Below are 57,671 nucleotides of genomic sequence, written 5' to 3'. Positions count from 1 at the left end.
CTTCGCTTTCTTCTCGTGGTGATCGTCCGCCGCCGGTTTGAGCAGCGTGGCGCACAGGGCTGGCGTGAGGATCAGCGCCACCAGCACGGAAAGCGCCATAGAGGAGACGATAGTCACGGAGAATTGCCGGTAGATAGCGCCGGTCGAGCCGCCAAAGAACGCCATCGGCACGAAAACGGCAGAGAGCACCATTGCGATCCCTACCAGCGCGCCCTGAATCTGCGACATCGACAGCTGCGTCGCCTCTTTAGGCGGCAGTTTCTCTTCCGCCATCACGCGCTCGACGTTTTCGACCACCACGATGGCGTCATCCACCAGCAGCCCTATCGCCAGCACCATCCCGAACATCGTCAGGGTATTGATGGAATAACCGAACGCCGCCAGCACCGCGAAGGTGCCGAGCAGCACAACCGGCACGGCGATGGTAGGGATAAGCGTCGCCCGCAGGTTTTGCAGGAACAGGTACATCACCAGGAAAACCAGGACGATGGCTTCAAACAGCGTTTTCACCACTTCGTGAATGGAGATTTTCACAAACGGCGTGGTGTCGTAGGGATAAACCACCTTCATGCCCTGAGGGAAATAGTGCTGCAAATCGGCAAGCGTCGTTTTAATCGCCTTTGCGGTATCCAGCGCGTTGGCGCCGGTAGCAAGCTTGATGCCAAGCCCCGTGGCGGGCTGACCGTTAATTTTGGTCAGCATATTGTAGTTCTCGCCGCCCAGTTCAATCCGCGCCACGTCGCGCAGGCGCACCTGCGAGCCGTCCGGGTTGACCTTCAGCATAACGCGGCCAAACTCCTGCGGATCTTTAAGCCGCGTCTGGGCGATGATCGACGCGTTAAGCTGCTGCCCCGGCACGGCGGGCGTGCCGCCGAGCTGGCCTGCGGCTATCTGGTTATTCTGCGCTTTCAGTTGATTGATAACGTCCAGCGGCGTGAGCTGGTAGTTATTCATCGCATGCGTATCAAGCCAGATGCGCATGGCATATTGCGCGCCGAACAGCTGCACGTCGCCGACGCCATTGGTGCGGCTGATCGTGTCTTTAACATCCGAAGAGACGTAGTCAGCGATATCTTCCTGGGTCAGCAGCGGGTTGTCGCTAATAAATCCGGCAACCAACAGGTAACTACTGCTGGATTTCTCGACGCTCACGCCCTGTTGCTGGACCTCCTGCGGCAGCAGCGGCATGGCGAGCTGCAGCTTATTTTGCACCTGCACCTGGGCGATGTCCGGGTCAGTACCGGAGGTAAAGGTGAGCGTGACGGTCACGCCGCCCGCGGAGTCGCTGGTGGAGGACATGTACATCAGGTTATCGATGCCATTCATGTTCTGCTCGATAACCTGCGTTACGGTGTCCTGCACCGTCTGCGCATCGGCGCCCGGATACGTCGCCGAAACGGCGATAGCGGGCGGGGCGATGGTCGGGTACTGGGCGATGGGAAGCTGTAAGATCGCCAGCGCGCCCGCCATCATCATGATTATCGCCAGAACCCAGGCGAAAATAGGGCGTTGAATAAAGAAGTTAGCCATAGCGTTACCTTATTTCGCAGGCGCGGAAACGGGCGTGACGACGGCGCCCGGATGCGCTTTTTGCAGTCCGCTGACGATGACTTTCTCGCCCGTTTTAAGCCCGCTGGTGACGAGCCAGTTCTCTTTAATGGCCTGACTTGTCGTGACGCTGCGGTTTTCCACCTGGTTTTTCTCATTAACGACCATGACCATCGCCTCGCCGCGCGGCGTGCGCGTCACGCCCTGTTGAGGCACCAGAATGGCGTCAGGCTGAATTCCTTCGTGAATGCGGGCGCGCACGAACATCCCAGGCAGCAGGAGATGCTGCGGGTTCGGGAAAAGTGCGCGCAGCGTAATCGAGCCGGTGCTCTCATCGACGGTAACGTCGGAGAACTGCAACTGGCCTTTCAGCGGGTAGGTATCGCCGTTTTCCATTACCAGTTCGACGTTCCCGGCATCGGCTTCTTTTTCAACGTTCCCCTGGGCCATCGCATTTTTCAGGCGCAGAAAATCGGTGCTGGATTGCGTGACGTCCACATACATCGGATCGAGCTGCTGAACCGTCGCCAGTTCGCTCGCCTGGCTGTTGGTCACGAGCGCGCCTTCGGTCACGCTGGATTTGCCGATGCGTCCGCTGATTGGCGAAGTGACTTTCGTCCAGGCCAGATTGATTCTGGCGCTCTCAAGCGCGGCTTTCGCCGCCGCGACGCTCGCCTCTGCCTGATGAGCACTTGCTACCGCCTCGTCATATTCCTGCTTGCTGATGTACTGCGTGCCCGTCAGCGCCGCGTAACGTTTTACCGTCAGGCGGGCCATCTCGGCCGCGGCCTGCGCTTTCGCGAGATCTCCTCTGGCGCTCTGCCACGCCGCCTGATACATCGCGGGGTCTATCTGGTAGAGCGAGTCGCCTGCGTTAACATCAGCGCCTTCGGTAAAGTTTCGGCTGAGGATAATACCGCTGACCTGCGGACGAACCTGGGCTACGCGAAACGCGCGGGTGCGGCCCGGCAGTTCGGTGACCACCGCGACGGGAGAAGGCTGCACGATATGCACGGTCACCTGGGGCGCGGCGGCGGCAGGCGCGTTATCACTTTGAGAATCACAACCTGTCATCCCTGACACACAGAAGTACAGGCCAAGAGGCATAAGCAGAAGCCTGGCATAATTGGTCATTGCTGTTCCTTTATTAGCATAAATACGATATCCACCGTCAGGCCGGTAGCAGGAATATGGATGAGCTGAAAATAACAAAGCGCTATCGTACAAATAATCCGGCGTCTGTGTCAGCATTCCTTATTTATTCGGACAGCGAAAAGCATCAGAAAGCAAAGAATGTGCTTCATTTATTTTTAGTTTTATGATTTCCGAAATGAGTTTGTTACTGCCTGCGCGGAAATATGTCACGAATGAAATGTATTTATATTTTGTATTTTAATTATTAATTCATTCTTTAAATCTATATAAAAAATCACACCCTTAAAAAGCCAGGATGTGATAAAAACGGCAAAGCTCTTTTAATGTCTACCCCGCCAGGAAAAGGCAAGGTGATTTATGGCCCGGAGAACCAAACAAGAGGCGCTCAAGACGCGCCAGCAACTGATCGATGCCGCCATTTTTATGTTTGCCGAGCAAGGTGTCGCGCATACCACGCTTACCGATATCGCGCAGGCCGCGCAGGTGACGCGCGGCGCGGTGTACTGGCATTTCACCAGTAAGGCGGAATTGTTTAATGCAATCTGGCAGCAGCAATTACCGGTAAGAGACATCATCCGCCCGACCATTTCAGAGGAGGCGTGGCGCGATCCTTTACGTTTATTACGGGAAACATTCATTGCCGCACTGCAATATATCGCCAGGAGTCCACGTCAGCGCGCGCTGCTGCAAATTCTTTACCGTAAATGCGAATTTGATGAAGCGATGATGCCGGAGGGCGAAATCCGCGAGCGTATTGGGTTCAGCAGGCGTTATGTTGGCGAATTATTGCGGCAGGGCATTGCGGATAAACAAATCGCCGGCTCTTTGGATGTCGATATCATGTTAACGATTTTACACGGCTGCCTGAGTGGTATTCTTAAAAACTGGTTATTTCAACCCGACGCCTGCGATCTTTTCAGTCAGGCGCCCGCGCTGGTGGACAATATATTGCGCATGTTGCCGCGCCCGGAAAATAACGGCGCGCAACCGGGTAATCAAAAATAAACGCCTCTTCGCCAGCCGTCTGGTAGCCGCTGGCGTGGCGCTTAGCCTGAGGTGCTTTCTTCTGTTACCGCTACCGGCTGAGGGGCGCCAGATTTTCACCTTCGCGCGTGATCACCTCCGGTGGCAACGGTTTGCCGAGCAAATAGCCCTGTAAGGTGTTGCAGCCAAGCTCCGTGAGGAACTGCTGCTGTTCAACCGTTTCCACCCCTTCGGCCACTACCCGCAGATTAAGGGTCTTCGCCAGCGCTACAATGGCGGAAACGATCGTCGCATCCTCGCCCTCGGCGCGTAATTCATTCACAAATGCGCGGTCAATTTTCAGTTCGCTGGCGGGCAGACGCTTCAGATAGAGTAGGCTCGAATAACCCGTACCGAAATCGTCAATCGACGCTTTCACGCCGAGCTCCGTGAGCCGGGTAAGCAATCGCACACTTTCATCCGGATTACTCATGGCCGTGGTTTCGGTCACTTCCAGAATCAGTTTCTCCGGCGCTATCTGATGGCGTTCAAGACAGCCCATTACCATCTCCACCAGGCCCGGCTGCTCAAACTGCATCGTGGAGAGATTCACGGCAACCGACCAGGCGGTGTGACCCGCCAGGTGCCACTCATTCAACTGGCGGCAGGCTTCGTCCAGCACCCATTCGCCAATATTAATAATCATCCCGGTTTTTTCCGCCAGCGGCAGAAACGCATCAGGCGACAGCAGCCCGTATTGCGGATGCTGCCAGCGCAGCAGCGCCTCAAAACCGACAACCGGTCCGGAAGGCGCCTGGAATTTTGGCTGATAAACAAGGCGAAGCTCTTTACGCTCGCGCGCCAGCCAGAGATCATTCATCAACTGAAGCTGGGTCTGCGCCTGGGTGTTCATGGAAGGCTGGAAAAAACTGTAACCGTTACGGCCGGTGTGCTTGGTGTGGTACATCGCGGCATCGGCATTAAACAGCAGCTCACGGCTATTTTTGCCGTCGTGCGGGTAGAAGGCGATGCCGATGCTGATCGTCACCACGACTTCATAAGGCTGAATGGTAAAAGGCGTATCGAACGCGTGCACCAGGGCGTTGGCAAGCCCCGCCGCGTCATTGGGCTGATCGGTTTCCGCCAGTAATACAAACTCATCGCCGCCGATGCGCGCCAGCGTAAACTGCCCTTTAAGCTGTTCCTTCAGGCGCTCGGTAACGGCAACCAAAAGCCGGTCGCCCGTGTTATGTCCGTAGGCGTCATTGACGGCTTTGAAGCCGTCGAGATCCATAAACATCAGCGTAAAACGGCTCTCTTCGCGATCGGCTTTGCTAATCGCCTGATCGAGACGATCCTCAAGCAGAATACGATTCGGCAGGCGCGTGAGCGTGTCGTGCAGCGCCAGCTGGGCCAGTTCTTTATTGGCTTCAGCCAGTGAAGAGGCGAGCAGCGAGGTGCGCGCCTGCAGACGGGCGTCGAACATCGACATCAGCAGCGAGATGCCGAGTATCGCAAGCGTCACCAGCGTCACGACCAGCGCCAGCCAGCGGGTATTCACGCCCATATGCGTGGCATGGGTGTGGCCGGAAAAATTGGCGGCCAGCATACCGGTATAATGCATGCCCGCGATCGCAATCCCCATAATGATGGCGGCCCCCGCGCGCATCAGCGCGACGTGGCCCACATCCTGGCGCAGCCGGAAAGTGAGCCACAGCGCGGCCACCGAGGCCAGCAGGGCAATCACCACTGACAGCGCTACCCATCCCCAGGCCCAGATAATGCCCGGCTCCACCAGCAGCGCCGCCATACCGGTATAGTGCATCGCGGCAATACCGCAGCCCAGAACCAACGAGCCAGGAATAAGACGAGAGGCTTTTAGCTCAGCGCCGGACACCAGCCACAGCGCGAACAGCGCGGAGCCGATGGCGATAAGCAGCGATGCCGTGGTAATGAGAGGGTCATAACTTAACGTGACAGGCAGGCTCATCGCCAGCATGCCGATAAAATGCATCGCCCAGATGCCTATGCCCATTGCGACGCTGCCGCCCACCAGCCAGATGCGCGCGACGTGGCCGCTGCTGGTGGTCACGCGCCCGGCCATATTCAGCGCGGTACTTGACGCCAGGATAGCCACTATAAAAGAGGTCACAACAAGAACATGGTCGTAATGACTAACCAGCATGGCGTCTCATCCAAAAAGGGTCGTGCATCCTCAGGCCTTGCCTGGCGGGCCTGCGGAGTGTAGAGGGAGCGCTGAACATTATCACTGCCGAAAACCCGGCGGAAGCAATTTAAGACCCCTTAGTGTCAATGGATTTGACAGGTATAACCGTGTTCAGCCATGTCGCTACGGCGCCGATATTTCTGGCACGATACTGACATTAGTGTAGCGCGGGGGCGGTATTTGTCAGGCCAGGCGGGAGAACGGCGGCAGGGCGATCGGCACAAAACAAAAAAGGCGCTTCCCCATGCCGGTTAGCGCCTTTTTAATCAGCAATTTACTAAGCGAACTTAGTTCATGCCGTATTTTTTCAATTTTTTACGCAGCGTACCGCGGTTGATACCCATCATCAGCGCAGCGCGGGTCTGGTTGCCGCGGGTGTATTGCATCACCATGTCCAACAGGGGCTGTTCTACTTCAGCCAGTACCAGCTCATACAGATCATTAACATCCTGACCATTCAGTTGAGCAAAATAGTTCTTCAGTGCCTGTTTTACCGAGTCACGCAGGGGCTTTTGAGTCACCTGATCCTGAGAGTTAACGGTAGAAACGGTCAGTACGTCAGAATTTACGCGTTGTTCGAACATAGTTCTGTCAGCTCTTTATTTCTGTTTACGCAAAATTTTCGAAGTATGCCTCCAACGCCTCCAGCTGTTCGCTGGCATCCTCAATGGCGTTGAATGTGCGCCGAAACTGGTCATCTGGAGCATGTTCCTGGAGATACCAGGCTACATGTTTACGCGCGATTCGGTACCCCTTTGCCTGGCCGTAAAAGTCATGCAATTCCCGAACGTGCGCGCAAAGCAAACGCTTAACCTCTGCCAGAGGCAGAGGGGGCAGCAACTCCCCAGTGTCCAGATAGTGCTGGATTTCCCGGAAGATCCAGGGTCTTCCCTGAGCCGCGCGACCTATCATCAGAGCATCAGCCCCTGTATAGTCGAGCACAGCTCTGGCTTTATGCGGGGAAGTAATGTCGCCATTCGCAATAACCGGAATGGAGACCTTCTGCTTAACTGTCCGAATGCTGTCGTATTCTGCGTTGCCCTGAAACAAACAGGCGCGCGTGCGGCCATGAATCGTCAGCGCCTGAATACCACATTCTTCAGCCAATTGGGCAATTTCTACACAGTTACGGTTAGCCGGATCCCAGCCGGTGCGAATTTTCAGCGTAACGGGAACGTCCACTGCGTTAACTACCGCGGTCAGGATAGACTTCACCAGTTCCGGGTATTGCAGAAGGGCTGAACCTGCCAGCTTGCGATTCACTTTTTTAGCCGGGCAACCCATATTGATATCAATAATCTGGGCGCCGTTATCCACGTTAATACGCGCGGCTTCCGCCATCTCTTCGGGCACGCTGCCGGCAATTTGCACCGTGCGAATACCCGGCTCATCCACATGTACCATCCGCAACCGGGATTTATCGCTCGCCCAGACTTCAGGGTTAGAGGACATCATCTCAGAAACGGTTAACCCTGCTCCCATCTCGTAGCACAGCGTCCGAAACGGTCTGTCTGTAATGCCAGCCATCGGGGCTGCGATCAGGCGATTTCTGAGCTGGTAGTGTCCGATACGCATGAGTGAAGAAATGACCATACTGTGCCTGCAAGGCGGCGTATATTACGCATTTTTTGCACGAGATGAAAGGCCAAACTTTGAACAATCCGATGCGACAGATCAATGAATCGGCGTCTGTACTGAATCCCTTAATAAATTAAACTTAACAATCATAGCGTTAAACAAAATCGCTGAAAAAACATACGTGAAAAAAATCCCGGAAAACGTTCTTTTTTTAACGAAACGGCAGGCGCAGAAGCGAGATAAACGGCGATAAATTGTGCGAATTAAGCGATAAAATGCGATCTGAGTCTCGTTATATCGCTGGTGGATCCTGCGAGGGAGGGCAGAAATGCTGGTTAAAAGGCGGGCGGACTTTTCCGCCCGTAGTGGATTATTCTACGACTACACGCCCGTGAAGAGGCTGCACGGGACGGTTATTATCGTGATGCATAACCTGTTTGAATTTATTGAGCTGCTCTGATGACAGCGTCAGTGGATGCTTCAGCACAAGCCAGGCAATACCTTCACTGCAGGGCGGCGTGGTTAGCGAACCGCTAAAACGATAGTACGTCTTATCTTTCGGCAGCAGTTTATTGATATCGATAGCGGCGGTCAGCGGTTGACTGGCGTCGGCATGGTCAGGCAGCGCCTGCCAGAGCTTCTCAAGTTCGGCGTTCGCCGCTCCGGTTTTAAACATCACCGCGACAACCGCTATCTCACCGGCCGCGTTTTTATGCACCAGATGCATTTCGAGATCGTAATGCTTGCCGTGAAGCGTATTTTCACTTGGCGCATGGAAATGGAACTGCTGGAGGCGATACGGCACGCCATCGATCAGGACGTTATCTTGCGTTGTTTCCGGCAGTGTCGCCTGAATAGTATGGCCGTTATTGAGGATCAGCGACGGGCCGTCAATATAGTGCGTATTCAGCGGCACGACATGGGCTTTTAACGTGTTGTCGATATCAATAGGTGACTGGTTCATGCCTTTCTGGCACAGGCTGAAATCCGGATCCAGCGATCCCCAGTGATCGGGCGCGCCTTCACCTTCATAACTCCAGTGAGAGGCCATCGCCAGGGCGGGGAACAGACTCAGGGCGAGCCAAACGGAACGAGCAATTTTCGTAGCCATAAACGAATTCTCTGTATGAATAATGAATGCTTTCTCATTCGTGAAATATATATTTCACACAGTTATTATAAGGTTATGGCGGGTCACCCAAAAATCAAACAGTGTATAAAAAAACAAAAAAGCGCGGAGAATGCCGCGCTTTTTTGTAACGATTGATGCTTTAGCTGTTAGTGATGGACTCTAGCGCTTCACGCCGGTAATCCGGCACCACTCTTCTTTTTCCACGACCGGATCGAGCGTAAACAGCGCGTCATACGCCTCGCATACGCTTTGTGCCTGGCTTGCCAGAATACCGGAAAGGCCCAGTCGCCCGCCCTGAACCGGCAGTACGCTAATCAGCGGCGCGAGTTCGCGCAGCGGGCCTGCAAGAATATTGGCGACTACGACGTCAGCCTGCATATCCGCGGGCTGGTTTTCCGGGAGATAAAGCTCCAGGCGCTCCGAGACGCCGTTGCGCTCGGCATTATCGCGGCTCGCCTGAATCGCCTGCGGGTCGATATCCACGCCGATCGCTTTCGCCGCGCCCAGTTTCAGTGCGGCAATCGCCAGAATGCCGGAGCCGCAGCCAAAATCGATAACGGTTTTACCGGCCAGATCCAGCCCGTCCAGCCACTGCAGGCAGAGGGAGGTCGTCGGGTGTGTGCCGGTGCCGAACGCCAGGCCCGGATCGAGCATCACGTTAACGGCGTTCTCATCCGGCACGTCGCGCCAGCTTGGGCAGATCCACAGCCTTTCGCCGAAGCGCATCGGGTGGAAGTTATCCATCCACTCGCGCTCCCAGTCTTTATCTTCCAGCTGCTCGATTTTATGGGCGAAGCCTGCGCCGGGAAGCGGGGCGTTTTCCAGCATGGCGACCACATCCTGCATGTCTGTTTCCGCGTCAAACAGGCCGATGACGTCGGTATCGCCCCACAGGCGAGTTTCACCCGGCAGCGGCTCGAACACCGGCGTGTCGTGGGTGTCCTGGAAGGTCACGGAGACCGCGCCGCTTTCCATCAGCGCATCGCTAATCGCTTCGGCGTTAGCGCCAGTGGTGTTTATTTTCAGTTGGATCCAGGGCATGGCATTACTCATTCATTAACAGAGGAAACAGGCGCGGCCTGCGGAACCGGGCGACCGAAAAGGTTACCCGCCACAAAGGCCAGCAGACTCAACAGCAGGGACGGCACAATTGGATGAAAGCCGAACAGCTGTATTTTAAACGTGGCCAGCAGCGCGTAAAGCACGCCGCCGACAATCATACCGGACAGCGCGCCTGCCGCGTTGGCGCGTTCCCAGTAAAGGCCCAGCACCAGCGGCCAGAGGAACACGGCTTCCAGCCCGCCAAAGGCCAGCAGGTTGAGCCAGATAATCATTTCGGGCGGACGCCACGCGGCCAGCAGCAGCAGGACACTGAGCACTAACGTAATCAGCGACGACATCCGCTTCAGGCGTTTCTCGTTGTGGATCTCCGCCGGACGGAGATTCAGCCACAGATCTTTGACGATCGTCGCGGAAGACTGCAACAGCTGCGCGTTGATCGTCGACATGATCGCAGCCATCGGCGCGGCGAGGAAGATCCCGGCGGCGAAGGGCGGCAGAACCGTCACCATCAGCGTCGGGATAACCAGATCGGGCACATGTAAATCCGGAAGCACCGCGCGGCCCAGCGCACCGGCAAGATGCATCCCCAACATCAAAATCGCCACGACAATCGTGCCGAGAATAATGCCGCGATGCACCGCTTTGCTGTCTTTATAGGAGATACAGCGCACCGCCGTATGCGGCAGGCCGATCACTCCGAAACAGACCAGCACCCAGAACGACGTCATAAACGCGGGCGACAGCATATCTTCCGCGCCCTGCGGCGACACCAGTTTCGGGTCGATATGCTGAAGCTTATCCACCGCGCTGTGCAGGCCGCCAGCCGCATGGACTACGCCTATCAGCAAGACGGTGGTGCCGATAAGCATCACCAGACCCTGCAGCGTGTCGTTAAGGACGCTTGCGCGAAAACCGCCGAACGCGGTGTAGAGCGCAATACTGATGCCAAAAATCAGCAGGCCGGTTTCGTAAGGAATGCCCGCTGCCGTCTCCAGCAGGCGCGCGCCGCCGATAAACTGTACCGTCATGGCGCCAATAAACGCCACCAGCAGGCTCAGGCTCGCCAGCCATACCAGCAGCCGACTCTGAAAGCGCGCGTAGAGCATATCGTTAAGCGTCACGGCGTTATAACGCCGAGAGAGGATGGCGAATTTCTTGCCGAGAATACCGAGCGACAGCCAGACGGCAGGCAGCTGGATCATCGCCAGCAGCACCCAGCCGAGCCCATATTTATACGCGGCGCCCGGCCCGCCGATAAACGAGCTGGCGCTGACATAAGTGGCGGTCAGCGTCATCGCCAACACCACGCCGCCCATCGAACGACTGCCGAGGAAATATTCATTCAGGAAATTGCCGCTGCTGCGGCGCTTCATCGCATACAGCGACAGGCCAAACACCACCAGCAAATAGGCGACAAGAGGCACAATGACGTCATGCTGCATCGTTATCCTCCAGAGGAATGTCGCGGAAAATCACGCGCACCATCAGCCAGCAAAGCAGAATAAACAGCAGCGGCACCAGCAGGCAGGCCATCTCAAACCAGTGCGGCAGGCCAGTGATGCCCTGTTGCGAATCAGGTAAGTAAGCGGCCACCAACCAGGCGGCGAGATAGAGGAGGGTCAGCCACAGCGCCCAGCGCGCTTCTTTATGGGCCTGAACAAAGCGTTTGTCCATTGTCATACCCTGTCAGTGAAGAAAGCGGCGATTGTACCCTGGCACTTCCGGGGAGGCACAAAAAATAAAGGCCAGCAGAGCTGGCCTTGTGCAGGGAAACGGGGCTTATTTTTCTTGCAGGCCCAGTTTCTTCTCCAGGTAATGGATGTTTGTTCCACCGTGCTGGAAGTTTTCGTCGTTCATGATGCGGGTTTGCAGATCAACGTTGGTTTTGATGCCGTCGATGATCAACTCCTGCAGGGCGTTACGCATACGGGCCAGCGCCACGTCGCGGTTTTCGCCATAGCAGATGAGCTTGCCGATCATGGAATCGTAATACGGCGGTACGGTATAACCGGCGTAAATATGCGATTCCCAACGAACGCCAAAGCCGCCAGGCGCATGGAAGCGCGTGATTTTACCCGGGCTTGGCAGGAACGTGTTCGGGTCTTCGGCGTTGATACGGCATTCGACCGCATGGCCTTTGACCACGACTTCTTCCTGTTTGATAGAGAGCGGCTGACCGGCAGCGATACGCAGCTGCTCTTTGATAAGGTCAACGCCCGTGATCATCTCGGTCACCGGATGCTCTACCTGAATACGGGTGTTCATCTCGATAAAGTAGAACTCGCCGTTTTCAAACAGGAACTCAAACGTACCCGCGCCGCGATAGCCGATATCCACACACGCTTTCGCGCAGCGCTCGCCGATATAACGACGCAGTTCCGGGGTAATGCCCGGCGCTGGCGCTTCTTCGACGACTTTCTGGTGACGACGCTGCATAGAGCAGTCGCGTTCCGCCAGATAGATAGCGTTGCCCTGACCGTCCGCCAGCACCTGAATTTCGATGTGGCGTGGGTTTTCCAGGTACTTCTCCATGTAGACCATATCGTTGCTGAAAGCGGCTTTCGCTTCCGCTTTGGTCATGGAGATGGACTGCGCCAGTTCAGCATCGCTGCGCACAACGCGCATACCGCGACCGCCGCCGCCGCCGGATGCTTTGATAATCACCGGGTAGCCGATGCGTTTCGCATGGGCGCGGTTCTTATCCATATCGTCGCCCAGCGGGCCGTCAGAGCCCGGTACGGTCGGTACGCCCGCTTTTTTCATCGCGGTGATCGCGGACACTTTATCGCCCATCAGACGGATGGTGTCAGCTTTCGGGCCAATGAAGATAAAGCCGGAGCGCTCAACCTGCTCGGCGAAGTTGGCGTTCTCAGAGAGGAAGCCATAACCCGGGTGAATAGCTACCGCGCCAGTAATTTCAGCGGCTGCGATGATTGCCGGGATGTTCAGATAGCTTTTGACTGACGGCGCCGGACCGATGCACACGGTCTCGTCAGCCAGCAATACGTGTTTCAGATCGCGGTCCGCAGTGGAATGCACAGCAACGGTCTTGATGCCCAGTTCTTTACAGGCACGAAGAATACGCAGTGCGATTTCGCCGCGGTTAGCGATGACAATTTTATCCAGCATGTTCGCCTCGTTATTCGATGACAACCAGCGGCTCGTCAAATTCTACTGGCTGACCGCTTTCCACCAGGATCGCTTTCACAACGCCTGCTTTGTCGGATTCGATCTGGTTCATCATTTTCATCGCTTCAACGATGCACAGGGTGTCGCCCACGTTGACTTTCTGGCCTACTTCCACAAACGCTTTCGCATCCGGGCTCGGGGTACGATAGAAGGTACCAACCATCGGGGAACGTACGATGTGACCACTGACTTCTGCGGCAGCCGGAGCTTCCATCGCCGGAGCGGCAGCCGGAGCAACAGCGTTAGACAGGGCCGGCTGGGGCTGCATCATTGGCGCGGCATACGCCTGCTGCATCATCGGGAAGCCCGTATTAGCCGGGGAACGGCTGATACGTACAGACTCTTCGCCTTCAGAAATTTCCAGTTCAGCGATGCCTGATTCTTCAACCAGCTCGATCAGTTTTTTAATCTTACGAATATCCATGAGTGGGTTCCGTACTCTTGTTTAGTGTGATTGTGACAAGCGTTTGACCGCCGTCTGTAAAGCATAGGTATAGCCGTCGGCGCCTAAACCGCAGATGACGCCGGCTGCGATATCTGAAAGGTATGAATGATGCCGGAAAGGCTCTCGTGCGTGCACATTGCTCAGGTGGATCTCGATAAACGGGATATTCACCGACAGCAGCGCGTCGCGCAGCGCCACGCTGGTATGCGTAAACGCGGCCGGATTGATCAGGATATAGTCAATCTTGTCTTTAGCCTGATGAATTCGGTCGATAAGGGCATATTCAGCGTTGGATTGCAGGTGATCGAGCGACACATTCAACTGCTGCGCGACAGCGGCGAGTTCGTTAACAATTTGTTCCAGCGTCTGTGTGCCGTACTTCTCCGGCTCACGGGTGCCCAGCATGTTAAGATTCGGGCCGTTCAAAAGCAAAATGTGAAATTTCTCGGTCATCCTGGCGCTATCTCCTGCCATCTTCCGGTAAATGTCAAAATATACCTTCATCGTCTGGTTGTCACCCGTCGGCGAGTAAAAAGCCCCGGCTGAAAAACCAAAGTCGCACATTATAACGATTTCGTAGCATTTGGCAGCTAAATACTGGTCTTATCAGGGAAGATTATCAACCACCCTCAGGAAAACGTTATCGGGGAATAACAGAAGTGCGGGAAAACGCACATAAACGCGTCACGTTCGCCACCATTGACGCAACTTTTTGTAGCGCCATGCCAGCAGGAGAATCGCGCCCAGCGCGTAGAGCATGGGTTGCGGCGACAGGATCTTCACTGACCACAGATAGTGAATCGGCGCGAGTATCGCCACCAGATAGATGAAGTTATGCACCGTTTGCCACCGGCGACCGAGTTTTCGCTGCGCCGCCTGGAAAGAGGTCAGCGCCAGCGCCAGCAGAATAAGCCAGCTGATAACACCGAGTGTCAGGTAGGGACGCGAGACCAGCTCGCTGCCCAGCAGCGACAGATTGCTCAGCCCCAGCTCCAGCAGCGAATAGCTCACCAAATGCAGCGTCGCCCACGCAAAGCACCACAAGCCCAGCAAACGCCGGGTGCGGATAAGCAACGGTTGCTTTAACAGGCGGGTCAGCGGCGTTACGAGCAACGTGGCAAGCAGCAGTTTTAGCGCCATTCTGCCGGTAAAATGCTGGATATCTTTCGCCGGATCGGCGCTGAATAAGCCCTGGCTTGCGGCATAGAAAAGCCACAACAGCGGTAAAAAGGCGGCGAGATGCAGCGCCACTTTCAGCCAGGTAATCTGTTTTGCTGTTAAACGCACTCAGAAGTTCTCCCGCAGATCGAGGCCTTTATAGAGCGATGCCACCTCGTCGGCGTAGCCGTTGAACAGTAGCGTCGGCTGGCGCTTCACATCCAGCACGCCGCCCGCGCCAATCACGCGCTCGCTGGCCTGTGACCAGCGCGGATGATCGACATGCGGATTCACGTTGGCGTAAAAACCATATTCATCCGGCGCGGCAAGGTTCCACGTGGTCGGCGGGCGTTCGCGAGTCAGCGTAATGCTGACTATCGACTTAATGCCTTTAAAGCCATATTTCCACGGTACGGTCAGACGCACCGGCGCGCCGTTTTGCGGCGGCAGCGCTTTGCCGTAAACGCCGGTTGTCAGCATTGTAAGCGGGTGCATCGCCTCATCGAGCCGCAATGCCTCGACATACGGATACTCAAGCCCGCCGCCGATAAAGCGGTCTTTCTGGCCCGGCATAATCTCGGGCGCGTACAGCGTCTTGAAGGCGACATATTTCGCGTTGCTGGTGGGCTCCACCAGCGCGAGCAGCTTATGCAGCGGAAAACCTATCCACGGCACGACCATCGACCAGGCTTCGACGCAGCGCATCCGGTAAATGCGCTCTTCCAGCGGAAACTTTTTGGTGAGGTCGTCGTGATCCAGCGTCAGCGGCTTCGCCACTTCTCCGTCAATCTTCAGCGTCCACGGATTCGTTTTCAGGACACCGGCGTTTGCGGCAGGGTCGGCTTTATCCAGCCCAAATTCATAGAAGTTGTTATAGCCCGTAACTTTGTCTTCCGGCGTCAGGTCAAGTTTCGCCTGATACTGCGCGGGCCGCGAGAAATCAAGCGGCGCGCCGGCGGGCGCTTTGGGACGGTCATTTCCTTTAAACCAGGAGAGCACATCCGCGTGGGCGGCAGTGGGCAGCGAGAGCGCCGCAGTAGTAATGCCCAGGGCTTTGAGCACCTGACGGCGCTGCATAAAGAAAGCCGACTCGGCGGTGACATCGGCTTCGGTTAAACGACTGACTTTTTTCATGACCGGCTCCGCAATAACGACACGTAACGCTACGCCTTAATCATGACAGGGCACAAGTCAGCCTGCGAGTGGAGAGGTTAATTATCTGTAAATAAATTTTAGCTTAACGAATTTTTACCAGCGTCCGGCCCTGCGCGCGGTTGTTGATAATCGCCTCGGCGAAGTCAGGGGCCTGGTCCAGCGTGATTTCGGTGGCGCTCTGCTCATAAAAGGAGGCTGGCAGATCGCGCACCAGGCGCTGCCAGGCTTCGAGGCGGCGCGGCGCAGGCGTCATAACGGAATCAACGCCCTGCAGGCGCACATTACGCAATATAAAAGGCATCACCGTGGTCGGCAGCGCAAAACCGCCCGCCAGACCGCAGGCCGCCACGCAGCCGCCGTAATTCGTCTGCGCCAGCACTTTCGCCAGCACTTTATCGCCGACGGTGTCTACTGCACCCGCCCACAGCTGCTTCTCCAGCGGGCGGCTTTCGGCAAACTCGTCGCGGCCGACAATACGGCTGGCGCCGAGTCTTCTCAGATAATCATGTGTACTTTCGCGCCCGGAGACGGCGACAACCTGATACCCCAGGTTATGCAGCAGCGCCACCGCCGTACTGCCCACGCCGCCGCTTGCGCCGGTGACGAGCACTTCGCCGCTTTCCGGGCGCACGCCTGCCTCTTCCAGGGCCATCACGCACAGCATCGCCGTAAAGCCCGCCGTGCCGATAATCATCGCCTGACGTCCATCGAGTCCCTGCGGCAGCGGCACCAGCCAGTCGGCTTTCACGCGCGCCGTTTCGGCAAGGCCGCCCCAGTGGTTTTCGCCAACGCCCCAGCCGGTCAGGAGCACCTGCTGGCCCGGCGTAAAGCGCGCGTCAGCGCTCTCGCGCACAACACCCGCGAAATCGATGCCCGGCACCATCGGAAACTCGCGAATGATTTTGCCTTTGCCGGTGATGGCCAGCGCGTCTTTATAGTTAAGGCTCGACCAGTCGATATCGACCGTGACTTCTGCCGGCGGCAGCATCGCTTCTTCTATAGGTTTTACACCGGCCAGCGTTTTGCCGTCCTGCTGTTCGAGAAGTAAAGCCTGCATGTTAACGCTCCTTAAAAACGACTTAAGTGGGGAAAATCATTCCTGAGGACTATACTCGCATATTGAAACGTTATGCCGATTTGCCGCAAGAAAACTGCATAGCCGCTCAACCATTTCTGGTAGTATGCGCGGTTCGAACTCAAAGTTAGTACTCACTTTCCACCTGTTCATTAGCGTGAAGAACCGAAAGGCGGTTCCCCCGCGTGACATCCAACCACGGAGTTAACACAAGGATGCGCTTAACGACGAAATTCTCCGCCTTTGTCACGCTGCTGGTCGGTATGGCGATGCTGGTGACGCTGCTTGGCTGCTCACTGAGCTTTTTTAACGCCATTCAGCATAAAGTGACGCAGCGTGTCGCGTCAGTCGCGTCCGTGGTAGATAACGAACTGGTTTTTCAGTCGCCGCAGATGATGCAGCACCGCCTGGATGAAATGATGGTGCCGCTGGATATCGTGCTGATTGAGTTTGAAATGGGCGGTAAAATCGTTTTCAGCCATGCGAGACCCGAAAGCTATCGGGAATCCACGCTTCAGACCCGCGCCCGCCACCTCTCTGTTCCTCTCATTAAACACCCTGGCATGACGCTGCGTTTAACCTGGCAGGATCCGCTCGCCAACTATTATCGTTCTCTGTTGACTACCGCGCCGTTGACGCTGGCATTCGCGCTGATGGTCATCCTCATTTATATCTCCGTGCGCTGGATCAAGCGCCAGCTCGCAGGGCAGGAACTGCTGGAAGGCCGCGCGGTGCGCATCCTCAACGGCGAGCGCGGCGCCAACGCGCGCGGCAATATTCACGAATGGCCCAGCCACGCCAGCAGCGCGCTGGATGTATTGCTGACCGAATTACAGCGCGCCGGGGAGCAACGCAGTCGTATGGATACGTTGATCCGCGCCTTCGCCGCCCAGGATGCCAAAACCGGGCTAAGTAACCGTATTTTCTTTGATAACCAACTGGCGACGCTGCTGGAAGAGCAGGAGAACGTCGTGACGCACGGCGTGGTGATGATGATCCGCCTGCCGGATTTCGACATGTTGCGCGAGAGTTGGGGCAAAAGTGCCGTTGAAGAGTATCTCTTCACGCTTATCAACATGCTTTCTACCTTTATCATGCGCTACCCGGGCGCCCTGCTGGCCCGCTATTTCCGCAGCGATTTCGCCGTACTGCTGCCGCACCGCACGCTGAAAGAAGCCGACAGCATCGCCAGCCAGTTGCTTAAAGCGGTCGGGACATTGCCGCCAACCCGGATGCTCGACAGCAGCGATATGCTGCACATCGGCATCTGCGCCTGGCGCAGCGGGCAAACGACCGAACAGGTGATGGAGCATGCCGAAGTGGCCGCCCGCAACGCGGTATTACAGGGCGGCAACGGCTGGGCGGTCTATGACAGTTCGTTGCCGGAAAAGGGGCGCGGCAATGTGCGCTGGCGTACGCTCATCGAAAACGCGCTGCAACGCGGCGGCCCGCGCTTTTATCAAAAGCCTGCCGTCTTGCGGGATGGTTATGTTCATCACCGCGAGTTGATGTGCCGTATCTTTGATGGCGAAGAAGAAGTGCTGGCGGCGGAGTATATGCCGATGGTGCAGCAGTTTGGCCTGGCTGAGCAGTACGATCGTCAGCTGATTACCCGCGTCCTGCCTTTCCTGCGCTTCTGGCCTGACGAAACCCTTGCGCTGCCGGTCACTGTCGAGTCGCTGATTCGTCCGCCGTTCCAGCGCTGGCTGCGCGACACCTTGATGCAATGTGAAAAATCGCATCGAAAACGCATTCTTTTTGAACTTGCCGAGGCAGATGTTTGTCAACACCTCAGCCGTTTACAGCCGGTGGTGCGTTTAATCAGGGCGCTTGGGCTTCGCATTGCGGTGGTGCAGGCGGGATTAACGGTGGTCGGCACGGCCTGGATTAAAGCGCTGGATGTCGAAATCATCAAGCTACATCCGGGGCTGGTGCGGGATATTAACAAGCGCACCGAAAACCAGCTTTTTGTACAGAGTCTGGTGGAAGCGTGCAACGGAACGCAGGCGCGGGTTTTTGCCGGCGGCGTCAGAACCAAAAGTGAATGGCAGACGCTGGTCGAGCGTGGCGTAACGGGAGGTCAGGGCGATTTTTTTGCTGCCTCGCAACCTCTCGATACTAATGTGAAAAAATATTCGCAAAGATACTCGGTTTGACCTGCCGTTTAACTTGTTTTCACGTAGAATAACGCGCGCTGCATCTTAAGGGGGCGCACGCCTGCCGGCCAGAGTGTCGCAGCATATTAACGCAGGCTTTAACTCTTCACGTATAAGACGTCGTCGGGCCAGCAACGCTCGCGAAATCGCCAGCCGGAAAGTCCGGGGCGACGACGGTTTAACAGAAGAAAAGCCGCACTAATTTTCACCGATGCAGAACATTTTTTGCGCCTTGTCGCTGCTTCGTGTGGTTGGTAAAGTAAGCGGATTTCGTTTTCCGCCCCAGCTTTCAGGATTATCCCTTAGTATGTTTAAAAAATTTCGTGGCATGTTTTCCAATGACCTGTCCATTGACCTGGGTACCGCGAATACCCTTATCTATGTAAAAGGGCAAGGCATCGTACTGAATGAGCCTTCCGTGGTCGCCATTCGCCAGGATCGTGCCGGCTCGCCGAAGAGCGTCGCCGCGGTAGGTCATGAAGCGAAGCAGATGCTTGGCCGTACGCCGGGCAATATCGCCGCTATCCGCCCGATGAAAGATGGCGTGATCGCCGATTTCTTTGTCACGGAAAAAATGCTCCAGCACTTCATCAAGCAAGTGCACAGCAACAGCTTTATGCGCCCGAGCCCGCGCGTACTGGTGTGTGTGCCGGTTGGCGCCACGCAGGTGGAACGCCGCGCGATCCGCGAATCCGCACAGGGCGCAGGCGCCCGCGAAGTTTTCCTGATTGAAGAGCCGATGGCGGCCGCGATTGGCGCGGGCCTGCCGGTGTCTGAAGCGACCGGTTCTATGGTGGTGGATATCGGTGGCGGTACGACCGAAGTGGCGGTTATCTCCCTGAACGGCGTGGTGTACTCCTCCTCCGTGCGTATCGGCGGCGACCGTTTTGACGAAGCCATCATTAATTATGTACGCCGTAACTACGGCTCGCTTATCGGTGAAGCCACCGCTGAGCGTATTAAACATGAAATCGGCTCCGCCTACCCGGGTGACGAAGTGCGCGAAATCGAAGTTCGCGGCCGTAACCTGGCAGAGGGCGTACCGCGCGGTTTCACTCTGAACTCCAACGAAATTCTCGAAGCGCTGCAGGAACCGCTGACCGGTATCGTCAGCGCCGTTATGGTCGCGCTGGAACAGTGCCCGCCAGAACTGGCTTCCGATATCTCCGAGCGCGGCATGGTACTGACCGGCGGCGGCGCGCTGCTGCGTAACCTTGACCGTTTGCTGATGGAAGAGACCGGCATTCCGGTCGTGGTGGCGGAAGATCCGCTCACTTGCGTGGCCCGAGGCGGCGGCAAGGCGCTGGAAATGATCGACATGCACGGCGGCGACCTGTTCAGCGAAGAGTAACAGCCGCAGGAAAGGGCAACTCAGGTTGCCCTTCTTGTTGGTTTGGGAATACGCATAGCCTATGAAGCCAATTTTTAGCCGTGGCCCGTCGCTACAGATTCGCCTTATTCTGGCGGTGCTGGTGGCGCTTGGTGTCATCATCGCCGACAGCCGCCTCGGTACGTTCAGTCAGATCCGGACGTACATGGACACCGCCGTCAGTCCTTTCTACTTTATCTCCAACGGTCCACGTGAATTACTCGACAGCGTCTCGCAAACGCTGGCGTCCCGCGATCAGCTTGAGCTGGAAAACCGGGCGCTGCGGCAGGAGCTGCTGCTGAAAAACAGCGAAATCCTGATGCTTGGTCAGTACAAGCAGGAAAACGCGCGTCTGCGCGAACTGCTCGGCTCGCCGCTGCGTCAGGATGAACAGAAAATGGTCACGCAGGTGATCTCGACCGTTAACGATCCTTACAGCGATCAGGTCGTGATTGATAAAGGCAGCGTCAACGGGGTCTATGAAGGCCAGCCGGTGATCAGCGATAAAGGCGTGGTGGGTCAGGTCGTCGCCGTGGCGAAGCTTACCAGCCGCGTGCTGCTTATCTGCGACGCGACCCATGCGCTGCCTATCCAGGTGCTGCGTAACGATATCCGCGTGATTGCCGCCGGTAGCGGCTGCACTGACGATTTACAACTGGAGCACCTGCCTGCGAATACCGACATTCGCGTCGGCGACGTACTGGTGACCTCCGGTCTCGGCGGCCGTTTCCCTGAAGGGTATCCGGTTGGCGTGGTCTCGTCCGTGAAGCTCGACACCCAGCGCGCGTATACCGTCATCCAGGCGCGTCCGACGGCGGGTCTGCAACGTCTGCGTTATCTGCTGCTGCTCTGGGGCGCCGATCGCGAAGGCGCCAACCCGATGACGCCGGAAGAAGTGCATCGCGTGGCGAACGAACGTCTGATGCAGATGATGCCGCAGGTGCTGCCATCGCCGGATGCCATGGGGCCGCCAGCGCCTGCTGCGCCTAATGCCAGTTCTTCCACCGCGGCGCCGTCTGGCGGCGCGTCTCCCTCACCCGGAGGGCAGTAGTGGCGAGCTACCGTAGTCAGGGGCGCTGGGTTATCTGGCTCTCCTTCTTAATCGCGCTGCTGTTGCAGATTATGCCCTGGCCGGATGCGATTATCGTTTTCCGGCCTAACTGGGTTCTGCTTATTCTGCTGTACTGGATCCTCGCGCTGCCGCATCGCGTAAATGTCGGCACGGGTTTTGTGATGGGTGCCATACTGGATCTGATCAGCGGCTCTACGCTGGGGGTTCGCGCCCTTTCACTGAGTATTATCGCCTATCTGGTCGCGCTGAAATTTCAGCTTTTCCGTAACCTGGCGCTCTGGCAACAGGCGCTGGTCGTCATGCTGTTGTCGCTGGCCGCGGATATTATCGTCTTCTGGGCGGAATTCCTGGTTATCGATGTCGCTTTCCGGCCGGAAGTCTTCTGGAGCAGCGTCGTGAATGGCGTGCTCTGGCCGTGGATATTCCTGCTGATGCGCAAAGTACGCCAACAGTTTGCTGTACAATAAAGGACAGATATGACAGATCTTTATCTCGCTTCGGGCTCGCCGCGTCGTCAGGAGCTGCTGGGAATGCTGGGCGTTACGTTTGAACGCCTGGTGCCGGGAGTCGAGGAGCAGCGCGCCCCACAGGAAGTGCCGCAGGATTATGTCACCCGACTGGCCCGCGACAAGGCCCGCGCTGGCGTGGCGCTGGCCACGCGCGATCTCCCGGTGCTTGGCGCGGATACTATCGTCGTGCTGAATGGCGACGTGCTGGAAAAACCGCGCGACGCCGCTCATGCGGCAGAGATGCTACGCAGGCTCTCCGGACAAACGCATGAGGTAATGACCGCTGTCGCGCTGGCCGATAAACAGCGCGTGCGCGAGCGTCTGGTCATGACCCGCGTAACGTTCAGAGCGCTGACGGCGCGGGATATCGCCGCGTATGTTGAGAGCGGCGAACCAATGGATAAAGCGGGCGCCTATGGTATTCAGGGGCTGGGCGGCTGTTTTGTCAGACGTATTGAGGGAAGCTACCACGCGGTGGTAGGCCTTCCGCTGGTAGAAACCTGGGAATTGCTGAGCGAATTCAACTCACTGCGTGAGGGATAAACAACATGACGGCTGAATTGTTGGTTAACGTTACCCCGTCGGAAACCCGGGTGGCGTACATTGATGGCGGGATTTTGCAGGAAATTCACATTGAGCGTGAAGCGCGCCGCGGGATAGTAGGCAATATCTACAAAGGTCGGGTCAGTCGCGTTCTTCCGGGAATGCAGGCGGCATTTGTAGATATTGGCCTCGATAAAGCCGCGTTTCTTCACGCCTCCGACATCATGCCGCACACCGAATGCGTGGCGGGCGACGAGCAGAAAAACTTCACCGTCCGCGATATCTCCGAGCTGGTGCGTCAGGGGCAGGATCTCATGGTGCAGGTGGTCAAAGATCCACTTGGCACCAAAGGCGCCCGCCTCACGACCGACATCACGCTGCCGTCACGCTATCTGGTCTTTATGCCGGGCGCCTCGCACGTCGGCGTCTCGCAGCGTATTGAAAGCGAAACCGAGCGCGAGCGCCTGAAACGCATCGTGGCGGATTACTGCGACGAGCAGGGCGGCTTTATCATTCGTACCGCTGCCGAAGGGGTGTGCGAAGAGGATTTATCCTCCGATGCCGCCTACCTGAAACGCGTCTGGACCAAAGTGATGGAGCGCAAAAAGCGCCATCAGACGCGCTATCAGCTTTACGGCGAACTGGCGCTGGCCCAGCGCGTGCTGCGTGATTTCGCGGTCGCCCAGCTTGACCGCATCCGCGTCGATTCTCGTCTGACGTATGAAATGCTGCTGGAATTCACGGCGGAGTATATGCCGGAGATGAACTGCAAGCTTGAGCACTATAGCGGTCGCCAGCCGATTTTCGATCTCTATGACGTTGAGAATGAAATCCAGCGCGCGCTGGAGCGCAAAGTGGAGCTGAAATCCGGCGGCTATCTCATCATCGATCAGACCGAGGCGATGACGACGATTGATATCAACACCGGCGCGTTTGTCGGCCACCGTAATCTCGACGACACCATTTTCAACACCAATATCGAAGCGACGCAGGCGATCGCCCGCCAGCTGCGCCTGCGCAACCTGGGCGGCATTATCATCATCGACTTTATCGATATGAGTAATGAAGATCACCGCCGCCGCGTACTGCATTCGCTTGAGCAGGCGCTGAGCAAGGATCGCGTGAAGACCAGCATCAACGGCTTCTCGCAGCTCGGCCTGGTTGAGATGACCCGTAAACGGACCCGTGAAAGTATTGAACATGTGCTGTGTAATGACTGTCCTACCTGTCATGGCCGCGGCACGGTGAAAACGGTAGAAACCGTCTGCTATGAAATCATGCGCGAAATCGTGCGTGTGCATCATGCTTATGACTCTGACCGTTTCCTGGTTTACGCGTCGCCTGCCGTGGCCGAAGCGCTGAAAAGCGATGAGTCCCATGCGCTGGCCGAGGTGGAGATTTTCGTCGGTAAGCAGGTTAAGGTGCAAATTGAACCGCTCTACAATCAGGAGCAGTTCGACGTGGTCATGATGTAGCGCGCAGCGGTCGACTGTGTGAGTGAAAGTACCGCCGCGGCGGCTGACAAGGAGAGAAGGGTGAGGCGACTGCCGGGCATTTTGCTACTCACAGGCGCAACGCTGATTGTTATCGTCGCACTGATGGTGAGTGGACTGCGGCTCGCGCTGCCACATCTCAACGCCTGGCGTCCTGCGCTGCTGGAGAAAATTTCCAGCGTGGCCGGCGTTCCGGTGCAGGCAAGCCACGTAGAAGCCGCCTGGCAGACGTTCGGGCCGACGCTTGAAGTGCGCGATATTAACGCGCCGCTTAGCGACGGCGGCAGCTTCTCGGTTAAGCGCGTGACGCTCGCGCTGGACGTCTGGCAAAGCCTGCTCCATTTTCGCTGGCAGTTCCGCGATCTCACCTTTTACCAGTTGCAGGTGCGTACCAATACGCCTATCAAGCAGAGCGAAGGCGGCAATCCTCTCGAAGGCAACAAGTTTAGCGATCTCTTCTTCCGGCAGTTCGATCACTTCGATCTGCGCGACAGCACCCTCAGCTTTATTACGATCTCCGGCCAGCGCGCCGAACTCGCCGTACCTCAGTTAACCTGGCTCAACGGCAAAAACCGTCATCGCGCCGAAGGCCAGGTTAGCCTCTCAAGCCTTACCGGCCAGCATGGCGTAATGCAGGTGCGTATGGATCTGCGTGACGACAACGGCCTGCTGAACCGCGGCACGGTCTGGATGCAGGCGGACGATGTGGATGTTAAACCCTGGCTGGGCCAGTGGATGAAAGACAACGTCGATCTCACCAGCGCGCAGTTCAGCCTCGAAGCATGGATGACGCTGCGCGACGGCGACGTGGCGGGCGGCGATATCTGGCTGAAGCAGGGCGGCACCACCTGGCGCGGCGAAAATCGTAGCCACCGGCTCTCCGTTGATAATCTTACCGCGCATATCAGCCACACCGACGACGCCTGGCAGGTCGCCATCCCCCAGACGCGAGTCACTGTCGATGATAAACCCTGGCCTGCGGGCTCGCTGAATCTGGCCTGGCTTGCCGGTCAACCCGTCGACGGCGATAAAGTGCGGCGCAGCGACGAACTGCGCGTGCGCGCCAGCAACCTTGAGCTGAGCGGGCTGGAAGGATTTCTGCCGCTCGCGACCCGGCTTGCGCCGTCGCTGGGCGACGTCTGGGGCAGCACGCGCCCGAAAGGGAAAATCGACGCGCTGGCGCTGGATATCCCGCTCCAGGCGACTGACAAAACCCGTTTTCTCGCCCGCTGGAGCGATCTCTCCTGGCAGCAGTGGAAACTTCTGCCGGGTGCGGAGCATTTCTCCGGCTCGGTATCCGGCACGCTGGAGCATGGTCAGGCGACGGTGAACATGACCGATGCCCGGATGCCGTATCAGAGCGTGTTCCGTGCGCCGCTGGAGATTGCGCGTGGCGCGGCGACCTTTGACTGGCGCAAGAACGCGGAAGGCTTCACGCTTGCCGGTAAAAATCTCGACGTACAGGCGCATTCCCTGTGGGCGCGCGGCGATTTCCGCTATCAGCAGCCGAAGGACGGCCAGCCGTGGCTGGAAATACTGGCAGGCATTCAGACGAACGATGCCGCGCAGGCCTGGCGTTACTTCCCGGAAAACCTGATGGGCAAAGATCTTGTCGATTACCTGAGCGGCGCGATTCAGGGTGGCCAGGTGGAGAACGCCACGCTGGTCTATGTCGGCAACCCGCAGCACTTCCCGTATAAGCAAAACGACGGCCAATTTGAAGTCTATGTGCCGCTGCACAACGCGACCTACGCGTTCCAGCCGGACTGGCCCGCGCTGAAAGATTTCGCCATTAATCTCGATTTCCGAAACGACGGGCTCTGGATGGCGGCGCCGCAGGTCATGCTTGGCGGCGTGACGGGTAACAACCTGACCGCCGTTATCCCGGACTACTCGCAGGAAAAACTCTTTATCGATGCCGATATCGTCGGACCGGGTAAAGCGGTCGGGCCTTATTTTAAAGATACGCCGCTTGCGGATTCGCTGAGTACGACGCTTGATGAACTCCAGCTCGACGGCGATGTGAATGCTCGCTTACATCTCGACATTCCGCTTGATGGCACCATGACGACCGCCAAAGGCGATGTATGGCTGCGCAATAACGCGTTGTTTATTAAACCGCTAAACAGCACGCTGCATAACCTGAACGGTAAATTCAGCTTCGTGAACGGCAATTTACAGAGCGAACCGCTGACGGCGACCTGGTTTAACCAGCCGCTGAATGTTGATTTCTCCACGCGTGAAGAACCGAAAGCCTATCAGGTGGAAGTGAATATGAACGGCGACTGGCAGCCCACCCGCACTGGCCTGTTGCCGAAGCCGATGAACGACGCGCTCAGCGGCAGCATTCCCTGGAACGGTAAAGTGGCGATTTCGCTGACCTATCATGCCGGCGTGAATTATCAGGTCGATATTTCCGGCGATCTGAAGAATGTAAGCAGTCACTTACCTGAGCCAGTCGATAAAGCCGCTGGAGAAGCGCTGCCCTTTAACGTTCGCGCTAAAGGCGACCTGAAAAGCGTTGACGTGACCGGCAACGCCGGGGCGGAAAACCATTTCAACAGCCGCTGGCTGCTGGGCCGTAAGCTGACGCTGGATCGCGCTATCTGGGCGACGGACAGCCGTACCATGCCGCCGCTGCCGGAAAACCGCGGCCTCGAGCTGAATCTCCCGGCAATGGACGGCGCGCAGTGGCTGGCGCTGTTTAACCAGGGCGCGGCGCAGAAGGTCAGCAGCACGACGCTGTTCCCGGAAACCATAACGCTGCGCACCCCGGCGCTGACCTTCGGTGGACAGCGCTGGAACAATCTCAGTGTGATGACAAAACCGCAGGCGGGCGGCACCGAAGTATCCGCCCAGGGCCGCGAAATTAACGGCCGCCTGCTGATGCGTGACGGCGCGCCGTGGCAGGCGAATATCGATTATCTTTATTACAACCCGAGCCACGCGGATGAAGCAGCGTCGGTATTGACCGGCGCGTCCGGGCAAAAAACGCAGGCCGTGGATTTCAGCGGCTGGCCGAATCTGGCGCTGCGCTGCGCCGAGTGCTGGCTGTGGGGGCAGAAATATGGCCGTATCGATGGCGATTTCACCATCAACGGCGATACGCTGTCGCTCGAAAATGGCCTGCTGGATACCGGCTTCGCGCGCCTGACCATGCAGGGCGAATGGGTCAACCGCCAGGATGCCATGCGCACGTCGGTGAAAGGCGTCCTGAAGGGCAAACAACTCGATGCGGCGACCAGTTTCTTCGGCGTGAAAACGCCGCTCCAGGGATCGTCATTTAATGTCGATTACGATCTCCACTGGCGCGACGCGCCGTGGAAACCCGATGAAGCCTCGTTAAGCGGCGTGCTGCATACTCGCCTCGGCAAAGGGCAAATCGCCGATCTTGGCACCGGACACGCCGGGCAACTGCTGCGCCTGCTGAGCTTTGACGCGCTGCTGCGCAAGCTGCGCTTTGACTTCAGCGACACCTTCGGCGAAGGTTTTTATTACGATTCGATTCGCAGTACGGTGTGGATCAAAGACGGCATTATGCATACCGAAGATACGCTGGTGGATGGCCTGGAAGCGGATATCGCCATGAAAGGCTCCGTTAACCTGCCTGCCCGGACGCTGGATATGGAAGCCGTCGTGGCGCCGGAGATTTCAGCGACGGTCGGCGTGGCGGCGGCATTCGCCGTGAACCCGATTATCGGCGCGGCGGTATTTGCCGCCAGCAAAGTGCTCGGCCCGCTGTGGAACAAAATCTCCGTACTGCGCTATCACATCACCGGACCTGTCGATAAGCCGCAAATCAACGAGGTGATGCGCCAGCCGCGCGCGCAAGCGGCGCAATGATTTGACGCCGCGGCGGAATTACCGCAAGCTCGCCTGATAACCTTTTTCATTGCCCGTACGGGCAGGACCAAGAGAGTAGCAAACAATGAGTCTGAACCTGGTAAGTGAGCAGCTACTGTCTGCCAATGGCCTGAGCCATCAGGATCTCTTTTCCATCCTGGGCCAGCTTTATGAGCGCCGCCTGGATTACGGCGATCTTTATTTTCAGTCCAGTTATCACGAATCCTGGGTTTTAGAAGACCGCATCATTAAAGACGGCTCTTACAATATCGACCAGGGCGTCGGCGTGCGCGCCATCAGCGGCGAGAAAACCGGCTTCGCCTATGCCGATCAGATTAGCCTGCTGGCGCTGGAGCAGAGCGCGCAGGCCGCGCGCAGCATTGTGCGCGAGCAGGGCGAAGGGCGCATCAAAACCCTGAGCGGCGTGGAATATTCGCCGCTCTACACCACGCTCGATCCGCTGCAAAGCATGAGCCGTGAAGAGAAGCTCGATATTTTACGCCGCGTCGATAACGCCGCGCGCGCCGCGGACAAGCGCGTGCAGGAAGTGAGCGCGAGCCTGACTGGCGTCTATGAACTGATTCTGGTGGCCGCCACTGACGGCACGCTGGCGGCTGACGTGCGGCCGCTGGTGCGCCTTTCTGTCAGCGTACAGGTAGAAGAAGACGGCAAGCGCGAGCGCGGCTCCAGCGGCGGCGGCGGTCGTTTCGGCTATCAATGGTTTATGGAAAATACCGACGGCGAAGTGCGCGCCGAAGCCTGGGCGAGAGAAGCGGTGCGTATGGCGCTCGTCAACCTGAGCGCCGTGGCGGCGCCTGCCGGTACGTTGCCGGTGGTGCTGGGCGCGGGCTGGCCTGGCGTGCTGCTGCATGAGGCGGTCGGTCATGGTCTGGAAGGCGACTTCAACCGTCGCGGCACCTCGGTTTTCAGCGGCCAGATGGGCCAGCTGGTGGCGTCTGAGCTGTGTACCGTGGTGGATGACGGCACGCTTGCCAATCGTCGCGGTTCGCTGGCGATTGATGACGAAGGCGTGCCGGGTCAGTACAACGTGCTGATCGAGAACGGCATCCTGAAAGGCTATATGCAGGATAAGCTGAACGCGCGCCTGATGGGCGTCGCGCCGACCGGCAACGGCCGTCGCGAATCCTACGCGCACCTGCCGATGCCGCGTATGACCAACACCTATATGCTGGCTGGCAAGTCTACCCCGCAGGAGATTATCGAGTCCGTGGAGTACGGCATCTTCGCGCCGAACTTCGGCGGCGGCCAGGTGGATATCACCTCCGGTAAGTTCGTCTTCTCGACTTCAGAAGCGTATCTCATCGAAAACGGTAAAGTGACGAAGCCGGTAAAAGGCGCGACGCTAATCGGCTCCGGCATCGAGGCGATGCAGCAGATTTCGATGGTGGGCAACGACGTGAAGCTGGATAACGGCGTCGGTGTTTGCGGTAAAGAAGGCCAGAGCCTGCCGGTAGGCGTTGGTCAGCCAACGCTCAAGGTGGATAATCTCACGGTCGGCGGTACGGCATAAGCGTGGTGTTTCGCCCCTCCGCTGGCGAGGGGCGAGGCATTCAGGCGTGGCTCTCTTTTCCTTTCCCGTTTCTTCCCCGCATCTCCTGGTATACCTGCGCCACTTTCACGAAATAATCATTAAGCGCGTTAATGCAGACCTGCACCTTAAGCGGCAGCTTGTCCTTTTCGGTATAGAGCGCGTACACCGGTCGCGGATCGGACTGGTAGCGCGGAAACAGGATCTCCAGCTCGCCGCTGTTGATCTCATCGATCACCCACATCAACGGCACATACGCAATGCCTGCGCCAGCCTTCAGCCAGCGGGAAAGCGTCATCGGATCGTTGGTGACAAAACGCCCCTGCGGCAGCAGTCGGGTGGAGATGCCTTCCGGCGCGATAAGCTCAAATTCATTGTCGGGACGCACACTATATTCAAGCCATGAATGGTTGGCGAGATCGGCGGGCTTTTCCGGCGTGCCCGCCTGGGCGAGATAGCTTTTGGCGGCGCAGACGACCATCGGCATCGAGCCAAGGCGCCTGGAAAACAGACTGGAGTCCTGGAGCGCGCCGACGCGGATCACTACGTCCAGCCCATCGGCTATAAGGTCCGGCGCCGGAATACCGGTCACCAGGTTGACCGATAGTCCTGGATAGTCACGCAGCATACCGGCAGTCAGCGAAGCCAGCACATTTTGCGCCATGGTTGAAGAGCAGCCGATCCGCAGCGTGCCGATCGGGCTATTATTAAAGGCGTATAACTGTTCGTGCACTTCCTGTACTTCATGCAGCATACGACGGCAGCCCTGGTAGTAAATCCGGCCTGCCTCGGTTAAGCCAATACTGCGGGTGCTGCGGTTTAACAGCTTGACCTGCAACTCATCTTCCAGTTTCGATACCGTCTGACTGATAGAGGAGACGCTCATCTCAAGCTGCCTGGCGGCGCTGGTAAATGAACCCAGCTCCACCACTTTGGCGAACACCGACATTCTTTTTAGTCGTTCCATTATTCACTCTGGCTTAAAAGTGATTTAGATCACATATCATAGATAACTTACTATCAGTTACGCTAATATATTATTTCCAACATAACTAACACCGCACTCTCGCCCGGCCATTCCAGGCCATTCGTTGCGGAATATAGTTTAAAAATCAATCGCCTGCACGCAAATCAAGGTCAACATGAGTCTTTTTCCGGTCATTGTGATATTCGGTCTTTCTTTTCCGCCGATCTTTTTTGAGCTTCTGCTGTCGCTGGCGATTTTCTGGCTGGTGCGTCGTGCGCTGATCCCGACCGGGATTTACGATTTCGTCTGGCATCCGGCGTTATTTAATACGGCGCTTTATTGCTGTCTGTTCTATCTGCTGTCGCGCTTGTTTGTCTGAGGTTGATGTGAAATTACTAACAACAAAAATCACCCGCACAGCCATCACCGTGGTGCTGGTCGTGCTCGCCTTCATCGCTATTTTCCGCGCCTGGAGTTTTTATACCGAATCGCCCTGGACGCGTGATGCGCGCTTTACCGCCGATGTGGTCGCTATCGCGCCGGATGTGGCCGGGCTTATTACGTCGGTGGACGTACATGACAACCAGCTTGTGAAAAAAGATCAGGTGCTTTTCACTATAGACCAGCCGCGCTACCAGAAGGCGCTGGAAGAAGCCGAAGCCGATGTCGCCTACTATCAGGCGCTGGCGAATGAAAAACGCCGCGAGGCGGGCCGTCGTAACCAGCTTGGCGTCCAGGCGATGTCGCGTGAAGAGATAGACCAGGCGAACAACGTGCTGCAAACCGTATTACATCAGCTGGCGAAAGCTGAGGCGACGCGCGATCTGGCGCGGCTCGACCTGCAACGCACGGTGATCCGCGCCCCGGCGGACGGCTGGGTCACTAACCTTAACGTCTATACCGGCGAATTTATTACGCGCGGCTCCACGGCGGTGGCGTTGGTTAAACAGAACAGTTTCTATGTTCTGGCCTATATGGAAGAGACCAAGCTTGAAGGCGTGCGCCCCGGTTTTCGCGTCGAGATCACGCCGCTTGGCAGCAATAATGTCCTGCACGGCACTGTGGACAGCGTCTCGGCGGGCGTGACGAACGCCAGCAGCACCCGCGACGATAAAGGCATGGCGACCGTCGATTCCAACCTGGAGTGGGTACGCCTGGCCCAGCGCGTACCGGTACGTATTCGCCTCGATAAACAGCCAGGCAACCTTTACCCGGCCGGCACGACGGCGACCGTCGTGGTGACGGGCGAGCGGGATCGCGATCGCAGCCAGGAATCGGCCTTTAACAAGCTGATGCACCGCCTGCGCGAATTCGGCTAATGATGATGGGCTTTTTATCTATCGATCCCCGGCATCTGCGCTTTGCGATAAAGCTCGCCACCGCCATTGTGCTGGCGCTGTTCGTCGGGTTTCACTTTCAGCTCGAAACGCCGCGCTGGGCGGTGCTGACCGCGGCTATTGTCGCGGCGGGCCCGGCGTTTGCCGCGGGCGGCGAGCCCTGGTCCGGCGCCATTCGTTATCGCGGCATGCTCAGGATCATCGGCACGTTCATTGGCTGTATCGCCGCGCTGGTGATGATTATCGGCACCATTCGCGCGCCGGTATTAATGCTGACCCTTTGCTGTATCTGGGTCGGTTTCTGTACCTGGGTGTCGTCGCTGGTGAAAGTCGAGAACTCGTATGCCTGGGGGCTGGCGGGTTACACGGCGCTGATTATTGTCATTACGATTCAGGCCGAGCCGCTGCTGGCGCCGCAGTTTGCGCTGGAGCGCTGTAGTGAAATCGTTCTCGGGATTTTCTGCGCGATTATCGCCGATCTTCTGTTCTCCCCGCGCTCCATTAAAAAAGAGATTGACCGCGAACTGGACGCGCTGCTGGTGGAGCAGTTTCGCCTGATGCAGCTCTGCATGGCCCACGGCGACAGCGAAGAGGTGGATAAAGCGTGGGGCGCGCTGGTGCGTCGTACCGCCGCGCTCGACGGTATGCGGGTTAACCTGAATATGGAGTCATCGCGCTGGGTGCGGGCGAATCGCCGCCTTAAAGCGCTCAATACGCTCTCCCTGACGCTCATTACCCAGGCCTGCGAAACCTATCTCATCCAGAACACCCGTCCGGAGTCGATAGCGCCTGAATACCGCGAGCTGTTTGTCGAGCCGGTGGAAACCGCCGCCGATGTGCACCGTCGCCTGAAGTTCATCCGCCGCGTGCTCTCCTGGACCGGCGAGCACGACACGCCGGTGACGATTTACACCTGGGTCGGCGCGGCCACGCGTTACTTACTACTCAAGCGCGGCGTGATCACCAACGCGAAAATCAGCGCGGTGGAAGACGATGTGCTGACTGATGAAGTGGTGGTTAAAGCCCCGTCGGCGGAGCGTCACCACGCCATGATTAACTTCTGGCGCACCACGGTGTCGTGCCTGTTGGGCGCGCTCTTTTGGCTCTGGACCGGCTGGACCTCCGGCAGCGGCGCGATGATCATGATAGCGGTCGTGACGGCGCTGGCGATGCGCCTGCCGAACCCGCGTATGGTGTCGCTCGATTTCCTCTACGGGATGCTCGCCGCGCTGCCGCTCGGCGCGTTCTACTTCCTGGTCGTGCTCCCGTCGACCCAGCAGAGCATGCTGCTGTTGTGCATCAGCCTGGCGCTGCTCGGCTTTTTTATCGGCATCGAAGTGCAAAAGCGGCGGCTTGGTTCGATGGGCGCGCTCGCGGGCACCATTAATATTCTGGTGCTGGATAACCCGATGACGTTCCACTTCAGCCAGTTTCTCGACAGCGCGCTGGGCCAACTGGTGGGCTGTATGCTGGCGATGATGGTGATTCTGGTTATCCGTGATAACTCGCAGGCGCAGACAGGCCGCATGCTGCTGAACCAGTTTGTCTCGACGGCGGTCTCCTCGCTCACCACCAATAAAGCGAAGCGTAAAGAGAACCATCTGCCTGCGCTCTATCAGCAGCTCTTTCTGTTGCTGAGTAAATTCCCGGATGACGTGGCGAAATTTCGCCTGGCGCTGAATCTCATCATCGCGCACCAGCGACTGCGCGAAGCGCCGGTGCCGGTAAACGACGATCTCTCGGCGTTTCACCGCCAGTTAAGACGCACGGCGGACCGGGTTATTTCTGCTTCCAGCGATGAAAAACGACGCGCGACGTTTCGCCAGTTGCTGGATGAGCTGGCGATCTACCAGGAGAAGCTGCATGTCTGGGCGGCGCCGCAATCGGTTATCGATTCCGTGAAACGGCTGACCGATATGCTCCATAAATATCAGCAGGCGTTTACCAACACGTAATGCCAAAACCGACGCCCAAAGCGTCGGTTTTTTTATGACTATACTTACCCCCATCTACGGAATTTCACGTGCAGGAGGGGACAATGACCGCACAAGCATTTGCAGAACAGGCGTTTTTTAAAACGGGCTATTTTGTTGACGGGACATGGCACAGCGCGCAGGAAACCTTCGACGTGCTGAATCCGGCGACGGGCGAGGTGATCGCGCAGGTCGCGAAAGCGGGTAAAAAAGAGACCGAGGCCGCTATCGCCGCCGCCAGCCGCGCTTTCCCCGCCTGGCGCGCTAAAACCGCCAAAGAACGCTCTGAAATTCTCTATCGCTGGTATCAGCTCATTATCGAAAACAAGCGCGCGCTGGGCGAGCTGATGACGAGCGAACAGGGTAAGCCGCTGAAAGAGGCGGAAGGCGAAGTGGAATACGCCGCGAGCTTTATCCAGTGGTTCGCCGAGCAGGCCAAACGCGCCAACGGCGAAATCATTCCGCCCGTGAAGCCCGGCTCGCGCATTCTGGCGACCCGCGAGCCGGTCGGCGTCGTGGCGGCGATCACGCCCTGGAACTTCCCGATGGCGATGCTGACCCGTAAGCTCGGCCCGGCGCTGGCCGCGGGCTGTACCGGCGTTATCAAACCCGCCAACAATACGCCGCTCAGCGCTTTCGCACTGGTGGCGCTGGCGCAGCAGGCGGGCGTGCCGGACGGCGTGCTCAATGCGGTGGCGGGCAGCACGTCGGAAATCAGCGACGCCATTATGGCAAGCCCGGAGGTTCGCAAAATCTCGTTCACCGGCTCAACCGCGGTAGGCAAAACGCTGATGCGCAATGCCGCCGAGACAATGAAAAAAGTCTCGATGGAGCTTGGCGGCAACGCGCCGTACATCATCTTTGACGATGCCGACATCGATGCGGCGGTGAAAGGCGCTATCGCCAATAAATTCCGTAACGCAGGCCAGGTGTGTGTCAGCGTTAACCGCTTCTATATCCAGGAAGGCGTCTATGACCGTTTCGTTAATCAACTGGCGGAAGCGGTAAAAGCGCTGAAAGTGGGCAACGGTAGGGAAGAAGGCGTTGTCGTCGGGCCGCTTATCGAGCAAGCGGCGGTTGATAAAGTGCGCGAGCATGTGGACGACGCGGTCGCGAAAGGCGCGAAGGTGCTGACCGGCGGCAAACCGCATGCGCTGGGCGGCAATTTCTGGCAGCCGACGGTATTGATTGATGCGAATGAGGACATGAAACTGGCGCAGGAAGAGACATTCGGCCCCCTTGCCGCCTGCTTCAGTTTTAAAACCGAAGAAGAAGTTATCGCGCGCGCAAATAATACGCCTTACGGTCTTGCGGCGTACTTCTACACTCAGAATCTCCAGCGCGTGTTCCGCGTCTCGCAGCAGCTGGAAAGCGGCATGATAGGCGTCAATGAGTGCGCGGTGTCGACCGAAGTGGCGCCATTTGGCGGCGTGAAAGAGTCAGGGCTTGGGCGCGAAGGTTCGGTGCTGGGGCTTGATGAGTTTATGGAAGTGAAAACGCTGCATCTTGGCGGGTTATAAGCGTGAGGGCGGCATCATCGCCGCCCGTAAAACGTGGTGGCGATAATGAAAAGCTATACTTTTGATTTCAGTACGATGGCCAGTCAGCAGGATTTTTATCGGGCGTTTGCTGAAACGTTCGGCATAGCGTCGGAACGCGTGGGCGATCTGGATAGTCTGTGGCAGGTAGTGACGGAAGAAGCGCTGCCGTTGCCGCTGGAAATCGTATTCCTGCATGTGACGGCGGAAGTGAAACGCCGCTTCGGCGCGTTGATTCTGCTGTTTGAAGAAGCAGAAGAGGAGCTGGAAGGTCAGCTCCTCTTCAATATCCGGCAATAGCCATACAGCATTCCCTCAAAAAGGCCCCCGACAGGCAGGGGCAAAAGTCGTCGGAGAAGACGACGAGGGTTTATTTGTACAGTTCTGCCGTGGCGTGCCAGTGATCGCCCTGAGTCAGTTCAGTGATGCGATAGCTGCTTGCGCCTTCTTTTTCTGCTTTAGCGGCCAGTTGCTGACGAACGTCCATCGGCGAGCCGCTCAGCTGCGTCACAGAGACGGAGCCCATCGGCTGGAGATTTTGCGCCTGTTGCGCGTTGACCTGTTGGACTGCGGCGCTCGCACCGAAAGAGAGTACGGATGCAAGGCCCAGAGCAGCGATGGTAAATGTCGTTTTCATCATTCATTCCTCATGCAGGTGTATTCAGCGGCCTTAATGGTTTGCGTACGGTTTTTATCGGACCGCTGAGAGGTTTTACGTGTTAGTCGCGTGGCTTATTACGCTTATTTATAAAGCTCGGCAGTCGCATGCCAGTGGTCGCCAGTACGGGCTTCAATCACGCGGTACGCCGTTGCGCCTTTCGCTTCGGCTTTCTCATTCAGCATCGCACGCAGATCCATCGGCGCCGCATTTACGGCATCAACAGAAACGGTACCAATAGACTGACGGTTCTGCGCCTGTTCTGCGTTGATAGAATCTGCCGCGAAAGCGCCGAAGGACAGCATGGAGAGAAGTGTCAGGGCTGTTACAGTTGATTGGGTTTTCATGTTCTTTTCCTCGTCGTAATTGTTATCGGTGGGGCCTTATTGTGTGACCCTCATCACAAAAACAAGTATACACTAATCACCCAAAAAATTAATACCAACCTAATTATTTACTATGAAACTTTGTTCGCACGATGCATGGTTTTTATTACCGATCATTATAAAAATGACCATGAAAAGTCCGTTTTCTGATTAAAATTTCAATAAATCAATCAGTTGTGTGAAGTTGACGATTTGTGCGGTATTCAGGCTGTGAATCAGGCGAAACCGTAAAAAGAGGTGGATTACGCTGCACACATCATAAAAGAAAGCGGAAATGCGGGGCGGAAAGGGCAACCGCCGGAAGAACCGGCGGCGCAGGGCTTACAGCTCCTGCTCGAACAGCATCAGAATGGCTTCGTAGAGATCTTTCACCGTAAAGCCGCGCGCGGGCGTAGTAAAGATAGTGTCGTCACCGGCGATCGTACCCAGAATCCCTTCCGCTTTGCCAAGCGAATCCAGCAGACGCGCGATAAGCTGCGCGGCGCCTGGGCTGGTGTGAATCACCACCACCGCATCGTTGTAGTCGATATCCAGCACCAGGTTTTTCAGCGGGCTGGAGGTCGTCGGTACGCCCAGCTCAACCGGCAGGCAGTACACCATCTCCATTTTGGCGTTGCGGGTACGCACGGCGCCAAATTTCGTTAACATGCGGGAGACTTTGGACTGGTTGATGTTCTCGAAACCCTGATCCTGAAGCGCCTGGACGATTTCACCCTGGGAGCTAAACTTCTCTTCTTTTAGTAAGGCCTTGAAGGCTTTGACTAATTCTTCTTGTTTTGCGGAGCTACGCATATATCACCCGTATACAGGCCAATAAACAACATTATTATGCATTGTGATGAATTTTTATGCAAATGGTCTGCCTTGCGGCGGGCTGAAATAATGTTATGAAAGAGACGAATTTTATCAAATTACGTTATCGAGGAACATGCCTGCGTCACGACTCGTAAATAAGGCTTTAAGTAAACTAAATGTTATCAAAATGATGTTGTTTTGATGCTTAAAGAGGGTGTAATGTAACCGCCTGTTGAGATGTTGCTTCGGTAGTGACCCGGCGGTATTCGCGTCATCTGCACCCGGGCGAGAAGGCCGCATCGCTTTCAGTTAAACCGCGCTACGATCGCAAACTGCGGGCGAAAAGAGTGCTATAACTTCCTCCCAGGATGATTATGGTCGCCACCTCATGGAGTAACGGCACACAATTGCTAACCATAATAAGGAGTTTAGGATGAAAGTTGCAGTCCTCGGCGCGGCAGGCGGTATCGGCCAGGCGCTTGCCCTTCTACTCAAGACCCAACTGCCTTCAGGTTCAGAACTCTCTCTGTATGACATTGCGCCGGTGACCCCAGGGGTTGCGGTGGATTTAAGTCATATCCCGACCGACGTGAAAATCAAAGGTTTCTCCGGTGAAGATGCGAAACCGGCGCTGGAAGGCGCTGATGTGGTGCTGATCTCCGCAGGCGTCGCCCGTAAACCGGGTATGGATCGCTCTGACCTGTTCAATGTGAACGCAGGCATCGTGAAAAACCTGATTCAGCAGGTCGCGACGACCTGCCCGAAAGCGTGCATCGGCATTATCACCAACCCGGTGAACACCACTGTCGCCATCGCGGCAGAAGTGCTGAAAAAAGCCGGCGTGTACGACAAGAACAAACTGTTCGGCGTGACCACGCTGGATATCATCCGCTCCAACACCTTTGTGGCGGAACTGAAAGGCAAAAAAACCGCTGAGCTGGATGTGCCGGTTATCGGCGGCCACTCTGGCGTGACCATTCTGCCGCTGCTCTCGCAGATCCCGGGCGTGAACTTCACCGATCAGGAAGCTGCCGATCTCACCAAACGCATCCAGAACGCGGGCACCGAAGTGGTGGAAGCGAAAGCGGGCGGGGGTTCAGCGACCCTGTCTATGGGCCAGGCGGCCGCGCGTTTCGGCCTCTCTCTGGTGCGTGCGCTGCAGGGCGAGCAGGGCGTGGTGGAATGCGCCTATGTGGAAGGCGACGGCGAATATGCCCGCTTCTTCTCACAGCCGCTGCTGCTGGGTAAAAACGGTATTGAAGAGCGTAAACCGATCGGCGCCCTGAGCGCTTACGAACAGCAGTCGCTGGAAGGCATGCTGGATACGCTGAAAAAAGATATCGCCCTGGGCGAAGAGTTCGTTAACAAGTAAGCGTTAATGGACGAAAAAAAACCGGAACTCAGGTTCCGGTTTTTTTATGCCTGCGAAACTGCTATTCCGGCGTCGCCGGGTATTCCTGAATCGTCACCTGGATCGTGAGTTTGCGGTCGTTACGCATCACTTCCACCGGGATCACTGAGCCCGGTCGGATTTCCGCCACCTGGTCCATGGTTTCCAGCGCGGAGATAGCAGGCTTCTTGTTCACCGACACAATCACGTCATTCACCTGAATGCCGGCGCGCGCGGCAGGGCCGTCCTGCGCCACGTCGTTAACCACAATTCCCTGAATCTGGTCGATGCCCGCCGCTGGCGTATGCATCGGCGTGATTTCACGCCCGCTGATGCCGATATAGCCGCGGATCACGCGCCCGTCGCGGATGAGCTTTTCCATAATGCGCGTGGCGAGCTGGGTCGGGATCGCAAAGCCGATGCCTTCCGGCGTTTCGCCGTCGTTGCTCTTGTCAAAGGAAAGCGTGTTGATGCCCATCAGCTCGCCCAGTGAGTTCACCAGCGCGCCGCCGGAGTTGCCGTGGTTGATGGAGGCGTCGGTTTGCAGGAAATTCTGGCGTCCGGACGGGTTCAGGCCGATACGGCCGGTGGCGCTGATAATCCCCTGGGTAATGGTCTGCCCGAGGTTATAGGGGTTGCCAATCGCCATCACCACATCGCCGATGTGCGGCATACGCTGCGGATTGATGGGAATGACCGGCAGCGTGGTGGCGTTGATTTTCAGCACGGCCAGATCGGTCAGGCTGTCTGAGCCCACCAGCAGCGCCTCGAACACGCGGCCATCCTGCAGCGCCACGATAATCTGGTCAGCGTCATTGATGACATGCTTATTGGTAAGGATATAACCGCGCTGATCCATGATAACGCCGGAGCCGAGCGTGCGGATCTCCAGTTGGCTGCGGTTGCTGCCGCCAAGGCTGCGGTTGTAGACATTCACGACCGCAGGCGCAGCACGACGCACCGCCCGGTTGTAACTCACGGGCGTTTCATCGTCGCTATCGAGCTTTTGCTGCAACAGCGGATTGTACTGGCGCAGGGAAGGTACGAGCGTCAGCAGCAACGCAGCGACGATCAACCCCGCAATAACCGAGCGTAAAAGCTTCAGAAACATGTGTATGGATTAAGTAGTCAGGGGACGGGCGCAGCATACCATGAGTTAAACGGACATCACACGCGGCGTGATGCCCGTTCTCTCAGTTTATTAACGCAGCAGTAAGTAGAGGCTGTCATTTCCGCGCACGATATGCAGCGCGATGATGGCAGGCTTGCTCTCCAGCAGCTTGCGCATCTCCGCGATGGAGCTGACGCGCGCGCGGTTCACACCGACGATAACATCATCTTTCTGCAGGCCTGCCTGTGCCGCGGCGCTGCCTTTTTCGACGCTATTAATGGTAATGCCTTTGGTGCCATCTTTGAGCTGACCATCGCTTAACGTCGCGCCCTGCAAGGCCGGGGCGATGATATCGGCGCTGGCGGAAGAGGACGTGCTTTTATCGAGCGTCACTTCCACTTCCTGGGCTTTACCGTCGCGCAGCAGGCCAAGCTTCACTTTTGTGCCAGGCTCGGTGGTGGCGATGCGCGAGCGCAGTTCGGCGAAGCTATTCAGCGGGCGGCCATTGAGGCTCACAATCACATCGCCCGCTTTAATGCCCGCTTTGGCTGAGCCCGAGTTTGGCAGCACTTCGCTGACGAACGCGCCGCGCTGGGTGTTCAGGTTAAACGCTTTGGCGATATCGGCGCTCATCTCGGTGCCTTTAATACCGAGCAGGCCACGTTTGACCTCGCCCGACTGCATCAGCTGTTTAGCGAGCGTCTGGGCCATGTTTGCAGGAATAGCGAAGCCGATGCCGACGCTGCCGCCGCCCGGCGCGAGGATCGCGGTGTTGATGCCGATAAGCTCGCCGTTCAGATTCAGCAGCGCGCCGCCGGAGTTGCCGCGGTTGATGGAGGCATCGGTCTGGATAAAGTTTTCAAAGCCTTCGAGATTCAGCCCGCTGCGGCCTAACGCCGACACGATGCCGGACGTTGCTGTCTGGCCGAGCCCGAACGGGTTGCCGACGGCCACCACGAAATCGCCCACGCGCAGTTTATCGGAATCCGCCACCTGGATTTGCGTCAGGTTGCTGGCGTTTTGCAACTGGATCAGCGCGATATCGCTCTGGTCGTCGCCGCCGATAAGTTTAGCGTCGAACTCGCGGCCATCATTGAGCTGAACGCTGATTTTCTCCGCGTGGTTTATCACGTGATTATTGGTGAGCACATAGCCTTTCGCGGCGTCGATAATGACGCCGGAGCCGAGCCCTTCAAACGGCTGCGCCTGTTGATCCGGCATCGACTCGCCGAAGAACTTTTTCAGCTCCTCCGGCACGCGCTGTTCCTGCACGGCGGTGCCTTCCACCCGTACGCTGACGACCGCAGGCAGCACTTTTTCCAGCATCGGCGCGAGGCTTGGGATGGCAGGCTGGCCCGGCACCTGCGACGGCAGGGCGGCGAGCACCGGCGCAGGCGCCGACAGAGATAAACCGAGACTTAACGCTAACGCACTTAACAGCAGGGTTTGTTTTTTCATGAACGCGGCTCTCGCAACCTGGTTATAAAAAGTCACCTGAAAACACGGATATTATTGAATTCTCAATGTCGTAACAATGCTGTCATCGGGACGGCAGCGCTCAGAATAAGCATAGTCAGCGCCCAAAGAAAAGCGGGCGCTACATGCGCCCGACGGTAAGGATATTTTTTGGTATCAGTTGCGCTTCGCGCCGGTACGCAGCAGGCCAGAAGCGCTGTCGGAATAGTCGCGCGGCATCTGGACCGGCGCCTGATCGTTGCTGGCTTCCGATTCCGCAAGGCGATTGCGGAACGGGTTGGTCTCTGCGGACATTTCCGGCAGCAGGCTGCTGGAGCTTTTCGCCATGTGCTGATAGAGCTGACGATAGTCATCCGCCATGTTATCCAGCAGTTCAGCGCTGCGGGCGAAGTGGCTGACCAGTTCTTCGCGGTAGTCGTCAAGCTCCGCTTTGTTTTTCTCAAGCTCGTACTGCAAAGCTTGCTGTTGACGTAATTTGCGGTTACCGAAACGCATAGCGACGGCGCCGATAATAATGCCGACGACTAACCCAATAAGCGCATATTCCCAGGTCATGAACATCTCCCGTTGTCTTGTGATTCCGTAGGGTGGTAACGGCGAGGCTTGGTTTCTCGTCTGCGTGCCGTCGACCGGTAAACCCACTATAACCGCTAATTCAGGAGAAGTGGAATCCTGGAGCGGCATGGCGTAGTGTAGAGCGGCCTTTTTTTGGCCAAAATAACGCTGCGGCGAACGTTTTCAGGAAGTAAGAATAATATATGCAGAGCATCTCTCCGACATCGCGCTACCAACAGGCCCTGAAAGAGGGCACCCATCAGCCGGACGACGTCCAGCACGACGCGGTAAATCGTCTGAATCTTATCTGGCAGGCCCTTTCGCAGAAAACCCACGAACCCGCACCGGCTCGCGGCGGCCTGCTGACGAAAGTCGGCAAACTCTTTGGCAAACGTGAAGACACGGCCCGCGAAACGCCGGTACGCGGCTTATATATGTGGGGCGGCGTCGGGCGCGGCAAAACCTGGCTGATGGATCTGTTTTTTCATAGCCTGCCGGGCGAGCGCAAGCTCAGGCTGCATTTTCACCGCTTTATGCTGCGCGTGCATGAAGAACTCGCCGCGCTACAAGGGCAGGCCGATCCGCTGGACGTGGTTGCTGACGGTTTTAAAGCTCAGGCGGACGTTATCTGCTTCGATGAGTTTTTTGTCTCTGATATTACCGATGCCATGCTGCTTGGCGGGCTGATGCAGGCGCTGTTCGCGCGCGGCATTACGCTGGTCGCAACCTCCAACATTCCGCCCGATGAGCTGTACCGCAACGGCTTGCAGCGCACACGGTTTCTGCCTGCCATCGAGGCGATAAAAGCGAACTGCGACGTGATGAACGTCGATGCGGGTATTGATTACCGCCTGCGCACGCTGACCCAGGCGCATTTGTGGCTGTCGCCGCGAGGCGAGGAGACGACGCGTCAGATGGACGCGCTCTGGCAGGCGCTGGCGGGCGCGCCGCGTAACGCGGCAGCGGCCCCGTCGCTTGAGATTAACCATCGCCCGCTGCCGACGCTCGGCGTGGAAAACCAGACGCTTGCCGCGTCGTTCGCCACGCTGTGCGTGGATGCGCGCAGCCAGCATGACTACATCGCGCTGTCGCGCCAGTTCCATACCGTGCTGCTGTTTGACGTGCCGGTGATGACTACTTCTACCGAGAACGCGGCAAGGCGCTTTATCGCGCTGGTGGATGAGTTTTACGAACGCCAGGTGAAGCTGGTGGTCTCGGCGGATGCGCCGCTTGAGAGTATTTATCAGGGCGAGCAGCTGAAGTTTGAATTCAAGCGTTGCCTGTCGCGTTTGCAGGAGATGCAGAGCGAAGAATACCTGAAACGCCCGCACCTGGCTTGAACCCTGGCTGCTCCTCTGCACGCAGGGGAGCGAATCCTTGTACTTTCCTCATAAAAGGGGTCGATCTTTATACTCGACTTCTCTATAATCTTGCGACCCCACGTTACAAGAAAGTTTTTTTCCCGAAACTTTTATGTGCCGAAAACATATCCGAGGGGGTAGGTTTGCGGACTTTGTCGTGTGAACCTCAACTCAATTTAAGCGTTTGGGTGTTCGCCAACGTGTAACTCTATATTTGGGTAAGCTTTTAATGAAAACTTTTACAGCTAAACCAGAAACCGTAAAACGCGACTGGTATGTTGTTGACGCGACCGGTAAAACTCTGGGCCGTCTGGCTACCGAACTGGCTCGTCGCCTGCGCGGTAAGCACAAAGCGGAATACACTCCGCACGTTGATACCGGTGATTACATCATCGTTCTGAACGCAGAAAAAGTTGCTGTAACCGGCAACAAGCGTTCTGACAAAATGTACTACCACCACACTGGCCACATCGGTGGTATCAAAGAAGCGACCTTTGAAGAGATGATTGCCCGCCGTCCTGAGCGTGTAATTGAAATCGCGGTTAAAGGCATGCTGCCGAAAGGCCCTCTGGGCCGTGCTATGTACCGTAAACTGAAAGTTTACGCGGGCAACGAGCACAACCACGCGGCGCAGCAACCGCAAGTTCTGGACATCTAATCGGGATTATGGCAATGGCTGAAAATCAATACTACGGCACTGGTCGCCGCAAAAGCTCCGCCGCTCGTGTGTTTATCAAACCGGGCAACGGTAAAATCGTTATCAACCAGCGTTCTCTGGAACAGTACTTCGGTCGCGAAACTGCCCGCATGGTAGTTCGCCAACCGCTGGAACTGGTCGACATGGTTGAGAAACTGGATCTGTACATCACCGTTAAAGGTGGTGGTATCTCCGGTCAGGCTGGTGCGATCCGTCACGGTATCACCCGCGCTCTGATGGAGTACGATGAGTCTCTGCGCTCTGAACTGCGTAAAGCTGGCTTCGTTACTCGTGACGCTCGTCAGGTTGAACGTAAGAAAGTCGGTCTGCGTAAAGCACGTCGTCGTCCGCAGTTCTCCAAACGTTAATTCTTTTCTGCTTTTGCAGAATCGTATTGGCGGAAAACCCGGCACAACGCCGGGTTTTTTTATGCCCGGAATTTTTATCTGGCCGCTAATCTACTGAAATCCCGCCCATTTACGGCTATCGGACAAAACCTCTCACCACAAGCTGCGCAAAATCTGGTAAACTATCATCCAATTTTGTGCCCAAATGCTGGTAACTGTTCACGTTTTGTTCGTTTTGCAGACGGAAGAAAGTTCGGCACGGAAGGGTGATTGATAAGGCCAGTCGTGTGTGCGGCTGGTAGCTGTAACTTTCTGAATATACCTGGAGGTTTTCATGGCTGTCGCTGCCAACAAACGTTCGGTAATGACGCTGTTTTCTGGTCCTACTGATATCTACAGCCATCAGGTCCGCATTGTGCTGGCTGAAAAGGGTGTCAGCTTTGAAATTGAGCATGTGGAAACGGATAACCTGCCGCAGGATCTGATTGACCTCAACCCAAATCAAAGCGTGCCGACGCTGGTAGACCGTGAACTGACTCTGTGGGAGTCGCGCATCATTATGGAATATCTCGATGAGCGTTTCCCGCACCCGCCGTTAATGCCCGTCTACCCGGTGGCTCGCGGTGAAAGCCGCCTGTATATGCACCGTATCGAGAAGGACTGGTACTCGCTGATGAACGTTATCGTTAGCGGTTCCGCGCAGGAAGCCGATAACGCGCGTAAACAGCTGCGTGAAGAGCTGCTGGCTATCGCACCGGTATTCGGTCAGAAGCCGTATTTCCTGAGCGATGAGTTCAGCCTGGTGGATTGCTACCTTGCGCCGCTGCTGTGGCGTCTGCCGCAGTTAGGCGTAGAGTTCAGCGGCGCGGGCGCCAAAGAGCTCAAAGGCTATATGACTCGCGTGTTTGAGCGTGATTCGTTCCTTGCTTCGCTGACCGAAGCCGAGCGCGAAATCCGCCTGCAAACCCGGGGCTAAACCTTATGGATATCTCTCAGCTCTCTCCACGTCGTCCCTATCTGCTGCGTGCCTTTTATGAATGGCTGCTGGACAACCAGCTGACGCCGCACCTGGTCGTGGATGTGACGCTGCCGGGCGTGCTGGTGCCGCTGGAGTATGCGCGTGACGGGCAAATTGTTCTGAATATCGCCCCGCGTGCGGTCGGCAATCTGGAACTGGCGAATGATGAAGTTCGCTTCAATGCCCGTTTTGGCGGCGTGCCGCGTCAGGTCTCGGTGCCGCTGGCTGCTGTGCTCGCTATCTACGCCCGTGAAAATGGCGCCGGTACGATGTTCGAGCCAGAAGCCGCTTATGATGAAGAGATGGCGAGCCTGAACGACGACAACAGCGCAGAAGAGCCGGAAACCGTGATGTCTGTGATTGATGGCGATAAGCCTGACGATGCGGATGATAACGGCCCGGATGACGAGCCGCCGCCGCGTGGCGGGCGTCCCGCGCTGCGTGTAGTGAAGTAATCGCGTCTGCCTCAAAAAAAAGCCGGTATGCTCACGCATTCCGGCTTTTCTATTAAGCCGCCCCGAAGAGGCGGTTTTTTTATTCCCGCCTGTTACCAGCGATAGTTCACCAGCATATGGCCGGAATAGGCGTTGTAGGAGTTATCACCCCATTCGCTGCTGACCCGGAAGGAGACGGTGGTCGCCTCGTTCACCTTACCGCTGACGCCCGTTTCCAGCTGGAAGCGGTTAGACGGCATGTTGGAGTCGAGCGTCTCGTCGTTAAAGTTCAGATCGCTCATGCCGTTGCCGATAAGCCAGTTTACCGCGCCGTAAGGCTGCCAGGCTTCTACGGCTTTCTGATCGACATAGCTTGCCTTGAGACCAATACGACCCAATACCGCGTCATCATCCGGCGTGCTGACACGCGTGCCGTTATATTCAACGTGGGAATCCTGGTCCAGATTGCTGTAAATCACCTGGCCCTGCGGCTCAAACTTCATGGTGCGCGCTTTCTCTGATGGTACCAGCCAGGCGTGGCCCAGCTCCAGCGAGGCGGCGTAGCCCTGGCTGTCATATTTTTCGCCCGGCATATCATCGCCATTTACCTGGCTGTTGTACCAGCTGTAAGAAGCCCAGCTGTCGATATAGCTGCCAAGACGCAGTTTCTGGTCTTCCTGCCAGGTGGCATAGACGCCGAGGTTGTAACCGTTGACGCGACCATCTGCCGAGCGCACATTGTGGCGCGCGTCTGCGGTAGTGTCGCTGTAGCCTGCGCCCAGCATAAAACCGCTGTGCAGCGTGCCAGTAGAGAGATTTTTGCTCAGGAAATCGCTGCCTAACTGCACCACGGCGGAGCGAATCTTATATTTCAGGTTGCTGTCGGCGAAGTTGCCGTCGTTGTACTCGCCTTTGACGTACATCCAGGTATTCAGGTCGTCTGCGTCACGCAGCATCAGCTGATCGCGGTCGTCGCGCTTGTGAATAAACATCTGCTGGGCGGCCAGGTAGTTCGCCATGTAGACGCCAGCCTCCGGGCGGTACACTTCCGGAGCTGGTGGCGTATCGCCGCCATTATCACCGTTATCATTGCCGCCGTTATCGCCACCGTTATCATCCGGGTCAGGCGTCGGATCTGGCGTATCGCTGGCTTTCGATTCCAGATACCAGTTGCCATCGTCATGCTGATAGAGATCGTATTCCCACATCCCCGCCACGACGGGTTTACCCAGCGTAAAGGATGCATCGGACGCGCCGCCAACACTGATAAGCTCAATACCGTTAATGGTCTGCGCGCCCTGACCGCCGATATTCGCCACTTCAAGCGCAGAGCTACCGGCGCTGTCGCCGGTAATGGCCAGATGGTCAGTCGGAGAATTATCTTCGCCTGCTGCGGTGTTCATGACGATGCGGCTGTTGTCATCGCCCGTATAGTTGCCGTTGATGGTAAATGCATTGCCGACGTTGTTACCGCCCGCGATTTGCAGCGTGCCCTGGTTGGTGACGTCGCCATTGATGGTATTGCCTGTCGCCGGGGTAGAGGCATTCTCGTTGCCGCTGACCGCATTCCAGGACGCCAGCACGCCGCCTGCGGCAATCGCCACGCTGTTGTTTACCGTGCCCGCAGAGGCGAACGTAGCGCCGCTTTCAACAGAAATGAGGCCCGTACCGCCAGTTGGCCCCATCACGGCGTTTTCCGCCACAAGCGTCGTCCCTGCTTTAAGCGTGGTATCGCCGCTAAAGCTGTTGTTACCAGTGAGCGTCAGCGTGCTGGCGTTTTCTTTCACCAGGTTACCGGTGCCGGAAATATCGCCCGCAAAAGTATAATCTGCCGCCTGGTTAAAAATCAGCGTGCCATTGTTGGTGACATTGCCTTCCAGTGAGGCGTTATCGCCGCTGCCGGTGCCGATTTGCAGCGAGGCCGCAGCGTTAATCAACGAGGCGCCGCTGTTTTTCACGTCGCCGCCGAGCGTCAGGTTGCCGGTTTTAACGATCAGGCTGTCGCCTGTGCCGGTAAGATCGACATTGCCGGTCAGCGTCCAGTCGCTGCCGTCCATGGTGAGCGATTTAAAACCGTCGCCTGCGTTCGCGCCGATGAAATTGCTGTCTTCATTGCCGCTGTCGTTCAGGGTAATTGTATTGGTGGCCGAGCCGGTGGTGGTGACATCGCCCCCAAGGCTGGAGCCTGCTTTAAGCACCAGCGCATTATTGCCGCTGCTTTCAAAAGAAATAGCAGAATCGCCGCCGGAAATAGTGCCGGTGTTAATGATGGTGACGTTTTGGGCATCAGTAATGCTAATGCCATTATTGATTCCGTTAATGCTGCCATTATTTTTCAAGGTGAACATGTCGGAGCTTTGACCGTCAATTTCAACCTGCATGGCATTACCAAAATCATTTTTAATGGTGCCATTATTGGTAAAGGTGACGATATCTTCGCCCTGAACAGAGACGGCAGGCTTGGATTTTGATGAGGACATCGTCACATCGGCGTTAACAATGTAATCCGTGTCGCCGCTGACGATATAGCTGCTGTTGGTATCTTTGGAAATAATAGTTTCCGCATTCACCATCATTGGTGAGGATAGAATGACAATCGGAAAAACATTGCACATCAGCCTGGTGACAATGTTCATTCTGAATGTTTTATCTTTATTCATAATTACGTCCAATATAATAATGCGTTGAATTAAGTGTCGGCGTCGCGGCAGCTTATTTCATTACTCTCGCCAATAACATGCTTTCCGAAAGATACAGAATTTATAAATATAAAATATGTATGATTTCAGCGTTCTGATTTCATACTCTGCGCATATTGATAAATGCAGTAAATAACTGGCGAAATATAAAGCGTTCAGAAGGGCGTTTTATGGATGCTTAGTCAGTAATCGAACATAAACCGTGCGAAGTAATAAATTAATTCGGAAAGGGAAAAGTCTTTTTCTGGAAATAAAAAGGCTTGCTTTATTGATAAGATAAATAAAAAAGGGAAGCGCGAGGCTTCCCTTTAGGTGTGGGGTTGAACCGTCAGACTTCGAGATAATTCATGATGCCGTCCGCCGCTTTACGGCCTTCGGCGATAGCGGTCACCACCAAATCAGAGCCACGCACGATATCGCCGCCTGCGAAGATTTTCGGGTTGCTGGTCTGGAAGGCATTTTCATTACCTTCCGGCGCAATCACACGGCCTTGCGAATCAAGCTCAACGCTGTGCTGCACCAGCCATTCCATGCTGTGCGGACGGAAGCCGAACGCCATCACCACGGCATCCGCAGGCAGCACATGTTCGGAGCCCGGCACGATCTCCGCGCGACGACGGCCTTTGTCATCCGGTTCGCCCATCTGCGTGCGCGCCATTTTCACGCCGCACACTTTGCCGCTAGCGTTGATCTCAACGCCAAGCGGTTGGACGTTGAACTGGAACTCAACGCCTTCTTCGCGCGCGTTTTTCACTTCGCGACGGGAGCCCGGCATGTTCTCTTCATCACGACGATAAGCACAGATGACGTGAGTCGCGCCCTGACGCACCGAGGTACGCACGCAGTCCATCGCGGTATCGCCGCCGCCCAGCACCACGACGCGTTTGCCTTCCATGCTGATGAATGGTTGCTTTGTATCTTCCTCAAAGCCCATAATCTGACGGGTATTGGCGATAAGGAACGGCAGCGCTTCATACACACCCGGCGCGTCTTCGTTTTCCAGCCCGCCGCGCATTGACTGATAGGTGCCGACGCCAAGGAAGACGGCGTCATAGTCGCCCAGAAGATCGTTCATCTGGATATCGCGGCCCACTTCGGTATTGAGCCTGAACTCAATACCCATGCCGGTGAAGATTTCACGACGGCGCGTCATGACTTCTTTTTCCAGCTTAAAGGCCGGGATGCCGAAGGTGAGCAGGCCGCCGATTTCCGGGTTACGGTCGAACACGACCGCTTTCACGCCGTTGCGGGTCAGCACGTCGGCGCACGCGAGGCCCGCCGGGCCCGCGCCGATAATCGCGACGCGCTTGCCGGTCGGCTTCACGCCGGAAAGATCCGGCCGCCAGCCCATTTCGAACGCTTTATCGTTGATATAGCGTTCAATGTTGCCGATGGTCACTGCGCCGAATTCGTCATTCAGCGTGCAGGAGCCTTCGCACAGACGGTCCTGCGGGCAGACGCGGCCGCACACTTCCGGCAGCGTGTTGGTCTGGTGAGAAAGCTCTGCGGCTTCGAAAATGCGCCCTTCGTTGGCCAGCTTCAGCCAGTTAGGGATGTAGTTATGTACCGGACATTTCCATTCACAGTAGGGGTTGCCGCACGACAGGCAGCGATCTGCCTGCGCTTTGGCCTGGCCTTCTGAGAAGGGCTCATAGATTTCCACAAACTCAATTTTACGGATCTTAAGCGGCTTTTTTGGCGGATCAACGCGCTGTAAGTCGATAAATTGGTAAACGTTCTGACTCATCAATCGTGACCTCTTACTGCGCCTGCACCCGCAGCTCGGCTGCGGAACGACTACGGTGACCCAACAATGCTTTTACATCACTGGACTTCGGTTTAACCAACGCGAACTTCGCCGAGAACGCCGGCCAGTTCGCCAGGATCTCTTCGCCTCGATGTGAACCGGTCTGTTGAACATGCTCGGTGATAAGCCCGCGCAGGTGTTCTTCGTGAATCGCTAATTCTTCGACATTCAGCACTTCCACCAGCTCCGGGTTCACGCGTTTGCGGAACTCGCCATCTTCGTCCAGCACGTAGGCGAAGCCGCCCGTCATGCCTGCGCCGAAGTTCACGCCGGTTTTGCCGAGAATACAGACGATGCCGCCGGTCATATATTCACAGCCGTTATCGCCGATGCCTTCCACGACCGTAATCGCGCCGGAGTTACGCACGGCGAAACGCTCGCCCGCGCGGCCTGCGGCGTAGAGACGGCCGCCCGTCGCGCCATACAGGCAAGTGTTGCCGATAATGCTCGCTTCATAGCTCTTGAACGACGACCCTACCGGCGGACGAATCGCCAGCAAGCCGCCCGCCATGCCTTTGCCGACATAGTCGTTGGCATCGCCCGTCAGGTGCAGTTCCACGCCGCCCGCGTTCCAGACGCCGAAGCTCTGTCCGGCAGTCCCGGTGAAGTACGCTTTGATGGGATCAGAAGCCAGGCCCTGATCGCCATGCGACTGCGCGATGTAGCCCGAGAGCAGCGCGCCAACCGAGCGGTCGGTATTGCGGATATCAAACCAGAACGTTTTGCTCTGGCGGCTCTCCACATACGGTTTCGCCTGGGCCAGCAGCTGCGCGTTCAGGTCGCCTTTATCGAATGGCGGGTTGCTTTCGGTGCAGTAAACCGCTTTGCCAGGATGCGGCTCGGCGGTTTCCAGCAGTTTCGCCAGATCCAGTTTTTGCTGCTTCGCCGTAAAGCCTTCCAGCTCTTTCAGAAGATCCGTGCGGCCAATCAGATCCACCAGACGCGTCACGCCCAGTTGGGCCATGAGTTCACGCGTTTCACGGGCGATAAATTCAAAGTAGTTGGTCACTTTGAACGGCAGGCCGTGATAGTGGTTTTTACGCAGTTTGTCATCCTGGGTCGCCACGCCGGTCGCGCAGTTGTTGAGATGGCAAATACGCAGGTATTTACAGCCCAGCGCCACCATCGGGCCGGTGCCAAAGCCGAAGCTTTCCGCGCCAAGGATGGCCGCTTTGATGATATCAAGGCCGGTTTTCAGGCCGCCGTCCACCTGCAGGCGGATCTTGTGGCGCAGACCGTTGGCGACCAGCGCCTGCTGCGTTTCCACCAGACCCAGCTCCCACGGGCAGCCCGCGTATTTCACGGAGGAGAGGGGGCTTGCGCCCGTGCCGCCGTCGTAGCCTGCGATAGTGATGAGATCGGCATACGCTTTCGCCACGCCGGTGGCAATGGTGCCCACGCCCGGCTCAGACACCAGCTTCACGGAGATCATCGCCTTCGGGTTGACCTGTTTTAAGTCGAAAATCAGCTGCGCCAGATCTTCAATCGAGTAGATATCGTGGTGCGGCGGCGGGGAGATCAGCGTCACGCCCGGCACCGAATAACGCAGACGCGCAATGTACGGCGTCACTTTGTCGCCAGGTAACTGACCGCCTTCGCCAGGCTTCGCGCCCTGCGCCACTTTAATCTGAATCACATCGGCGTTGACCAGGTACGCAGGCGTTACGCCGAAGCGGCCGGAGGCGACCTGCTTAATGCGCGACACTTTATTGGTGCCGTAACGCGCCGGATCTTCGCCGCCTTCGCCGGAGTTCGAGAAACCGCCGAGGCTGTTCATCGCCTCCGCCAGCGACTCATGCGCTTCCGGGCTCAGCGCGCCGATGGACATCGCCGCGGTATCAAAGCGTTTGAACAGTTCGCTCGCCGGTTCGACATCTTCCACGCGCACCGCGTCCGCCTGCGGATTTAGCGCCAGCAGATCGCGCAGCGTCGCCGCCGGACGTTCGTTAACCAGCTTCGCGTATTGTTGATAGTCGCTGTACTCGCCGCTCTGCACCGCCTGCTGGAGCGTGCGCACCACATCCGGGTTGTAAGCGTGGTATTCGCCGCCATGAACATATTTCAGTAAGCCGCCCTGTACGAGCGGTTTGCGCGCAAGCCAGGCGCGTTTCGACAGGTTCAGCAGATCCTGTTCGAAATCAGCAAAGCCCGCGCCGCCGATACGGCTGACCACGCCCTGGAAGCAGAGCTCAGAGACGTCGCGGTGCAGGCCGACGGCTTCAAACAGTTTGGAGCAGCGGTAAGAGGCGATGGTCGAGATGCCCATTTTGGACATGATCTTATAAAGCCCTTTGTTGATGCCGTTGCGGTAGTTCAGCATCACGCTGCGGTAATCTTTTTCGATAGCGCCGGTATCAACCAGTTTCGCCAGCGTTTCGTAGGCGAGATACGGGTAGATAGCCGTAGCGCCGAAGCCCAGCAGCACAGCGAAGTGGTGCGGATCGCGGGCGCTGGCGGTTTCGACAATAATGTTGGCGTCGCAGCGCAGGCTCTGTTCCACCAGCCGGGTCTGGATAGCCCCAACGGCCATCGGCGCCGGAACCGGAAGACGGTCTTTGGCGATGTTGCGATCCGAGAGCACCAGCAGCACGGTGCCGTTGCGTACCATCTGCTCGGCTTTGTCGCACAGCGCATTGACGGTCTCTTCCAGCGTCGCCTGCGCCGGGTCGAAGGTAATATCGAGCGTATCGGCGCGATAGTGCTCTTCTTCAAGCGTGGTGAGCTGTTTAAAGTCGGAGTAAAGCAGGATCGGCGATTTAAAGCTCAGACGATGCGCCTGGCCTTCGGCTTCGCAGAAGACGTTCATCTCGCGGCCGATGCTGGTGGCGAGCGACATCACATGCGCTTCACGCAGCGGATCGATAGGCGGGTTGGTCACCTGCGCGAACTGCTGGCGGAAGTAGTCGTAAATAATGCGCGGCTGGCTGGAGAGCACGGCGAATGGCGTATCGTCGCCCATCGAGCCCACCGCTTCCTGGCCGTTTTCACCCAGTACGCGAATGACCGAGTCCAGCTCTTCATTACTGTAGAAGAACTGCTTCTGGTAGCTTTCGAGCAGGGCGTCGTCCATTTCACGAGTGCCTACCTGATCGTCAGGCAGATCCTCAAACGGCACCAGACGGCGGACGTTTTTCTCCATCCACTCTTTATACGGGTGGCGACTCTTCAGATCGTTGTCGGTTTCCGCCGAGTGCAGGATGCGACCGCCGCGGGTGTCGATAACCATCAGCTCGCCAGGCCCTACGCGGCCTTTCTCCACCACTTCGTCCGGCTGGTAATCCCAGATGCCGACCTCAGAGGCGCAGGTAATGAGCTTATCTTTGGTGATAACGTAGCGCGCCGGGCGCAGGCCGTTACGGTCAAGGTTACAGGCGGCGAAGCGGCCGTCTGACATTACGATGCCCGCCGGGCCATCCCACGGCTCCATGTGCATGGAGTTAAAGTCGAAGAACGCGCGCAGCTCCGGGTCCATATCCGGGTTGTTCTGCCAGGCTGGCGGCACCAGCAGACGCATGGCGCGCACGATATCCATCCCGCCTGCCAGCAGCAGCTCAAGCATGTTATCCATGGAGCTGGAGTCAGAGCCGGTTTCGTTAACGAACGGCGCGGCGTCGTGAAGATCGGGGATAAGCGGCGTCTGGAATTTATACGTACGCGCGCGGGCCCACTGGCGGTTGCCGGTAATCGTGTTGATTTCGCCGTTATGCGCCAGGTAGCGGAACGGCTGCGCCAGCGGCCAGCGCGGCACGGTGTTGGTGGAGAAGCGCTGGTGGAACAGGCAGATAGCCGATTCCAGGCGCAGGTCCGCCAGGTCCAGGTAGAAGCGCGGCAGATCCGCCGGCATACAGAGACCTTTATAGATGTTGACCAGGTTTGAGAGGCTACAGACGTAGAACTCTTTATCGTCAACCAGACGTTTTTCAATGCGGCGACGCGCGATAAACAGGCGGCGCTCCATATCGCGCGGACGCCAGCCTGCCGGGGCGTTCACAAAAATCTGTTCGATGCGCGGCATTGAGGAGAGCGCGATTTCACCCAGCACGCCTTCGTTGGTCGGCACTACGCGCCAGCCTACGATAGACAGGGTTTCTCGTTGCAGCTCTTCTTCAACGATACGACGCGAGGCGCTGGCTTTTTCAGGATCCTGATTCAGGAACAGCATGCCAACGGCGTAATTTTTGGCTAAGCGCCAGCCGTGCTCTTCGGCCACCATACGGAAAAAGCGGTCGGGCTTTTGCAGCAGCAGGCCGCAACCATCACCGGTTTTACCATCCGCAAGGATAGCGCCGCGGTGCTGCATACGGGCCAGCGCGTGGATCGCGGTGCGCACAACCTTGTGGCTAGGTTCGCCTTCTATGTGGGCGATCAGGCCGAAACCACAGTTATCCCTCTCAAGAGATTTATCGTACAACATATCAGTGAACCTCCCCAGGCTCTGCGGGACTCCCTCCTGTACCGATGGCGCGCGGGCGCAAAAAGGGTGCGGCGACAGGGTATTGCGCGTTATACGCACACCTTGCGTGTCGCCCTCCTGATATCCTTTTTCATCGGTACATCGTCGTTGAGGACTTACTTAAGAGGGAATCTCATTTACTGCATAAATATGATGGGCAGAACGCCCATCGAGAAAGCTTCCAGCGAATTTCCAACTTATCGGGAATCCGCACACAGGTCAAATGTCATTCTTATTTATTCAAAAGTGTGCTAAAGAGCAAGCATTACATTGATTAATAAGTACTTTTAACCTTTTTTAGATTGCGTTTTTCGGGTGATAAGCCCCGGTGATGTGTGATCTGACTCACTATAAGAAAGCGGTTGGAAGTAGATAGCGCGCTGTTATTGCGTTTTAAAGCAGCACGATCTTTCGTGCAACGCCCGCAAGCCGCATAAACGCTCTGTTTTTAACGGTTCGTCATATTCCTTAAATAATCGTTACGATCATAAGGAAAAGTAATTGGTGTCAGGGTGATTAAAATAGCGTTTACAATGAATGATTATTCATCAGATAAAAGCGGGGGCAGGGCGCTTGATCCATATCATCGCCGTGAAGAAGTAAAAATGGCAGGCTGACGCCCTTTCGCTGGGCGGCTTTTCAGATTATGCAGTTACAAAAATTAGTCAATATGTTTGGCGGCGACCTGACGCGTCGTTACGGCCAGAAAGTTCATAAACTCTCATTGCATGGCGGCTTCAGTTGCCCGAACCGCGACGGCACGCTGGGACGCGGCGGCTGCACCTTCTGCAATGTCGCGTCGTTCGCCGATGAAACCCAGCAGCATCTCCCAATTCAGCAGCAGCTGGCGCAGCAGGCGGCGCGCGTCGACCGCGCCCGCCGTTATCTCGCCTATTTCCAGGCCTACACCAGCACCTTTGCGGAAGTTAACGTATTGCGCGAAATGTACCAGCAGGCGATAAGCCAGGCGGATATCGTCGGGCTGTGCGTCGGCACGCGTCCGGACTGCGTGCCGGAGAGCGTGCTGGATCTCCTCTCGGGCTACCATCAACAAGGTTATGAAGTCTGGCTGGAGCTGGGGCTGCAAAGCGCGAAGGATAAAACTCTGCACCGTATTAATCGCGGCCATGATTTTGCCTGTTATCAGGACACCGCGCGTCGGGCGCGGGCGAGGGGGCTTAAGGTGTGCACGCATCTTATCGTCGGGCTGCCGGGAGAAACCCGCCTCGATGCGCTGGTCTCGCTTGAGCGGGTGGTGGAAACCGGCGTCGACGGCATTAAGCTGCATCCGCTGCATATCGTTGAGGGCAGCATTATGGCGAAAGCCTGGCGGGCCGGGCGGCTTAGCGGCATTGCGCTGGAGGATTATGCCGTGACGGCGGGCGAGATGATTCGCCATACGCCGCCTGACATCATCTACCATCGTATTTCCGCCAGCGCCCGCCGTCCGACCTTACTGGCGCCGCTGTGGTGCGAGAACCGCTGGACCGGTATGGTCGAGATTGACCGCTATCTTAACCTGCATGGCGCGCAGGGCTCGGCGCTCGGACGTCCCTGGCGCGGCGCGCCTGACCCGCTTTAAATGCTGTTTTTCCCGTCACTCGCCTTCTCACCCCGCACTTTTTTGCCTGAATTCCCGCCAGCGGGACGGATTTAGGTATTATTGAACGGAATATCAGTACAGGAATCCTTTATGAAACAGATCCGCCTGCTGGCGCAGTACTACGTTGATTTACTGGTAAAGCTTGGCCTGGTGCGCTTTTCACTGCTGCTGGCCCTTGCGCTGGTCGTGCTGGCGATGGCGGTGCAAATGGCCGTGACGATGGTGCTGCATGGCCAGGTCGAGAGCATCGACGTTATCCGTTCGATTTTCTTTGGTCTGTTGATCACGCCCTGGGCCGTCTACTTTCTGTCGGTGGTGGTGGAGCAGCTTGAGGAGTCGCGTCAGCGGCTCTCAAAACTGGTCGATAAGCTTGAAGAGATGCGCGAGCGCGACCTCAAGCTCAACGTGCAGCTCAAGGACAATATCGCCCAGCTTAACCAGGAAATCGCCGACCGCGAAAAAGCGGAAGCCGAGCGCCAGAATATGCTGGAGCAGCTGAAAGTGGAGATGAAAGAGCGCGAAGTCACGCAAATCCAGCTGGAGCAGCAATCCTCTTTCCTGCGCTCGTTTCTCGACGCCTCGCCGGATCTGGTGTTCTACCGTAATGAAGATAAAGAGTTTTCGGGCTGCAACCGGGCGATGGAGCTGCTCACCGGCAAAAGCGAAAAACAGCTGATTGGCCTTAAGCCCCACGAAGTGTATGCGCCGGAAGCGGCGGAAAAAGTGCTGGAGACCGATGAAAAAGTCTTCCGGCATAATGTGTCTCTCACCTACGAGCAGTGGCTCGACTACCCCGATGGCCGCAAAGCGTGCTTTGAGATCCGCAAAGTGCCGTATTACGACCGCGTGGGTAAACGCCACGGGCTGATGGGCTTCGGGCGCGATATTACCGAGCGTAAGCGTTATCAGGACGCGCTGGAGCGCGCCAGCCGCGATAAGACCACCTTTATCTCTACCATCAGCCACGAGCTGCGTACGCCGCTTAACGGCATCGTGGGCTTAAGCCGCATTCTGCTGGATACCGACCTGAGCGCCGAGCAGGAAAAATACCTGAAGACGATCCACGTCTCCGCCGTGACGCTTGGCAATATCTTCAACGATATTATCGATATGGATAAAATTGAGCGGCGCAAAGTGCAGCTTGATAACCAGCCTGTCGATTTCACCAGTTTCCTGGCGGACCTGGAAAACCTCTCCGGCCTGCAGGCGCAGCAGAAAGGACTGCGCTTTGTGATGGAGCCGGTGCGCCCGGTGCCGCATAAGGTGCTGACCGATGGCACGCGCCTGCGGCAGATCCTCTGGAACCTCATCAGCAACGCGGTGAAATTTACCCAGCAAGGCCAGGTGACGGTGCGCGTCAGCTATAACGACAACGAGCAGCTACGCTTTGAGGTGGAAGATTCCGGTATCGGTATTCCGCAGGAGGAGCAGGACAAGATTTTCGCCATGTATTACCAGGTGAAAGACAGCCAGGGCGGTAAACCGGCGACCGGTACGGGGATTGGTCTTGCGGTATCGCGCCGTCTTGCGAAAAGCATGGGCGGCGACATTACGGTATCGAGCAAACCGGGCCAGGGGTCGACTTTCGTTCTGACAGTGCAGGCGCCGCGCGTGGCGGAAGAAGTGGAAGATACGCTGAATGATGACGACATGCCGCTGCCCGCCCTGCATGTGCTACTGGTGGAAGATATTGAGCTGAACGTCATCGTGGCGACATCGGTGCTGGAAAAACTCGGTTGCAGCGTCGAGGTGGCGATGACCGGTAAAGCGGCGCTGGAGATGTTCAGCCCCGGCGAGTTTGACCTGGTGCTGCTGGATATCCAGTTGCCGGACATGACCGGGCTG

General features: G+C 56.9%; 47 protein-coding genes (2 of these 47 only partly in view). 22 read left to right on the top strand and 25 right to left on the bottom strand.

From position 1 onward, the window contains the following. Both AB8W27_RS19110 and AB8W27_RS19105 read right to left on the bottom strand, forming a co-directional pair. Window positions 1–1,530, bottom strand: partial view of an efflux RND transporter permease subunit gene (locus AB8W27_RS19110; RefSeq protein WP_012814963.1) — the 5' end (the start) only. It extends 1,590 nt beyond the left edge of the window; the window shows 1,530 of its 3,120 coding nt (coding positions 1–1,530); it begins with the start codon at window positions 1,528–1,530; the stop codon falls past the left edge of the window. 9 nt (window positions 1,531–1,539) lie between these two features. Beyond that, window positions 1,540–2,682, bottom strand: coding sequence for an efflux RND transporter periplasmic adaptor subunit (locus AB8W27_RS19105; protein WP_041923101.1), 1,143 nt, complete (start codon window positions 2,680–2,682; stop codon window positions 1,540–1,542). Between the two features lie 438 nt (window positions 2,683–3,120). Between AB8W27_RS19105 and envR the strand changes: the two genes are divergently transcribed. Further along, complete coding sequence (envR, locus tag AB8W27_RS19100; protein ID WP_282898625.1) at window positions 3,121–3,708, top strand: acrEF/envCD operon transcriptional regulator; 588 nt, start codon at window positions 3,121–3,123, stop codon at window positions 3,706–3,708. Between the two features lie 70 nt (window positions 3,709–3,778). On the opposite strand, the gene AB8W27_RS19095 is transcribed toward envR, so the two are convergent. The 13 genes from AB8W27_RS19095 to AB8W27_RS19035 all read right to left on the bottom strand — a co-directional run bounded on the left by AB8W27_RS19095 (window position 3,779) and on the right by AB8W27_RS19035 (window position 16,669). Next, window positions 3,779–5,851 carry a bifunctional diguanylate cyclase/phosphodiesterase gene (locus tag AB8W27_RS19095; protein WP_012814966.1) on the bottom strand — a complete coding sequence of 691 codons (2,073 nt, stop codon included), beginning with the start codon at window positions 5,849–5,851 and terminating at the stop codon, window positions 3,779–3,781. A gap of 329 nt (window positions 5,852–6,180) precedes the next feature. Next, on the bottom strand, window positions 6,181–6,477 hold the full coding sequence (gene fis, locus AB8W27_RS19090; protein ID WP_000462905.1) for a DNA-binding transcriptional regulator Fis: 297 nt from the start codon (window positions 6,475–6,477) through the stop codon (window positions 6,181–6,183). Window positions 6,478–6,502: 25 nt separating this feature from the next. Next, a complete protein-coding gene (dusB, locus tag AB8W27_RS19085; RefSeq protein WP_032807645.1) occupies window positions 6,503–7,468 on the bottom strand; it encodes a tRNA dihydrouridine synthase DusB in 966 nt (321 codons plus the stop codon). Between the two features lie 373 nt (window positions 7,469–7,841). Continuing rightward, window positions 7,842–8,582: a carbonic anhydrase gene (locus AB8W27_RS19080; RefSeq protein ID WP_041923102.1), complete on the bottom strand. Its 741-nt coding sequence runs from the start codon at window positions 8,580–8,582 to the stop codon at window positions 7,842–7,844. A 180-nt stretch (window positions 8,583–8,762) separates the two neighbouring features. Next, window positions 8,763–9,644 (bottom strand): 50S ribosomal protein L11 methyltransferase, encoded by an 882-nt coding sequence (gene prmA, locus AB8W27_RS19075; protein WP_012814969.1) that lies wholly within the window; start codon window positions 9,642–9,644, stop codon window positions 8,763–8,765. Window positions 9,645–9,652: 8 nt separating this feature from the next. Next, on the bottom strand, window positions 9,653–11,107 hold the full coding sequence (panF, locus tag AB8W27_RS19070; RefSeq protein ID WP_012814970.1) for a sodium/pantothenate symporter: 1,455 nt from the start codon (window positions 11,105–11,107) through the stop codon (window positions 9,653–9,655). Next, on the bottom strand, window positions 11,097–11,339 hold the full coding sequence (locus AB8W27_RS19065; protein WP_007766620.1) for a YhdT family protein: 243 nt from the start codon (window positions 11,337–11,339) through the stop codon (window positions 11,097–11,099). Before AB8W27_RS19065 ends, panF begins: the two co-directional genes overlap by 11 nt. Window positions 11,340–11,444: 105 nt before the next feature. Beyond that, entirely contained in the window at window positions 11,445–12,794 is a 1,350-nt protein-coding gene (accC, locus tag AB8W27_RS19060; protein WP_007766622.1) for an acetyl-CoA carboxylase biotin carboxylase subunit, read from the bottom strand. A gap of 10 nt (window positions 12,795–12,804) precedes the next feature. Beyond that, a complete protein-coding gene (gene accB, locus AB8W27_RS19055) occupies window positions 12,805–13,278 on the bottom strand; it encodes an acetyl-CoA carboxylase biotin carboxyl carrier protein (RefSeq protein ID WP_007766624.1) in 474 nt (157 codons plus the stop codon). Window positions 13,279–13,299: 21 nt separating this feature from the next. Further along, entirely contained in the window at window positions 13,300–13,752 is a 453-nt protein-coding gene (gene aroQ / locus AB8W27_RS19050; protein WP_041923103.1) for a type II 3-dehydroquinate dehydratase, read from the bottom strand. A 231-nt stretch (window positions 13,753–13,983) separates the two neighbouring features. Continuing rightward, window positions 13,984–14,586, bottom strand: a complete 603-nt coding sequence (gene msrQ / locus AB8W27_RS19045; RefSeq protein ID WP_012814972.1) for a protein-methionine-sulfoxide reductase heme-binding subunit MsrQ — start codon at window positions 14,584–14,586, stop codon at window positions 13,984–13,986. Then, entirely contained in the window at window positions 14,587–15,591 is a 1,005-nt protein-coding gene (msrP, locus tag AB8W27_RS19040; protein WP_012814973.1) for a protein-methionine-sulfoxide reductase catalytic subunit MsrP, read from the bottom strand. It lies immediately after the preceding gene. Between the two features lie 103 nt (window positions 15,592–15,694). After that, window positions 15,695–16,669, bottom strand: a complete 975-nt coding sequence (locus AB8W27_RS19035) for an MDR family oxidoreductase (RefSeq protein ID WP_012814974.1) — start codon at window positions 16,667–16,669, stop codon at window positions 15,695–15,697. Window positions 16,670–16,902: 233 nt separating this feature from the next. On the opposite strand from AB8W27_RS19035, the gene csrD reads away from it, so the two are divergent. The 8 genes from csrD to tldD all read left to right on the top strand — a co-directional run bounded on the left by csrD (window position 16,903) and on the right by tldD (window position 29,203). Beyond that, window positions 16,903–18,843 carry an RNase E specificity factor CsrD gene (gene csrD / locus AB8W27_RS19030; protein WP_012814975.1) on the top strand — a complete coding sequence of 647 codons (1,941 nt, stop codon included), beginning with the start codon at window positions 16,903–16,905 and terminating at the stop codon, window positions 18,841–18,843. Between the two features lie 307 nt (window positions 18,844–19,150). Then, window positions 19,151–20,194: a rod shape-determining protein MreB gene (gene mreB / locus AB8W27_RS19025; RefSeq protein ID WP_004385136.1), complete on the top strand. Its 1,044-nt coding sequence runs from the start codon at window positions 19,151–19,153 to the stop codon at window positions 20,192–20,194. Between the two features lie 61 nt (window positions 20,195–20,255). Beyond that, a complete protein-coding gene (gene mreC, locus AB8W27_RS19020) occupies window positions 20,256–21,263 on the top strand; it encodes a rod shape-determining protein MreC (RefSeq protein WP_012814977.1) in 1,008 nt (335 codons plus the stop codon). Next, window positions 21,263–21,751, top strand: coding sequence for a rod shape-determining protein MreD (gene mreD, locus AB8W27_RS19015; protein WP_004385134.1), 489 nt, complete (start codon window positions 21,263–21,265; stop codon window positions 21,749–21,751). The genes mreC and mreD overlap by 1 nt, the downstream gene beginning before the upstream one ends. 9 nt (window positions 21,752–21,760) lie before the next feature. Next, complete coding sequence (locus AB8W27_RS19010; RefSeq protein ID WP_012814978.1) at window positions 21,761–22,336, top strand: nucleoside triphosphate pyrophosphatase; 576 nt, start codon at window positions 21,761–21,763, stop codon at window positions 22,334–22,336. Window positions 22,337–22,341: 5 nt separating this feature from the next. Next, window positions 22,342–23,811: a ribonuclease G gene (gene rng, locus AB8W27_RS19005; RefSeq protein WP_012814979.1), complete on the top strand. Its 1,470-nt coding sequence runs from the start codon at window positions 22,342–22,344 to the stop codon at window positions 23,809–23,811. A gap of 60 nt (window positions 23,812–23,871) precedes the next feature. After that, entirely contained in the window at window positions 23,872–27,672 is a 3,801-nt protein-coding gene (gene yhdP, locus AB8W27_RS19000; protein WP_041923104.1) for an AsmA2 domain-containing protein YhdP, read from the top strand. A gap of 85 nt (window positions 27,673–27,757) precedes the next feature. Next, window positions 27,758–29,203: a metalloprotease TldD gene (tldD, locus tag AB8W27_RS18995; RefSeq protein WP_012814981.1), complete on the top strand. Its 1,446-nt coding sequence runs from the start codon at window positions 27,758–27,760 to the stop codon at window positions 29,201–29,203. 40 nt (window positions 29,204–29,243) lie between these two features. Here tldD and aaeR read toward each other — a convergent pair whose 3' ends face one another. Further along, on the bottom strand, window positions 29,244–30,188 hold the full coding sequence (gene aaeR, locus AB8W27_RS18990; protein ID WP_041923105.1) for an HTH-type transcriptional activator AaeR: 945 nt from the start codon (window positions 30,186–30,188) through the stop codon (window positions 29,244–29,246). Between the two features lie 175 nt (window positions 30,189–30,363). Between aaeR and aaeX the strand changes: the two genes are divergently transcribed. From aaeX to AB8W27_RS18965, 5 genes are all read left to right on the top strand, one after another. After that, window positions 30,364–30,567: a p-hydroxybenzoic acid efflux pump operon protein AaeX gene (aaeX, locus tag AB8W27_RS18985; protein ID WP_004385128.1), complete on the top strand. Its 204-nt coding sequence runs from the start codon at window positions 30,364–30,366 to the stop codon at window positions 30,565–30,567. A 7-nt stretch (window positions 30,568–30,574) separates the two neighbouring features. Continuing rightward, window positions 30,575–31,507 carry a p-hydroxybenzoic acid efflux pump subunit AaeA gene (aaeA, locus tag AB8W27_RS18980; protein WP_041923106.1) on the top strand — a complete coding sequence of 311 codons (933 nt, stop codon included), beginning with the start codon at window positions 30,575–30,577 and terminating at the stop codon, window positions 31,505–31,507. A 5-nt stretch (window positions 31,508–31,512) separates the two neighbouring features. Continuing rightward, a complete protein-coding gene (gene aaeB / locus AB8W27_RS18975) occupies window positions 31,513–33,480 on the top strand; it encodes a p-hydroxybenzoic acid efflux pump subunit AaeB (RefSeq protein ID WP_041924100.1) in 1,968 nt (655 codons plus the stop codon). A gap of 83 nt (window positions 33,481–33,563) precedes the next feature. After that, window positions 33,564–35,018 carry an NAD-dependent succinate-semialdehyde dehydrogenase gene (locus AB8W27_RS18970; RefSeq protein ID WP_041923107.1) on the top strand — a complete coding sequence of 485 codons (1,455 nt, stop codon included), beginning with the start codon at window positions 33,564–33,566 and terminating at the stop codon, window positions 35,016–35,018. Window positions 35,019–35,063: 45 nt separating this feature from the next. Next, window positions 35,064–35,336 carry a hypothetical protein gene (locus AB8W27_RS18965; RefSeq protein WP_012814986.1) on the top strand — a complete coding sequence of 91 codons (273 nt, stop codon included), beginning with the start codon at window positions 35,064–35,066 and terminating at the stop codon, window positions 35,334–35,336. Window positions 35,337–35,406: 70 nt separating this feature from the next. Here AB8W27_RS18965 and yhcN (AB8W27_RS18960) read toward each other — a convergent pair whose 3' ends face one another. The 3 genes from yhcN (AB8W27_RS18960) to argR all read right to left on the bottom strand — a co-directional run bounded on the left by yhcN (AB8W27_RS18960) (window position 35,407) and on the right by argR (window position 36,872). Beyond that, on the bottom strand, window positions 35,407–35,673 hold the full coding sequence (yhcN, locus tag AB8W27_RS18960) for a peroxide/acid stress response protein YhcN (RefSeq protein ID WP_004385123.1): 267 nt from the start codon (window positions 35,671–35,673) through the stop codon (window positions 35,407–35,409). Window positions 35,674–35,777: 104 nt separating this feature from the next. Further along, window positions 35,778–36,041: a peroxide/acid stress response protein YhcN gene (yhcN, locus tag AB8W27_RS18955; RefSeq protein WP_012814987.1), complete on the bottom strand. Its 264-nt coding sequence runs from the start codon at window positions 36,039–36,041 to the stop codon at window positions 35,778–35,780. A gap of 360 nt (window positions 36,042–36,401) precedes the next feature. After that, window positions 36,402–36,872 (bottom strand): transcriptional regulator ArgR, encoded by a 471-nt coding sequence (gene argR / locus AB8W27_RS18950; RefSeq protein ID WP_007766689.1) that lies wholly within the window; start codon window positions 36,870–36,872, stop codon window positions 36,402–36,404. A gap of 436 nt (window positions 36,873–37,308) precedes the next feature. Here argR and mdh point away from each other — a divergent pair, with 436 nt between their 5' ends. Then, entirely contained in the window at window positions 37,309–38,247 is a 939-nt protein-coding gene (mdh, locus tag AB8W27_RS18945) for a malate dehydrogenase (protein WP_012814989.1), read from the top strand. 61 nt (window positions 38,248–38,308) lie between these two features. On the opposite strand, the gene degS is transcribed toward mdh, so the two are convergent. The 3 genes from degS to zapG form a co-directional block, all read right to left on the bottom strand. Continuing rightward, window positions 38,309–39,376 carry an outer membrane-stress sensor serine endopeptidase DegS gene (gene degS / locus AB8W27_RS18940; RefSeq protein WP_007766694.1) on the bottom strand — a complete coding sequence of 356 codons (1,068 nt, stop codon included), beginning with the start codon at window positions 39,374–39,376 and terminating at the stop codon, window positions 38,309–38,311. A gap of 90 nt (window positions 39,377–39,466) precedes the next feature. Then, the gene (gene degQ / locus AB8W27_RS18935) at window positions 39,467–40,834 is read right to left on the bottom strand and encodes a serine endoprotease DegQ (protein ID WP_007766695.1); all 1,368 of its coding nucleotides are present in this window, start codon (window positions 40,832–40,834) and stop codon (window positions 39,467–39,469) included. A gap of 174 nt (window positions 40,835–41,008) precedes the next feature. Then, window positions 41,009–41,407, bottom strand: coding sequence for a Z-ring associated protein ZapG (zapG, locus tag AB8W27_RS18930; RefSeq protein WP_007704871.1), 399 nt, complete (start codon window positions 41,405–41,407; stop codon window positions 41,009–41,011). Window positions 41,408–41,610: 203 nt separating this feature from the next. Here zapG and zapE point away from each other — a divergent pair, with 203 nt between their 5' ends. The 5 genes from zapE (at window position 41,611) to sspB (ending at window position 45,285) form a co-directional block, all read left to right on the top strand. After that, entirely contained in the window at window positions 41,611–42,747 is a 1,137-nt protein-coding gene (gene zapE / locus AB8W27_RS18925) for a cell division protein ZapE (protein WP_012814992.1), read from the top strand. Between the two features lie 250 nt (window positions 42,748–42,997). Beyond that, a complete protein-coding gene (gene rplM, locus AB8W27_RS18920) occupies window positions 42,998–43,426 on the top strand; it encodes a 50S ribosomal protein L13 (protein ID WP_002437467.1) in 429 nt (142 codons plus the stop codon). A 14-nt stretch (window positions 43,427–43,440) separates the two neighbouring features. Further along, entirely contained in the window at window positions 43,441–43,833 is a 393-nt protein-coding gene (gene rpsI / locus AB8W27_RS18915) for a 30S ribosomal protein S9 (protein ID WP_000829818.1), read from the top strand. Window positions 43,834–44,146: 313 nt separating this feature from the next. After that, entirely contained in the window at window positions 44,147–44,788 is a 642-nt protein-coding gene (gene sspA, locus AB8W27_RS18910; RefSeq protein WP_004385111.1) for a stringent starvation protein SspA, read from the top strand. A gap of 5 nt (window positions 44,789–44,793) precedes the next feature. Continuing rightward, window positions 44,794–45,285 carry a ClpXP protease specificity-enhancing factor gene (gene sspB / locus AB8W27_RS18905; protein WP_012814994.1) on the top strand — a complete coding sequence of 164 codons (492 nt, stop codon included), beginning with the start codon at window positions 44,794–44,796 and terminating at the stop codon, window positions 45,283–45,285. A 92-nt stretch (window positions 45,286–45,377) separates the two neighbouring features. On the opposite strand, the gene AB8W27_RS18900 is transcribed toward sspB, so the two are convergent. The 3 genes from AB8W27_RS18900 to gltB all read right to left on the bottom strand — a co-directional run bounded on the left by AB8W27_RS18900 (window position 45,378) and on the right by gltB (window position 54,184). Further along, entirely contained in the window at window positions 45,378–47,924 is a 2,547-nt protein-coding gene (locus AB8W27_RS18900) for an autotransporter outer membrane beta-barrel domain-containing protein (protein ID WP_041923108.1), read from the bottom strand. A gap of 367 nt (window positions 47,925–48,291) precedes the next feature. Continuing rightward, the gene (locus AB8W27_RS18895) at window positions 48,292–49,710 is read right to left on the bottom strand and encodes a glutamate synthase small subunit (RefSeq protein WP_012814996.1); all 1,419 of its coding nucleotides are present in this window, start codon (window positions 49,708–49,710) and stop codon (window positions 48,292–48,294) included. A 13-nt stretch (window positions 49,711–49,723) separates the two neighbouring features. Next, entirely contained in the window at window positions 49,724–54,184 is a 4,461-nt protein-coding gene (gene gltB, locus AB8W27_RS18890) for a glutamate synthase large subunit (protein WP_161577472.1), read from the bottom strand. A 685-nt stretch (window positions 54,185–54,869) separates the two neighbouring features. Here gltB and AB8W27_RS18885 point away from each other — a divergent pair. Then, the gene (locus tag AB8W27_RS18885) at window positions 54,870–55,805 is read left to right on the top strand and encodes a TIGR01212 family radical SAM protein (protein ID WP_012814998.1); all 936 of its coding nucleotides are present in this window, start codon (window positions 54,870–54,872) and stop codon (window positions 55,803–55,805) included. Between the two features lie 111 nt (window positions 55,806–55,916). Then, on the top strand, window positions 55,917–57,671 hold the 5' portion of the coding sequence (gene arcB / locus AB8W27_RS18880; protein WP_012814999.1) for an aerobic respiration two-component sensor histidine kinase ArcB. Its footprint extends 585 nt past the window's final position; only the first 1,755 of its 2,340 coding nucleotides appear in the window; its start codon is at window positions 55,917–55,919; its stop codon lies off the right edge, out of view.

Source organism: Cronobacter turicensis (assembly GCF_041222865.1).
Classification (GTDB): domain Bacteria; phylum Pseudomonadota; class Gammaproteobacteria; order Enterobacterales; family Enterobacteriaceae; genus Cronobacter; species Cronobacter turicensis.
This window is presented reverse-complemented; position numbering and strand designations above follow the sequence as displayed.

Excerpts from the sequence above, each read along its gene's own strand:
- csrD (WP_012814975.1), top strand. The coding sequence starts at position 16,903 with ATGCGCTTAACGACGAAATTCTCCGCCTTTGTCACGCTGCTGGTCGGT.
- degS (WP_007766694.1), bottom strand. The coding sequence starts at position 39,376 with ATGTTTCTGAAGCTTTTACGCTCGGTTATTGCGGGGTTGATCGTCGCT.
- gltB (WP_161577472.1), bottom strand. The coding sequence starts at position 54,184 with ATGTTGTACGATAAATCTCTTGAGAGGGATAACTGTGGTTTCGGCCTG.
- degQ (WP_007766695.1), bottom strand. The coding sequence starts at position 40,834 with ATGAAAAAACAAACCCTGCTGTTAAGTGCGTTAGCGTTAAGTCTCGGT.
- AB8W27_RS18965 (WP_012814986.1), top strand. The coding sequence starts at position 35,064 with ATGAAAAGCTATACTTTTGATTTCAGTACGATGGCCAGTCAGCAGGAT.
- argR (WP_007766689.1), bottom strand. The coding sequence starts at position 36,872 with ATGCGTAGCTCCGCAAAACAAGAAGAATTAGTCAAAGCCTTCAAGGCC.
- sspB (WP_012814994.1), top strand. The coding sequence starts at position 44,794 with ATGGATATCTCTCAGCTCTCTCCACGTCGTCCCTATCTGCTGCGTGCC.
- yhcN (WP_004385123.1), bottom strand. The coding sequence starts at position 35,673 with ATGAAAACGACATTTACCATCGCTGCTCTGGGCCTTGCATCCGTACTC.
- zapE (WP_012814992.1), top strand. The coding sequence starts at position 41,611 with ATGCAGAGCATCTCTCCGACATCGCGCTACCAACAGGCCCTGAAAGAG.
- tldD (WP_012814981.1), top strand. The coding sequence starts at position 27,758 with ATGAGTCTGAACCTGGTAAGTGAGCAGCTACTGTCTGCCAATGGCCTG.
- aroQ (WP_041923103.1), bottom strand. The coding sequence starts at position 13,752 with ATGACCGAGAAATTTCACATTTTGCTTTTGAACGGCCCGAATCTTAAC.
- AB8W27_RS19095 (WP_012814966.1), bottom strand. The coding sequence starts at position 5,851 with ATGCTGGTTAGTCATTACGACCATGTTCTTGTTGTGACCTCTTTTATA.
- rpsI (WP_000829818.1), top strand. The coding sequence starts at position 43,441 with ATGGCTGAAAATCAATACTACGGCACTGGTCGCCGCAAAAGCTCCGCC.
- AB8W27_RS19035 (WP_012814974.1), bottom strand. The coding sequence starts at position 16,669 with ATGCAGGCTTTACTTCTCGAACAGCAGGACGGCAAAACGCTGGCCGGT.
- zapG (WP_007704871.1), bottom strand. The coding sequence starts at position 41,407 with ATGACCTGGGAATATGCGCTTATTGGGTTAGTCGTCGGCATTATTATC.
- AB8W27_RS19065 (WP_007766620.1), bottom strand. The coding sequence starts at position 11,339 with ATGGACAAACGCTTTGTTCAGGCCCATAAAGAAGCGCGCTGGGCGCTG.
- mdh (WP_012814989.1), top strand. The coding sequence starts at position 37,309 with ATGAAAGTTGCAGTCCTCGGCGCGGCAGGCGGTATCGGCCAGGCGCTT.
- AB8W27_RS18885 (WP_012814998.1), top strand. The coding sequence starts at position 54,870 with ATGCAGTTACAAAAATTAGTCAATATGTTTGGCGGCGACCTGACGCGT.
- mreB (WP_004385136.1), top strand. The coding sequence starts at position 19,151 with ATGTTTAAAAAATTTCGTGGCATGTTTTCCAATGACCTGTCCATTGAC.
- AB8W27_RS18895 (WP_012814996.1), bottom strand. The coding sequence starts at position 49,710 with ATGAGTCAGAACGTTTACCAATTTATCGACTTACAGCGCGTTGATCCG.
- AB8W27_RS19080 (WP_041923102.1), bottom strand. The coding sequence starts at position 8,582 with ATGGCTACGAAAATTGCTCGTTCCGTTTGGCTCGCCCTGAGTCTGTTC.
- yhcN (WP_012814987.1), bottom strand. The coding sequence starts at position 36,041 with ATGAAAACCCAATCAACTGTAACAGCCCTGACACTTCTCTCCATGCTG.
- accB (WP_007766624.1), bottom strand. The coding sequence starts at position 13,278 with ATGGATATTCGTAAGATTAAAAAACTGATCGAGCTGGTTGAAGAATCA.
- sspA (WP_004385111.1), top strand. The coding sequence starts at position 44,147 with ATGGCTGTCGCTGCCAACAAACGTTCGGTAATGACGCTGTTTTCTGGT.
- AB8W27_RS18900 (WP_041923108.1), bottom strand. The coding sequence starts at position 47,924 with ATGAATAAAGATAAAACATTCAGAATGAACATTGTCACCAGGCTGATG.
- rng (WP_012814979.1), top strand. The coding sequence starts at position 22,342 with ATGACGGCTGAATTGTTGGTTAACGTTACCCCGTCGGAAACCCGGGTG.
- AB8W27_RS19010 (WP_012814978.1), top strand. The coding sequence starts at position 21,761 with ATGACAGATCTTTATCTCGCTTCGGGCTCGCCGCGTCGTCAGGAGCTG.
- AB8W27_RS19105 (WP_041923101.1), bottom strand. The coding sequence starts at position 2,682 with ATGACCAATTATGCCAGGCTTCTGCTTATGCCTCTTGGCCTGTACTTC.
- accC (WP_007766622.1), bottom strand. The coding sequence starts at position 12,794 with ATGCTGGATAAAATTGTCATCGCTAACCGCGGCGAAATCGCACTGCGT.
- rplM (WP_002437467.1), top strand. The coding sequence starts at position 42,998 with ATGAAAACTTTTACAGCTAAACCAGAAACCGTAAAACGCGACTGGTAT.
- aaeB (WP_041924100.1), top strand. The coding sequence starts at position 31,513 with ATGGGCTTTTTATCTATCGATCCCCGGCATCTGCGCTTTGCGATAAAG.
- aaeR (WP_041923105.1), bottom strand. The coding sequence starts at position 30,188 with ATGGAACGACTAAAAAGAATGTCGGTGTTCGCCAAAGTGGTGGAGCTG.
- fis (WP_000462905.1), bottom strand. The coding sequence starts at position 6,477 with ATGTTCGAACAACGCGTAAATTCTGACGTACTGACCGTTTCTACCGTT.
- panF (WP_012814970.1), bottom strand. The coding sequence starts at position 11,107 with ATGCAGCATGACGTCATTGTGCCTCTTGTCGCCTATTTGCTGGTGGTG.
- prmA (WP_012814969.1), bottom strand. The coding sequence starts at position 9,644 with ATGCCCTGGATCCAACTGAAAATAAACACCACTGGCGCTAACGCCGAA.
- AB8W27_RS18970 (WP_041923107.1), top strand. The coding sequence starts at position 33,564 with ATGACCGCACAAGCATTTGCAGAACAGGCGTTTTTTAAAACGGGCTAT.
- mreC (WP_012814977.1), top strand. The coding sequence starts at position 20,256 with ATGAAGCCAATTTTTAGCCGTGGCCCGTCGCTACAGATTCGCCTTATT.
- dusB (WP_032807645.1), bottom strand. The coding sequence starts at position 7,468 with ATGCGTATCGGACACTACCAGCTCAGAAATCGCCTGATCGCAGCCCCG.
- aaeX (WP_004385128.1), top strand. The coding sequence starts at position 30,364 with ATGAGTCTTTTTCCGGTCATTGTGATATTCGGTCTTTCTTTTCCGCCG.
- msrP (WP_012814973.1), bottom strand. The coding sequence starts at position 15,591 with ATGAAAAAAGTCAGTCGTTTAACCGAAGCCGATGTCACCGCCGAGTCG.